The sequence below is a fragment of the Arthrobacter sp. 05L421 genome (assembly GCF_056397785.1).
In genome coordinates this window covers 566,563-621,983 of the sequence record NZ_JBFTOC010000001.1, presented here as the reverse complement: position 1 = coordinate 621,983, position 55,421 = coordinate 566,563, and the positions used below count along the sequence as shown (strand labels likewise).

General features: G+C 66.9%; 54 protein-coding genes (2 of these 54 only partly in view). 26 read left to right on the top strand and 28 right to left on the bottom strand.

Translation table 11 applies throughout. From position 1 onward, the window contains the following. The 3 genes from AC1DKQ_RS02885 to AC1DKQ_RS02875 all read left to right on the top strand — a co-directional run. Positions 1-708 carry the 3' portion of a 3-deoxy-7-phosphoheptulonate synthase gene (locus tag AC1DKQ_RS02885; RefSeq protein ID WP_476918164.1) on the top strand. 441 nt of this gene lie to the left of the window's left edge, so the window shows 708 of its 1,149 coding nt (coding positions 442-1,149); its start codon lies beyond the left edge, outside the window; its stop codon occupies positions 706-708. 197 nt (positions 709-905) lie between these two features. Beyond that, positions 906-1,127, top strand: a complete 222-nt coding sequence (locus tag AC1DKQ_RS02880) for a helix-turn-helix domain-containing protein (RefSeq protein WP_090574680.1) — start codon at positions 906-908, stop codon at positions 1,125-1,127. Positions 1,128-1,332: 205 nt separating this feature from the next. Next, on the top strand, positions 1,333-1,431 hold the full coding sequence (locus tag AC1DKQ_RS02875) for a 30S ribosomal protein bS22 (protein WP_003792170.1): 99 nt from the start codon (positions 1,333-1,335) through the stop codon (positions 1,429-1,431). Positions 1,432-1,612: 181 nt separating this feature from the next. Here AC1DKQ_RS02875 and AC1DKQ_RS02870 read toward each other — a convergent pair whose 3' ends face one another. Beyond that, positions 1,613-2,431: an HAD family hydrolase gene (locus AC1DKQ_RS02870; protein WP_476884475.1), complete on the bottom strand. Its 819-nt coding sequence runs from the start codon at positions 2,429-2,431 to the stop codon at positions 1,613-1,615. 130 nt (positions 2,432-2,561) lie between these two features. Here AC1DKQ_RS02870 and AC1DKQ_RS02865 point away from each other — a divergent pair, with 130 nt between their 5' ends. Together AC1DKQ_RS02865 and AC1DKQ_RS02860 are read left to right on the top strand one after the other, a co-directional pair. Further along, a complete protein-coding gene (locus AC1DKQ_RS02865) occupies positions 2,562-2,834 on the top strand; it encodes a glutaredoxin family protein (protein ID WP_476884476.1) in 273 nt (90 codons plus the stop codon). Between the two features lie 74 nt (positions 2,835-2,908). Further along, positions 2,909-3,604 carry a redox-sensing transcriptional repressor Rex gene (locus AC1DKQ_RS02860; RefSeq protein ID WP_476884477.1) on the top strand — a complete coding sequence of 232 codons (696 nt, stop codon included), beginning with the start codon at positions 2,909-2,911 and terminating at the stop codon, positions 3,602-3,604. 81 nt (positions 3,605-3,685) lie between these two features. Here the strand turns inward: AC1DKQ_RS02860 and AC1DKQ_RS02855 are convergent, their stop codons facing one another. The 3 genes from AC1DKQ_RS02855 to AC1DKQ_RS02845 form a co-directional block, all read right to left on the bottom strand. Continuing rightward, positions 3,686-4,447, bottom strand: coding sequence for a hypothetical protein (locus AC1DKQ_RS02855; protein WP_476884478.1), 762 nt, complete (start codon positions 4,445-4,447; stop codon positions 3,686-3,688). Between the two features lie 215 nt (positions 4,448-4,662). Next, positions 4,663-5,076 carry a hypothetical protein gene (locus AC1DKQ_RS02850; RefSeq protein ID WP_476918163.1) on the bottom strand — a complete coding sequence of 138 codons (414 nt, stop codon included), beginning with the start codon at positions 5,074-5,076 and terminating at the stop codon, positions 4,663-4,665. Between the two features lie 599 nt (positions 5,077-5,675). After that, positions 5,676-6,224, bottom strand: coding sequence for a YceI family protein (locus tag AC1DKQ_RS02845; RefSeq protein ID WP_476918162.1), 549 nt, complete (start codon positions 6,222-6,224; stop codon positions 5,676-5,678). A gap of 213 nt (positions 6,225-6,437) precedes the next feature. Between AC1DKQ_RS02845 and AC1DKQ_RS02840 the strand changes: the two genes are divergently transcribed. The 5 genes from AC1DKQ_RS02840 to ccsB are packed head-to-tail and all read left to right on the top strand — an operon-like array spanning position 6,438 to position 11,403. Then, positions 6,438-7,103, top strand: a complete 666-nt coding sequence (locus AC1DKQ_RS02840) for a histidine phosphatase family protein (protein WP_476918161.1) — start codon at positions 6,438-6,440, stop codon at positions 7,101-7,103. Between the two features lie 2 nt (positions 7,104-7,105). Next, a complete protein-coding gene (locus AC1DKQ_RS02835) occupies positions 7,106-7,726 on the top strand; it encodes a TlpA family protein disulfide reductase (protein WP_476918160.1) in 621 nt (206 codons plus the stop codon). 13 nt (positions 7,727-7,739) lie between these two features. Continuing rightward, positions 7,740-8,495: a cytochrome c biogenesis CcdA family protein gene (locus AC1DKQ_RS02830; RefSeq protein ID WP_476918159.1), complete on the top strand. Its 756-nt coding sequence runs from the start codon at positions 7,740-7,742 to the stop codon at positions 8,493-8,495. Then, the gene (gene resB / locus AC1DKQ_RS02825) at positions 8,495-10,285 is read left to right on the top strand and encodes a cytochrome c biogenesis protein ResB (protein ID WP_476918158.1); all 1,791 of its coding nucleotides are present in this window, start codon (positions 8,495-8,497) and stop codon (positions 10,283-10,285) included. Before AC1DKQ_RS02830 ends, resB begins: the two co-directional genes overlap by 1 nt. Beyond that, positions 10,285-11,403, top strand: coding sequence for a c-type cytochrome biogenesis protein CcsB (ccsB, locus tag AC1DKQ_RS02820; protein WP_476884485.1), 1,119 nt, complete (start codon positions 10,285-10,287; stop codon positions 11,401-11,403). The genes resB and ccsB overlap by 1 nt, the downstream gene beginning before the upstream one ends. 63 nt (positions 11,404-11,466) lie before the next feature. Here ccsB and AC1DKQ_RS02815 read toward each other — a convergent pair whose 3' ends face one another. Continuing rightward, a complete protein-coding gene (locus AC1DKQ_RS02815) occupies positions 11,467-13,053 on the bottom strand; it encodes an alkaline phosphatase D family protein (protein WP_476918157.1) in 1,587 nt (528 codons plus the stop codon). 245 nt (positions 13,054-13,298) lie between these two features. Beyond that, positions 13,299-13,727, bottom strand: coding sequence for a PLD nuclease N-terminal domain-containing protein (locus tag AC1DKQ_RS02810; protein ID WP_476884487.1), 429 nt, complete (start codon positions 13,725-13,727; stop codon positions 13,299-13,301). Between the two features lie 129 nt (positions 13,728-13,856). Between AC1DKQ_RS02810 and AC1DKQ_RS02805 the strand changes: the two genes are divergently transcribed. After that, positions 13,857-14,180, top strand: coding sequence for a DUF4229 domain-containing protein (locus AC1DKQ_RS02805; RefSeq protein WP_476884488.1), 324 nt, complete (start codon positions 13,857-13,859; stop codon positions 14,178-14,180). Positions 14,181-14,264: 84 nt separating this feature from the next. Here the strand turns inward: AC1DKQ_RS02805 and AC1DKQ_RS02800 are convergent, their stop codons facing one another. From AC1DKQ_RS02800 to AC1DKQ_RS02780, 5 genes are all read right to left on the bottom strand, one after another. Then, a complete protein-coding gene (locus AC1DKQ_RS02800; RefSeq protein WP_476884489.1) occupies positions 14,265-15,146 on the bottom strand; it encodes a 1,4-dihydroxy-2-naphthoate polyprenyltransferase in 882 nt (293 codons plus the stop codon). Between the two features lie 85 nt (positions 15,147-15,231). Next, entirely contained in the window at positions 15,232-16,377 is a 1,146-nt protein-coding gene (locus AC1DKQ_RS02795; RefSeq protein ID WP_476918177.1) for an AMP-binding protein, read from the bottom strand. Between the two features lie 23 nt (positions 16,378-16,400). Continuing rightward, positions 16,401-17,354: a 1,4-dihydroxy-2-naphthoyl-CoA synthase gene (locus AC1DKQ_RS02790; RefSeq protein WP_476918156.1), complete on the bottom strand. Its 954-nt coding sequence runs from the start codon at positions 17,352-17,354 to the stop codon at positions 16,401-16,403. Between the two features lie 21 nt (positions 17,355-17,375). Beyond that, a complete protein-coding gene (locus AC1DKQ_RS02785) occupies positions 17,376-17,816 on the bottom strand; it encodes a VOC family protein (RefSeq protein ID WP_476918155.1) in 441 nt (146 codons plus the stop codon). Between the two features lie 130 nt (positions 17,817-17,946). Then, on the bottom strand, positions 17,947-18,708 hold the full coding sequence (locus AC1DKQ_RS02780; RefSeq protein ID WP_476884492.1) for a lysostaphin resistance A-like protein: 762 nt from the start codon (positions 18,706-18,708) through the stop codon (positions 17,947-17,949). A gap of 156 nt (positions 18,709-18,864) precedes the next feature. Here AC1DKQ_RS02780 and AC1DKQ_RS02775 point away from each other — a divergent pair, with 156 nt between their 5' ends. Further along, on the top strand, positions 18,865-20,514 hold the full coding sequence (locus AC1DKQ_RS02775; RefSeq protein WP_476918154.1) for an ABC-F family ATP-binding cassette domain-containing protein: 1,650 nt from the start codon (positions 18,865-18,867) through the stop codon (positions 20,512-20,514). Positions 20,515-20,615: 101 nt separating this feature from the next. Here AC1DKQ_RS02775 and AC1DKQ_RS02770 read toward each other — a convergent pair whose 3' ends face one another. Together AC1DKQ_RS02770 and AC1DKQ_RS02765 are read right to left on the bottom strand one after the other, a co-directional pair. Beyond that, on the bottom strand, positions 20,616-22,517 hold the full coding sequence (locus tag AC1DKQ_RS02770) for a hypothetical protein (protein WP_476884494.1): 1,902 nt from the start codon (positions 22,515-22,517) through the stop codon (positions 20,616-20,618). Beyond that, positions 22,514-22,771, bottom strand: a complete 258-nt coding sequence (locus AC1DKQ_RS02765; protein ID WP_476918153.1) for a hypothetical protein — start codon at positions 22,769-22,771, stop codon at positions 22,514-22,516. The genes AC1DKQ_RS02770 and AC1DKQ_RS02765 overlap by 4 nt, the downstream gene beginning before the upstream one ends. A gap of 539 nt (positions 22,772-23,310) precedes the next feature. On the opposite strand from AC1DKQ_RS02765, the gene AC1DKQ_RS02760 reads away from it, so the two are divergent. Next, positions 23,311-24,768 (top strand): amino acid permease, encoded by a 1,458-nt coding sequence (locus AC1DKQ_RS02760; RefSeq protein ID WP_476918152.1) that lies wholly within the window; start codon positions 23,311-23,313, stop codon positions 24,766-24,768. 117 nt (positions 24,769-24,885) lie between these two features. On the opposite strand, the gene AC1DKQ_RS02755 is transcribed toward AC1DKQ_RS02760, so the two are convergent. The 6 genes from AC1DKQ_RS02755 to AC1DKQ_RS02730 all read right to left on the bottom strand — a co-directional run bounded on the left by AC1DKQ_RS02755 (position 24,886) and on the right by AC1DKQ_RS02730 (position 31,483). Continuing rightward, positions 24,886-25,707 (bottom strand): HpcH/HpaI aldolase family protein, encoded by an 822-nt coding sequence (locus AC1DKQ_RS02755; RefSeq protein ID WP_476918151.1) that lies wholly within the window; start codon positions 25,705-25,707, stop codon positions 24,886-24,888. Further along, on the bottom strand, positions 25,692-26,477 hold the full coding sequence (gene hpaH, locus AC1DKQ_RS02750; RefSeq protein WP_476918150.1) for a 2-oxo-hept-4-ene-1,7-dioate hydratase: 786 nt from the start codon (positions 26,475-26,477) through the stop codon (positions 25,692-25,694). Before hpaH ends, AC1DKQ_RS02755 begins: the two co-directional genes overlap by 16 nt. Positions 26,478-26,575: 98 nt before the next feature. Continuing rightward, positions 26,576-27,661 (bottom strand): 3,4-dihydroxyphenylacetate 2,3-dioxygenase, encoded by a 1,086-nt coding sequence (hpaD, locus tag AC1DKQ_RS02745; RefSeq protein ID WP_476918149.1) that lies wholly within the window; start codon positions 27,659-27,661, stop codon positions 26,576-26,578. 37 nt (positions 27,662-27,698) lie between these two features. Beyond that, on the bottom strand, positions 27,699-29,231 hold the full coding sequence (gene hpaE / locus AC1DKQ_RS02740; RefSeq protein ID WP_476918148.1) for a 5-carboxymethyl-2-hydroxymuconate semialdehyde dehydrogenase: 1,533 nt from the start codon (positions 29,229-29,231) through the stop codon (positions 27,699-27,701). Positions 29,232-29,289: 58 nt separating this feature from the next. Next, positions 29,290-29,994 carry a GntR family transcriptional regulator gene (locus tag AC1DKQ_RS02735; protein WP_476918147.1) on the bottom strand — a complete coding sequence of 235 codons (705 nt, stop codon included), beginning with the start codon at positions 29,992-29,994 and terminating at the stop codon, positions 29,290-29,292. Beyond that, a complete protein-coding gene (locus tag AC1DKQ_RS02730; RefSeq protein ID WP_476918146.1) occupies positions 29,987-31,483 on the bottom strand; it encodes a fumarylacetoacetate hydrolase family protein in 1,497 nt (498 codons plus the stop codon). The genes AC1DKQ_RS02735 and AC1DKQ_RS02730 overlap by 8 nt, the downstream gene beginning before the upstream one ends. 235 nt (positions 31,484-31,718) lie before the next feature. On the opposite strand from AC1DKQ_RS02730, the gene AC1DKQ_RS02725 reads away from it, so the two are divergent. Further along, positions 31,719-33,647 (top strand): FAD-binding monooxygenase, encoded by a 1,929-nt coding sequence (locus tag AC1DKQ_RS02725; RefSeq protein ID WP_476918145.1) that lies wholly within the window; start codon positions 31,719-31,721, stop codon positions 33,645-33,647. Positions 33,648-33,842: 195 nt separating this feature from the next. Here the strand turns inward: AC1DKQ_RS02725 and AC1DKQ_RS02720 are convergent, their stop codons facing one another. Further along, positions 33,843-34,613, bottom strand: a complete 771-nt coding sequence (locus AC1DKQ_RS02720; RefSeq protein WP_476918144.1) for a dienelactone hydrolase family protein — start codon at positions 34,611-34,613, stop codon at positions 33,843-33,845. Between the two features lie 106 nt (positions 34,614-34,719). After that, complete coding sequence (locus tag AC1DKQ_RS02715; RefSeq protein WP_476884505.1) at positions 34,720-34,896, bottom strand: CsbD family protein; 177 nt, start codon at positions 34,894-34,896, stop codon at positions 34,720-34,722. 111 nt (positions 34,897-35,007) lie between these two features. Between AC1DKQ_RS02715 and AC1DKQ_RS02710 the strand changes: the two genes are divergently transcribed. The 6 genes from AC1DKQ_RS02710 (at position 35,008) to AC1DKQ_RS02685 (ending at position 39,861) form a co-directional block, all read left to right on the top strand. Beyond that, a complete protein-coding gene (locus tag AC1DKQ_RS02710) occupies positions 35,008-35,481 on the top strand; it encodes an SRPBCC family protein (protein WP_476918143.1) in 474 nt (157 codons plus the stop codon). Positions 35,482-35,483: 2 nt separating this feature from the next. Continuing rightward, positions 35,484-36,158, top strand: a complete 675-nt coding sequence (locus tag AC1DKQ_RS02705; protein WP_476918142.1) for a pentapeptide repeat-containing protein — start codon at positions 35,484-35,486, stop codon at positions 36,156-36,158. A 109-nt stretch (positions 36,159-36,267) separates the two neighbouring features. After that, positions 36,268-37,479: a thiolase family protein gene (locus AC1DKQ_RS02700; RefSeq protein WP_476918141.1), complete on the top strand. Its 1,212-nt coding sequence runs from the start codon at positions 36,268-36,270 to the stop codon at positions 37,477-37,479. Then, on the top strand, positions 37,479-38,282 hold the full coding sequence (locus tag AC1DKQ_RS02695) for an enoyl-CoA hydratase/isomerase family protein (protein WP_476918140.1): 804 nt from the start codon (positions 37,479-37,481) through the stop codon (positions 38,280-38,282). Before AC1DKQ_RS02700 ends, AC1DKQ_RS02695 begins: the two co-directional genes overlap by 1 nt. A 2-nt stretch (positions 38,283-38,284) precedes the next feature. Continuing rightward, a complete protein-coding gene (locus tag AC1DKQ_RS02690; RefSeq protein ID WP_476918139.1) occupies positions 38,285-39,205 on the top strand; it encodes a 3-hydroxyacyl-CoA dehydrogenase family protein in 921 nt (306 codons plus the stop codon). A gap of 32 nt (positions 39,206-39,237) precedes the next feature. Continuing rightward, positions 39,238-39,861 carry a GNAT family N-acetyltransferase gene (locus tag AC1DKQ_RS02685; RefSeq protein WP_476918138.1) on the top strand — a complete coding sequence of 208 codons (624 nt, stop codon included), beginning with the start codon at positions 39,238-39,240 and terminating at the stop codon, positions 39,859-39,861. On the opposite strand, the gene AC1DKQ_RS02680 is transcribed toward AC1DKQ_RS02685, so the two are convergent. After that, entirely contained in the window at positions 39,858-40,694 is an 837-nt protein-coding gene (locus AC1DKQ_RS02680) for an SGNH/GDSL hydrolase family protein (protein ID WP_476918137.1), read from the bottom strand. The two genes, AC1DKQ_RS02685 and AC1DKQ_RS02680, sit on opposite strands and share 4 nt — an antisense overlap. 226 nt (positions 40,695-40,920) lie before the next feature. Between AC1DKQ_RS02680 and AC1DKQ_RS02675 the strand changes: the two genes are divergently transcribed. Continuing rightward, positions 40,921-41,658 (top strand): tyrosine-protein phosphatase, encoded by a 738-nt coding sequence (locus AC1DKQ_RS02675; RefSeq protein WP_476918136.1) that lies wholly within the window; start codon positions 40,921-40,923, stop codon positions 41,656-41,658. Positions 41,659-41,667: 9 nt separating this feature from the next. Further along, the gene (locus tag AC1DKQ_RS02670) at positions 41,668-44,400 is read left to right on the top strand and encodes a S1 family peptidase (RefSeq protein ID WP_476918135.1); all 2,733 of its coding nucleotides are present in this window, start codon (positions 41,668-41,670) and stop codon (positions 44,398-44,400) included. A 131-nt stretch (positions 44,401-44,531) separates the two neighbouring features. Here the strand turns inward: AC1DKQ_RS02670 and AC1DKQ_RS02665 are convergent, their stop codons facing one another. Together AC1DKQ_RS02665 and AC1DKQ_RS02660 are read right to left on the bottom strand one after the other, a co-directional pair. Next, positions 44,532-45,740 (bottom strand): globin domain-containing protein, encoded by a 1,209-nt coding sequence (locus AC1DKQ_RS02665; RefSeq protein ID WP_476918134.1) that lies wholly within the window; start codon positions 45,738-45,740, stop codon positions 44,532-44,534. A 286-nt stretch (positions 45,741-46,026) separates the two neighbouring features. Next, positions 46,027-46,443 carry a PaaI family thioesterase gene (locus AC1DKQ_RS02660; RefSeq protein WP_476884516.1) on the bottom strand — a complete coding sequence of 139 codons (417 nt, stop codon included), beginning with the start codon at positions 46,441-46,443 and terminating at the stop codon, positions 46,027-46,029. Between the two features lie 166 nt (positions 46,444-46,609). Here AC1DKQ_RS02660 and paaZ point away from each other — a divergent pair, with 166 nt between their 5' ends. The 3 genes from paaZ to AC1DKQ_RS02645 all read left to right on the top strand — a co-directional run bounded on the left by paaZ (position 46,610) and on the right by AC1DKQ_RS02645 (position 49,853). After that, entirely contained in the window at positions 46,610-48,712 is a 2,103-nt protein-coding gene (gene paaZ, locus AC1DKQ_RS02655) for a phenylacetic acid degradation bifunctional protein PaaZ (protein ID WP_476918133.1), read from the top strand. Positions 48,713-48,951: 239 nt separating this feature from the next. Then, positions 48,952-49,344, top strand: a complete 393-nt coding sequence (locus tag AC1DKQ_RS02650; protein ID WP_476918132.1) for a hypothetical protein — start codon at positions 48,952-48,954, stop codon at positions 49,342-49,344. Between the two features lie 101 nt (positions 49,345-49,445). Continuing rightward, the gene (locus AC1DKQ_RS02645) at positions 49,446-49,853 is read left to right on the top strand and encodes a VOC family protein (RefSeq protein ID WP_476884519.1); all 408 of its coding nucleotides are present in this window, start codon (positions 49,446-49,448) and stop codon (positions 49,851-49,853) included. Positions 49,854-49,970: 117 nt separating this feature from the next. On the opposite strand, the gene AC1DKQ_RS02640 is transcribed toward AC1DKQ_RS02645, so the two are convergent. From AC1DKQ_RS02640 to AC1DKQ_RS02625, 4 genes are all read right to left on the bottom strand, one after another. Then, on the bottom strand, positions 49,971-50,834 hold the full coding sequence (locus tag AC1DKQ_RS02640; RefSeq protein ID WP_476918131.1) for a DUF427 domain-containing protein: 864 nt from the start codon (positions 50,832-50,834) through the stop codon (positions 49,971-49,973). A gap of 105 nt (positions 50,835-50,939) precedes the next feature. Continuing rightward, a complete protein-coding gene (locus AC1DKQ_RS02635; protein ID WP_377987453.1) occupies positions 50,940-51,545 on the bottom strand; it encodes a TetR/AcrR family transcriptional regulator in 606 nt (201 codons plus the stop codon). Positions 51,546-51,576: 31 nt separating this feature from the next. Then, complete coding sequence (gene paaK / locus AC1DKQ_RS02630) at positions 51,577-52,905, bottom strand: phenylacetate--CoA ligase PaaK (RefSeq protein WP_476918130.1); 1,329 nt, start codon at positions 52,903-52,905, stop codon at positions 51,577-51,579. Positions 52,906-52,921: 16 nt separating this feature from the next. Continuing rightward, the gene (locus AC1DKQ_RS02625; RefSeq protein ID WP_476884522.1) at positions 52,922-53,461 is read right to left on the bottom strand and encodes a hotdog fold thioesterase; all 540 of its coding nucleotides are present in this window, start codon (positions 53,459-53,461) and stop codon (positions 52,922-52,924) included. Between the two features lie 91 nt (positions 53,462-53,552). Between AC1DKQ_RS02625 and pta the strand changes: the two genes are divergently transcribed. Continuing rightward, a protein-coding gene (pta, locus tag AC1DKQ_RS02620) for a phosphate acetyltransferase (protein WP_476918129.1) crosses the window boundary here: on the top strand, positions 53,553-55,421 show its 5' portion. The gene runs 243 nt beyond the window's last position; the window shows 1,869 of its 2,112 coding nt (coding positions 1-1,869); the start codon lies at positions 53,553-53,555; the stop codon falls past the right edge of the window.

Below are 55,421 nucleotides of genomic sequence, written 5' to 3'. Positions count from 1 at the left end.
ACCGCCACCGAGTTCCTTGAGCCCATCAGCCCCCAGTACGTCGCGGACCTGGTCGCCTGGGGCGCGATCGGTGCCCGCACCACGGAGAGCCAGATCCACCGCCAGTTGGCTTCCGGGCTGTCCATGCCGATCGGCTTCAAGAACGGCACAGACGGCGACCTCCAAGTGGCGCTGGATGCGTGCAGCGCCGCCGCTGCCGCGCAGGCCTTCCTCGGGATCGACGACGACGGCAGGGCCGCCCTTGTGGCCACCGCCGGCAACCCGGACACCCACGTCATCCTCCGCGGCGGACGCAAGGGACCCAACTACTCCGCCGCCGACGTTGCAGCGGCCTCCGCCAAGCTCGCCGCGAAGCAGTTGAACCCCCGCCTCATCGTCGACGCCAGCCACGCCAACAGCGGTAAGAACCACCACCGTCAGGCCGGGGTCGCCCTTGAAATTGGTGCCCAGCTGGAAAGTGCCGGCGCCGCGGCCGGGGCCATCGCCGGCGTCATGCTGGAGAGCTTCCTGGTGGGTGGGGCGCAGGCCCTTGAGGTCAACGCCGCCGTTAACGCCGACGTCACGGCCGGAGGCAAAGATGGAGCTGCCGGCCGGGACCAGCTGGTCTACGGCCAGAGCGTCACGGACGCCTGCATGGACTGGGATGTTACGGCGTCGGTACTTGGCCAACTGGCCGCCTCGGCCCGCACCCGCCGGACGCGTGCCTGAGGGTTGAGCAGGAGGCGCGGGCTGTGCGAGATTTCGGAGATTCCTGCGGAAATCGTGTGGGGATTCCTGAGGAAGCCTTTCACATTGGCACCATGAGCAACTAGTGTTGCTAACACATGGTTGTTAGATGGCTCAGCATCGGCACACCGCCATGTCACCAGGTGGGGCTGCCGTTCGCTTGAGCAAAGGAATAGGAAATGTCTACGGAGGCCAACTTCTCCAAGGCCCGTTTTTTGACTGTGGCTGAAGTCGCGGAACTTATGCGGGTATCAAAGATGACTGTGTACCGTCTTGTGCATTCGGGGGAGATGCCGGCCGTGCGGTTCGGCCGCTCTTACCGCGTACCGGAAAACGCCGTCGAACAGTACCTCAAGGGTGCCGTCGTCGACCGGAGCGACGGGCACGCCGGAACTGGCTGAACAGCCAGCGGCAACAATCACCGCGTGAATTGGCCGCTTTGGGCCCCGCATGGGGCCCGCGGTCGTGGGGTGCCTCGCAGAGGCGGTACCCTGTTAAGGAACGTTTTACGTCATTGTAAGAACCTGTCCGTTGTTTCAGTCTGCTGCTTAGCCCGCGGACCCTTCCCAACAGGCAGGTACTGCATCTAGCCGGTAAGGAACTTTCGTGGGTTCAGTTATTAAGAAGCGTCGCAAGCGTATGGCCAAGAAGAAGCACCGCAAGCTGCTTCGCAAGACGCGCCACCAGCGTCGCAATAAGAAGTAGCAATACTTCGATGTGCATGAAATGCCCGTTGCCTTCCAGGCGGCGGGCATTTTTCTTGCTCCGTCCCGGTGGGAAGATTTCAATCCGGCTGCGGCGTGGGACGCAGGCGGCACGGATCCGCGGCGCCCTCGTCTGAAACCGCGGCGCGCGGTCCGAAACCGCAGCGGAACGCTGCGGGGGCCTAGCGGCTGGGTCCGCGGAAGCGGGAGAACCCCCGCCACAGGCCGTAAATGGCCCCGCCGACCGTCGCGGCCTTGAATCCCAGGGTGGCTGCGCGCCGGCCGGCACGGAAGTCGTACACCGGCCAGTTGTGCTCGCGGGCGTAACGGCGCAGCTTGGAATCGGGATTGATGGCAACGGGATGCCCCACCATGCTCAGCAGCGGGATGTCGTTGTGGGAATCGCTGTAGGCCCAGCAGCGGCTGAGGTCCAGCCCCTGGTCCTCGGCAATTTTCTGGACCGCGACCGCCTTGGCCGGGCCGTGCAGGATTTCGCCCACGAGCCGCCCCGTGTACGAGCCGTCCAGGATCTCGCCCACCGTGCCCAGCGCCCCGGTCAGGCCCAGCCGGGCGGCAATGACCGTGGCCACCTCGATCGGCGTCGCCGTGACGAGCCATACTTTGCGCCCGACCCGGAGGTGCTGCTCCGCCAGGGCCTTGGTGCCCGGCCAGATCCGCGACTCAATCATCTCGTCGTAGACCTCTTCGCCCAGGGCCTCGATGTCCTTCGCCGTGATGCCGGCAGCCAGCGTCAGGGCGGAATCGCGGACGGCGTGGACATCGTCCATGTTTTCGCCGCGCAGCACGAACATGAACTGCTTCCACGCGAACCCGGCAGCCTGCGGCAGGGTGAACGCGCCGCGCTGGTGAAGCTTGCGGGCGACATGGAAGAGGCTTGCGCCCTTCATGAGGGTGTTGTCGACGTCGAAAAATGCGGCCTCGCCGTGCTGCGTCGATGCAGCAGGCTCGTTGGCCACAATGACGTATTTCTCCTCGGGCATGCCACGAGTCTAGTCAATGACCGGCCCCGGACCGCCCGCAGGGCGCGCGACGCGACGGCAGGAGGGCCCGGCCCCAGGCCGACTGCGCCGTGCATCGACGCCGAAGCGGGCGCCGGGCTACGGTGGATGCATGGCCAAACCCGCGTCGATCCCCGATGTAGTACTGATCACCAAAGCTGACTGTCACCTGTGCGCTGAGGCGCGCGCCGCCGTCGCCCGCGTCACCGCTGCGCTCGGAATCGATTGGTCGGAGAAATCGGTGGACGACGACGCCGGGCTGCGGGAGCGCTTCGCCGAGGAGATCCCGGTGGTGCTGGTCAACGGGGTCCAGCGGGATTTCTGGAAGATCGACGAGGGCCGCCTGACCCGGACCCTGCAACGGATCATCGGTGAGCCGTCCTGACGGCGGGGTGCTTTGTTGCGTGAAGCGCGGGGGCTCTAGAGTGGGAAGCACAACGCGACGCAATGGAGCAGATAGTGACTTCGCTGGATTCATCTCCCGGGGCTGTCCCCGGGGGAGCCGGGACTGCCGCCAAACAGATTCCCCCCGCGGCCGTGGCCCGGCTGACCATCTATCTGCGCGCCCTGACCACACTGCTGGCTGAAGGGGTGGACCGGGTCTCGTCCGAGTCGCTGGCGGAGGCTTCCGGGGTCAGCTCTTCGACGCTGCGCAAGGACCTCTCCTATGTCGGCTCCTACGGAACCCGGGGTGTCGGTTACGAGGTCCAGTACCTTAACCGCAACATCGCTGCTGCGCTCGGGCTGACGCATGACTGGAAAGTCGCGATCGTCGGTGCGGGCAACCTGGGCAAGGCCTTGGCCCGGTACGGCGGATTCGAGTCGCGGGGCTTTGACATTGTGGCAATTTTCGACGCCGACCAAATGGTGGTGGGCAGCGAGGTCGGCTGGCTGCGGGTCAGCGACGCCGCTGACCTCGAGCCCGTACTGCAACGGACGGGTGCCAACATGGTGGTCCTCGCCCTGCCCGCCGCGGTGGCCCAGGACATCTGCGACCGGGTGATTGCCGCCGGCGTGCGGAGCATCCTCAGCTTCGCGCCCGTGATGCTTCAGGTTCCCCCGGGGGTCAACCTCCGCAAGGTCGACATGGCAACGGAACTGCAGATTCTGGCCTATCACGCACAGCGGGCGCAGGTCCCGGAGGACGCCGACTAGGATCGGCCTGCCCTCCGGTTCCCGCACCCGCCGAACCGTTCTCTCTGCTGGCGGTTCTTGGCTGGGTGGTTCTTGGACCGGTTACTTCCCGAAGGGGGCTCCGGGCTGTCCGTAGGGATTGGCCAAGGACTGCCGCTTCTGGAAGTACGGCGAGGCTGCGGGCAGGTAGAGCAGCACGATGGCCGCGATGCCCACCAGCGCCGCCAGCGTGGCGAGGCTGAGCGGGATGATGTTGAAGATCGACAAGGCGGCGAACACGGTGCCCAGAATGCGAGCCCAGTTCTTGCCCTTGCGGACATTGAATGCGACGAGGGCGTAGAGCCCGGCGCTGATCAGGGCGAATACCACGATGGTGCCGATCAGGACACCCTTGATGGATTCGAAATCGACCTTCGCGCCGCTCGTTGCCATCTGCTGCTCGAACATGTCCCGGACGGCGGGGGTGTCCAGGGTTCCCAAAGACATCAGCATCGAGATGACCCACAGGGCTCCGGCTGCGACGATCAGCCAGAAGGATGTATTGACCAACTGGGGAGCAGTGCCCGGAGCCTGCGGTTGTTGGGACGGGTACTGGGCATAGGGGGACTGGCCGTACTGCGGGGCGTTCTGGCCGTAGGCCGGCGGCGCCTGCTGGCCGTACTGCGGTGCGTTCTGGCCGTAGGCGGGCGGCGTCTGCGGCGCGATCTGGCCGTACTGCGGCGCCGGCGGTGTCTGCTGGCCGTACTGCGGCGCGTTCTGGCCGTACTGCGGCTCCTGCGGGGAGTTCTGCCCGTAGGCCGGAGTGGATTCCCCGCCCGGCTCGGAGCCGTTGGGCGGTGGGGGCTGGACTGGCGGGTTGCTCATAAGCGGTCCTTTGCGTGTCGATCACTGAATCGGCCAACGGGACCAGAGATCCTGCCCTGCCCCCAGCATGGTTTAGCTCAACCGTACCGCGGCCCGGCCGCCCTGTGGATCATTCCGGAGAGGTATTCTCAAGCCTCATTCCTGGGCCGCTACGGCCGCGCCCGGGACGCTCCGGCGCTGCCACGATCCGGCGGGTTCCGCATGCGGCGGCAGGCCTAGATCCGGCCCCGGTTGGCGACAAACCAGGCCTGGGCGTTCGGTAGCCACATGAGCACGGTCGCCACCAGGCTGATGATGAAGCCCGGCAGGCCTCCGCCTCCCCGGCCGTCGGCGACCCCGGCGCTGATGAATGTCAGCACCAAGGAGATGCCGACAAGAATGGTGAGGGCGAAGCGGGCCCACTCCCGGCCTTCCTTCATCTTCATGGCCAAGACGATCTGAGCGGTTGCCAGGGCAAGCGCCACGATGACAAGCAGCAGCACCAGGAGTCCGATTGGCGGCGCGAAGGCGATCAGGACGAAAGACCCAAACAGCCCGATGACTCCACCGAGGAGTCCCAACAGCCCGCCGATAAGCCAGATCCAGTACGAGACCTTCAGCTCGGTGGGCATCGCAGCGACCTTGAACATGCCGGAGAGACCGCCTATAGGCAGCGCATCGCCGAAATTCCTGGGACGGTCAGTGGGCAGCTCGAAGCGGAATCCGCCGCTAGACGCAGACCGACCCTGATGTCCCACAGGCTGGCCCTGATAGCCGGGCGGTGGTGCCTGATACCCCGGTGGGGGAGCCTGATAGCCGGGCGGTGGTGCCTGGTACCCCGGTGGGGGAGCCTGATAGCCGTGCTCGCCCTGATGCCCCGGCGGCGTTGGCTGGTAGCCGGGAGCGGACGGCGGATTGACTGGGGGCTGCTGTGGACCGCCCGGCGGGACGTTGCCCGACGCCGGAGGCTGGGCGCCCGGCTGCTGTGGGGGTACATCACTCGGGTTGCTCATGGCTCTCACTGTAGACCGCCGTATCCCTGTTATCTAGGGACTTGCGGGCCTGTCGCGGAGGCTATCCCGGCGGCCGCTTCGGTGCCCGCCCCCGGCAACAGAAACGGCCCAACAGCGGCGCAAACAACAGCGCCCTGCTTCATCGCGAAGATGAAGCAGGGCGCTGGAACCGGCGGGCCGGCGTCGGCCGCCCGGACCGGACGAAAAGAACGGTCCTGGGCTGCACCGAATACTAGTTACGCTGCGGGAGCGATGAAAGCCAGTTCCAGGTTGATGGCAACTTTGTCGCTGACCAGCACGCCACCGGCTTCGAGGACCGCGTTCCAGGTCAGGCCGAAGTCCTTGCGGCTGATGGTGGTTTCGGCGCTGAGGCCGGCGCGGGTGTTGCCGAAGGGATCGACGGCCACGCCGTTGAATTCGGTCTCGAGGGTCACGGGGCGGGTGATGCCCTTGATGGTGAGGTCGCCCTGGAGTTCGTAGGCGTCGCCCTTGGGGACGATGGCGTTGGAGACGAAGGAGATCTCGGGGAACGTCTCGACGTCGAAGAAGTCTTCGCCGCGGACGTGGCCGTCGCGGTTGGCGTCGCCGGAGTCGAAGCTTGCGGTCTTGATCGAGGCGTTAACCTTGGAGTCGGTGACGCTCTCGGCGAGGTCCAGGGTTGCCGCGGCGTCGGTGAACTGACCGCGGACCTTGCTGATGCCGGCGTGGCGGACGGTGAAGCCGATCTCGCTGTGCGACGGGTCGAGGGTCCAGGTGCCGGTGGTGACGTTTGTGGGAAGTGCCATGGTGAATCTCCTTGAGTCGGGTTGGTACTGCGGTTGTTCGTCTGATCGTTAGTTGAAGAATCATTGGTTGAAATCTCAACTAACTGCTTCACCCAGTATAAACATGCATTTGCATCTTTTATTCCAACTCCAGGGAACATTTTTCCAAACTCGTCAGTTCTACCTTCCGTAGAAGATTTCAGATCGACCGGCATCTTTGAGAAACTGGTAGACATGCCCCAAGCCACTGTTCATTTGCTCCGCCACGGCGAGGTCCACAATCCCGATGGTGTCCTGTACGGCAGGCTGCCGGAATTCCACCTCTCCGACCTCGGCCGGGAGATGGCCCGCACGCTGGCCGAACACTTCCGGGAGCGATCCGAACAAGGGGCCCGGATCGTCCACCTCGCCGCGTCCCCGCTGAGCCGCGCCCAGGAGACGGCACAGCCGATTGCCGATGCCCTGGGCCTCGAGATTGCCACCGAAGCCCGCATCATCGAAGCCGAGAACTACTTTGAGGGTCTCCACGTCTCCAAGGCGGAGCTGCTCCGGCCCAAGCACTGGGCCCGGCTGTACAACCCGTTCCGGCCCTCTTGGGGTGAGCCGTACAAGGAGCAGGCCGCGCGGGTCATCGCGGCCGTCCAGGACGCGCGCGTCCGGGCCGTCGAACTGGGCGGCAACGGGGCCGAATCAATCCTTGTCAGCCACCAGCTGCCCATTTGGGCCACGCGGCTCAGCGCCGAAGGCAGGCCGCTGTGGCACGATCCGCGCAAGCGCGAATGCACGTTGACGTCCCTCACCTCCCTGGTGTTCGACGACGCCGGCGCTCTGGTGCGCGTCGACTACAGCGAGCCCGCTGCCGCCCTCCTGCCCGGTGCTGCCAGCACCCCGGGAGCCTGACCGTGGCCGCCAACCGCTACGAAGGGACTCCGCTGTCCCGCCGCAGCGTCCTGACCGTCGGCGGCGCCGCGCTGGCTGCCGTCTTCGGGCTCTCCGGCTGCGCCCAGGACGACGCCCTCGCCAAGCAGGCCAAGGCCGGGGATAACAAGAATTACGTGGCCGGTGACGGGTCCGTGACCGAGTTCGCCGTCGCTGACCGTAAGAGTCCCGTGGCGCTGAAGGGGACGCTGTTCGACGGCACGGCCGTCACGTCGGCGGACTTCCCCGGCAAGGTCACGGTGCTGAACTTCTGGTTCGCCGCCTGCGCCCCGTGCCGGGTCGAGGCGCCCTCCCTCGAGGCGCTGCACCAGGAATTCAAGACCAAGGGCGTGCAGTTCTTCGGCGTCAACCTGCGCGACGAGAAGGCCACGGCCGACGCGTTCGACAAGACCTTCAACCTGACGTACCCGAGCTTCAATGACAAGGACGGCGCGGTGCTGCTGGCCGTCTCCGGACTCGTGCCGCCCGGCGCCGTGCCCACCACCCTCGTGCTGGACAAGCAAGGCCGCGTCGCCTCCCGGGTCCTGGGCGAAATCCAGCAGGGCACCCTGAAATCCCTCATCGCCTCCGCCGTGGCCGAGTAGCGCGGACCCCGCCGTGAACAGCCCCTTCGCCGAAGCCATCCTGAATGGATCGCTCCTGCTTGCCATTCCCGTCGCGCTGCTGGCCGGACTCGTCTCGTTCCTCTCGCCGTGCGTCCTTCCGCTAGTGCCCGGATACCTGGGTTACGTGACGGGACTGACCGGCGTCGACCTGCAGAAGCAAAGGCGCGGCCGCATGCTGGCCGGCATCGGGCTGTTTGTCCTCGGCTTCTCCGTGATTTTCGTGTTGCTCGGCGGGGCGTTCGGGCAGCTGGGCAGCCTCATCACCGGCTCGCAGAACAAGTGGATCACCCAGCTGCTGGGCGTCCTGGTGATCATCATGGGTGTCGTGTTCATGGGCGGCTTCGGCTGGCTCCAGCGCGATGCCAAGATCCATGCCAAACCACCGGCCGGGCTGTGGGGCGCGCCCTTGCTGGGCATCACCTTCGGGCTCGGCTGGGCGCCGTGCATCGGCCCCACCTATTCCGCCGTCCAGCTGCTCAGCCTCTCCGGCGGCTCCTCGGCGGCCAAGGGCGCGTTCCTGGCCTTCGTGTACAGCCTGGGGCTGGGCATCCCGTTCCTGCTGATCGCCCTGGCCGTGCGCCGCGGCATCGGCCTGATGTCCTTCTTCCGCACGCACCGGCTCGCCATCCAGCGCACCGGAGGCGGCATCCTGATCCTGCTCGGCATTCTGATGGCCAGCGGGGTGTGGGGCACCTGGGTCTCCGGGTTGCAGTACTGGTTCCAAACCGATGTGAAATTGCCAATCTGATGAGCGAGCGCGTGAACGAAAAGAAGAAGAAGTCCCCGAAGCCCGAGGCCGTCCTGCCCTCGTTGGGTCCCTGGGGCATGCTCCGGTGGGCGTGGACGCAGCTGACCAGCATGCGCACGGCCCTGTTTCTGCTCCTGCTGCTTGCCGTCGCCGCCGTGCCCGGCTCGCTGTTCCCGCAGCGCCCGGCCAACCCGGCGATTGTCACCCAGTACATCAAGGACCACCCGGACTACGGGAAGATCCTGGACTCGCTGCAGCTCTATGACGTGTACTCGTCGGCATGGTTTTCCGCGATCTACATCCTGCTGTTCGTGTCGCTGATCGGTTGCGTGATCCCGCGCGCCATCGCGCACTACAAGGCGATGCGCTCCCAGCCCCCGCGCACGCCAGCCCGGCTGTCCAGGCTCCCCGAATACGGCACCCTCGTGATTCCGGCCGACGATGGGGTCCCGGCGTCGGCCGCCATTTCCGACGCCGCGGAACTGCTGAAGAAACGCGGATACCGCGTGGACGTCCGGGACCGCGACGGCGCCCGCCCCTCCCTGGGAGCCGAACGCGGCTTCCTGCGGGAAGTCGGCAACCTCGTCTTCCACACCGCGTTGATCGGCGTGCTGGTTTCGGTGGCGGCCGGCGGCCTCTTCGGCTACAGCGGGCAGCGGATCCTGGTGGAGGGTGACACGTTCGTCAACACCCTCGTCGGCTACGACCAGTTCACGCCCGGCACCAATTTCCAAAGCAGCCAACTCCAGCCGTATTCGGTGCAGCTGGATAAATTCGACATCAAGTTCGACCGTGAGTCGAAGGGCAAGTTCGGTCAGCCCATCGACTTCACGGCCGCGGTGACCACGAAGGAAAACCCGGACGCACCCGCCAAGAAGGAAGTACTCAAGGTCAACGACCCCCTGAGCCTCGGCGGCACCAGCGTGTACCTCACCGGCAACGGCTACGCTCCTGTGGTCACCGTCCGCGACGGCGCCGGAAACATCGCCATGCAGGGTCCCGTGGTGGCTAAGCTCCAGGGCGAGAACTACTACTCCTCCGTGGTCATCAAGGTCCCGGACGCCAAACCGGAACAGCTCGCCTTCGCCGGGTTCTTCCTGCCGACGGCGTTCGTCTCCGACAAGGGCGTGTCCTTCAGCGGTGACCCGGAGCTGATCAACCCTCAGCTGACGCTGAACTCCTACTTCGGCGACCTCGGCCTGAACGCTGGCTCCCCGCAGAACGTCTTCGAGCTCGACGTCAAGAAGCTGACGCCGCTCAACGCCCGCAACCTGGCCACGAAGGGCATTGTCCTGGCGCCCGGGAGCAGCTACACGCTGCCGAACGGCAAGGGTTCCATCAGCTTCGACGGCGTCAAGCGCTACATCGGCGTGGACATCCACCACAACCCCGGCCAGCTGTACGCCCTGATCTTCGCGCTCCTGGCCGTGGCGGGGCTGGTGACCTCGCTCTACGTGAACCGGCGCCGCGTCTGGGTCCGCGCCGGCACCCACGCGGACGGCCGCACCATGGTGGAGTACGGTCTCCTGGCCCGCGGTGAAGACCACCGCCTCGCCGGGGAGGCGGCGGCCATACGCAAAATCCTCTCCGACGAGTGGCTATTGGGCGTGGACGCCACGACCGGTTCCCAGCCCGCTCCCAGCGCAACGGCGGATAATGACCGGGCGGATAAGGCCAGCACGGCAACAGGCAGCACGGCAGACGGCGGCACACACGCCACCCCAGAACAACCCGCAGAAGACTTCATCCAGTCAACAGCCGGCTCCTCCGAGTCGAAGAAGGATCAGTAATGTTGTTCTCGATCAACGAAACCATGGGCCAGTACAGCGAGCTCTTCATGCTGCTGGCCGCCGGCACGTACACCGTGGCGTTCATCGCGTTCGCCTGGGACCTGGCCAAGAGCAGCAAGATGCTGCGCGCGGTGGACCTCAAGGCCGCCGAACTGGCCGCCCAGGCGACCCCTGCTGAGGCCGCGCGCATACCCGTCGGCGTCGGGGCGGGGAGCGCCGGAGGCGACGTTGACCGCTCCGATGCGGACGTCAGCGGCCCTGCAGGCCGTGCCGAGCGTCCGACGTCGGCCGTCTCCGGCCGCGGCACCGCGGCCGGTGCGGGCCAGACCGCCGACGGCAGCATGCGCTACGCCGGTGAGCGGCGTGCCCCTGCCCGGGTGGCCGTCGCGCTGACGGTCCTCGGCGCTGCAATTCACGCGGCCGGGGTGATCACCCGCGCGCTGGGTGCCGGCCGGGTGCCGTGGGGCAACATGTACGAATTCCTCACCACCGGCGCGTTCGTGGCCGTGGCCGTCTTCTTGCTGGTGCTGATCCGCCGCGACCTGCGCTTCCTGGGCACGTTTGTGATCGGCCTGGCCATCATCATGCTGGTTGCGGCCTCCATCGCCTTCTGGACGCCCGTGGGCCACCTCGTGCCGGCGCTGCAGAGCTACTGGCTGATCATCCACGTTTCCATCGCAGTGATGTCCTCGGCCCTGTTCACCCTGACGTTCGCCATGTCCGCGCTGCAGCTCGTGCAGTCGCACCGGCAGAAGACCATCGCCGCCGGCGGTGCCGACAAGCTCGGGTTCATGCGCCTAGTCCCGAACGCGCTGAGCCTGGAGAACCTGTCCTACCGCATCAACGCCATCGCGTTCGTCGGCTGGACGTTTACGCTGATGTTCGGCGCCATCTGGGCCGAGAAGGCCTGGGGCCGGTTCTGGGGCTGGGACACGAAAGAAGTCTGGACGTTCGTGATCTGGGTGGTCTACGCCGGATACCTGCACGCCCGCGCCACCCGCGGCTGGACCGGTACCCGTGCCGCCTGGCTGTCGATCGTCGGCTACCTGTGCGTGGTCTTCAACTTCACGATCGTGAACCAGTTCTTCAACGGCCTGCACTCCTACTCGGGGCTTTAAAGCTGCAGCTCCGCCGGCCGGGGACAGGGGACCGGCGGGGACCGTGCGTCTGGCCGGGTACAGCTAGGCCTGGGGCTCGAGGCCTGGGACTGTGTCGTTGATCTGGAACGAGGCCTTGGTGCTGACTGGGGAACCCGGCACGCTGACGAAGTCCAGTACGCGGAAATCCGCCTGTAGGGAGTCCTTGGTGATTCGCGTAGTCACGTAGCCGCGCTGATTGTTAAAGAACTTCAAATGCGGGTTCCACGCCATGACTGGATCGAACGTGGCACCTGAACCGTTGCCCCCGGAGGTAATGGACGTGCTGACCAGTTCTGAGCCCACCACCGGCGAGTCTGGGTCCTTGAAATCGATTTTCAGTTCGTTGGCCCAGTGCCGGTGCACGTCCCCTGTGAGTACGACGGCGTTGCGCACGTTGGCATCCACCCACCCCTGGGTAATGCGCCGCCGAGATGCCGCGTAGCCGTCCCAGCTGTCCATGGAGACGTCGTCGATGCTGGCGGCCGCATTGCGGTCCCGTTCCGCGAAAAAGACCTGCTGGCCCAGGATGTCCCAGCGCTGGGTGGAGTTCTTGAAGCCTTCCAGGAGCCATTTCTCCTGCAGGGTGCCGGTGATTGTGCGGTGCTTGTCCAGCCGCCCGGCAACATTCTTGCCCCGGCCGCCGCCGGAGATCTGAGCGTCCCGGTACTGCCGGGTGTCCATCATATGGAAATTGGCCAACTGGCCCCACTGGATCGTGCGATATATTTTCATGTCCGTTCCGGCCGGCACTGAGGACGCGCGCAACGGCATGTTCTCGTAGTAGGCCTTGAAGGCCGCGGCGCGGCGCTCAAGGAAGCGCGCAGCGGTATCGTTCATCTCCCTCGGATCCCTATCCTCCGGAACGTCATCCGCATAGTTGTTGTCGACTTCGTGGTCGTCCCAGACCACCAACCACGGTGCGATCGCATGCGCAGCCTGCAGATCGGCGTCGGACTTGTACTGTGCATGGCGTTGACGGTAGCCCTCAAGCGTTACGGTCTCCAGCACGTCGAGGTGGCGGGCCTCTTCGCGGACATCGGTGCCGCTGCGGCGTTCGTAGATGTAGTCGCCAAGGTGCAGCACCAGGTCAGGGTGGTCTTGGGCAAGGCGGGCATATGCCGTGAAGTAGCCTTGCTCATACTTCGCGCAGCTGGCGAAGGCCATCGCGAGCGCCGCCGGAGTTTCATGGCGTGCGGGGCTCGTAAGCGTCCGGGCAGTGCGACTAACATAACGTCCGCAGCGGAACCGGTAAAAGTACTCGCGGCCCGGCTGAAGCCCCCGTAATTCCACATGTACGGAATGGGCATTCTCTCTATGGGCGTATTCAAGGCCCCGGGCCACCACTTTGCCCATCGCGGCGTCCTCGCCTACCTCCCAGGCGACCGGGATGCTCCGGGACGGCATTCCGCCGAGGCCATCCTCGGCGAGCGGGTCGAGCGCCAAGCGGGTCCAGAGCACGAAGCCGTCCGGCCACGGTTCGCCTGAGGCGACGCCGAGCATGAACGGGTCGCCCCGGAGCCCGGTATCCTCCGCGATTGAGATGCTGGGCGCAGCGGGCCCGGGCAACGAAATGAGAATGCCGGCACCCAAGCCGGCGGATAGTAGGGTCCTGCGCGAAATGTTATCCATGGTTCAAAGGCATTCCATTGTTTAAGCACATTTCATTGTTCAAACACATTTTCATTGTTCAAACGCATTCCACCACTTCCGGGGCCAAGGTGCTTCGGCCGATGATCTACCCATTCTAGGCGCCGGATTCGCGCTTGGCGCGGGGCCTTTCGTCACTGTTCACCACGGTGGCAACAGGAATAGTGCAACGGTCAACCCACCCACTGGACCTCGCCCTGCCTAACTTCGCGCTACTGAACTTCGCGCTACTTAACCTCGTCGGTTCCTGGCGTTCCGGCGTCGCCGGGTTCGTGGGCATCGCCGGCACCTTCGGTGCCGCTGGCTTCCGCGCCGCCGGCGTCGGGCTTGCGTTCCTTGGCCTCGAGTTCTTCCTTGAGCTTCTTGAGCCTGTCGGCCTCGGCCTGGTTGCGGCGGCGGATTTCAAGGTTGCGGAGGAAGTCGGGATCGTCGTCGGGCGCTACCGGGTGGCTGTAGGCGACCGGAGCGGTGTCCGTGGCGCGGGGGCGGCCAAGGAGAAACCACAGGGTGGCGCCGACTACGGGGAGGAGGACCTGCACGAAGATCCAGGCGGTCTTGGAGATGCCCCTGGTCAGCCGCTTATCAGTGCGGATGAGGTCCACCAGTCCATAGACAAAGACGGCCAGTATGACGATCGGAACGACTACACGGAGCATATCTTCAGTCTAGCCGTCGGGCGCCTCCACGGCGCCTGCCACTGTGCCCGGGTGCAGGCCGCCGGCCGCAGCGGCGAGGGGCGGGGCAGCCCGAAGCAGCGCCGCCGTTCTGGCGGCTAAACTTGAGGGGTGGCTTTCCTCAAATACACCCTGATTCGGCTGGCGCTGTTTGCGCCCTTGTTTGCCCTCTTCCTCTACCTGCAGCTGGGCGTGCTCCTGGCTGCCCTGTGCGCCGGGATGATGTCCTTCGCTATCAGCTTCCTGTTCTTCCAGAGGCAGCGCGACGCGGCCACTGCGACGCTCCACCACCGGTTCTCGGGCAAGGCGAAGCCGTTGCGCAGCGCCGGCGAGGTTGCTGACGCCGACGCCGAAGACCGCCTCGTGGACGCGAACCCCGACATTGCAGTCCGCACGGAGCACCGCCGCAAGGATTCCCAGCAGCCAGGGGCCTGAGCCCGGCCGCGGGTTCAACCAGTCCTGGTTCAAGCAGTCCTGTTTCAAGCAGTCCGTGCACAGCTGCGGCCCAGGGCCGCGGCCTTAGAACCCGTGGCTGAGGATGAGCCCGAGTGAAAACAGCCCGGCGAAGCCCAAGTTGATCAGTCCGGTCTGTTTCAGGACAGGGATGAGGCTCTTGCGCCGCCGCCCGGCGATCATCAGCCAGGACGGCATGAGGCTGGCTGGGATCAGCAGCAGCACGATCAGCATCCACGGCCGCGCGGGGGCCAGGACGATGACCAGCAGGATCGCGACGGCAAGCATCAGCACGTAGCTTTCGCGTGCGTGCTTGTCTCCGAGCCGGACGGCCAGGGTTTTCTTTCCCGCCTTTCTGTCGGTCGGGATGTCGCGGACGTTGTTGGCCATCAGCAGCGCGCACGCGATCAGCCCGGTGCCGATCGCCCCGATGATGGCGGCGAGGCTGAGCTGCCCCGCCTGCGTGTACGTGGTGCCCAGCGTTGCGACGAGTCCGAAGAACACGAACACGAAGACGTCGCCCAGGCCGAGGTAGCCGTACGGGTTCTTGCCGCCTGTGTAGCCCCAGGCGGCCAGCACACAGCCGACGCCGACCAGGATGAGCCACCAGGCCTGCGTGATGATCACGAGGATCAGGCCGAACAGCATCGCCAGCCCGAACGCCGCGAACGCGGCCCGTTTGACGTGCTCCGGGCTGGCCGCGCCCGAGCCCACGAGCCGGAGGGGACCCACCCGGTCTTCATCCGTGCCGCGGATGCCGTCCGAGTAGTCGTTGGCGTAGTTCACGCCGATCTGAAGGAGCAGGGCCACCAAGGCGGCCAGCACGGCGTTCAGCAGGATGAACGAATCCATCTCGTAGGCGGCTGCGCTGCCGATCAGCACCGGTGCGATCGCGGCCGGCAGGGTGCGCAGTCGGGCGCCTTGGATCCATTGTGCGGCTGTGGCCACGGTCAGTACCTCGTTGGTTGGTTGAATACTCGCTGTTGGTTGAATACTCGTTGGTTGGTTGGAGAGCTGGCCGGAGGCGGCTTGTCTATTTTCCCTGATGGAGCGCATCCAGCAGGACCGTCATGCCCAGGCGGTCCGGTTTGCCGTTGGGCAGCATGAGCAGTTCCGCGGCGGGAAGGACCGTTTTCGGGGCCAGCGCGCCCAGGGCCGGTCCCCAGGTTTCGTTCCGGCGGGCGGCGAACGCGGCCATGCCTTCCGGGGAACTGTCACCCACGGCAACGTACGCGGCCAGGGCGTGGCCCCACTCGGCGGAGGGCACACCGGCGACAAAAGCCGCGCGCACGCCTTCGAGCTTTTCCAGCTCGGCCTGGACGTGCGCGGCGGAGACCTTGACGCCGCCGGTGATGACGACGTCGTCGGCCCGGCCGAGCACGGTGAGCCGCCCGTCGGCGTCCAGTTCACCGAGGTCGTTGGTGCGGTACCAGCGGACGCCGTCCTCTTCGCTGAACGTCGCGGCCGAGAGTTCGGGGGCCTGAAGGTACCCGGCAGCGATGGTTGCCCCGCCCAGGAGGATACGGCCGTCGTCCTCCACCCGGACCAGGACGTCCTCGAGCGGGAAGCCGTCGTACACGCACCCGCCGCAGGTCTCGGACGAGCCGTAGGTGGTCACCACGCGGACTCCGGCGTCCCGGGCCGCGGCGAGCAGCTCCGCCGGCGCGGGACCGCCGCCGAGCAGGATGGCGTTGAAGCGCCGCAGCACCGCCAATGTCTCGGCCGTGGGCGTATCCAGCAGCCTCCGAAGCTGGGTGGGCACTAGGGAGGTGAAACGGATCTTGTCCGTGAGCTCCAGCGCCGCGGCGGTGAAGGCCTCCGGCGTAAAGCCGCCGGACAGGTCCATGACCCACGGGCGGGTCCCCGCAAAGAGCGAGCGGACCAGCACCTGCACCCCGGCCACGTACTGGACGGGCAGGGCCAGCAGCCATTGGCCCTCGCCCTTGAGCGCAAAGGCGGTCGCCACGGACGAGGCCGCCAGGGCCTCGACGGTCAGGACGGTTGCCTTCGGCGTGCCAGTGGACCCGGAGGTCCGCACCACGACGGCCGCGTCCTCGATGCCGGCCGTGTCAGGGAAGCCCAGCACCGGTGAGCCGTCCGGCCCGGCGGAGAGCTCGACGGCGGGACCCTCGCCGTGGAGGGCGGCAGCCAGCGCCTTGAGCGCGGGCTCGATGTTCATGCTTCCGGAAGTCACAGTGCGCCTTAGAAGTAGTACGGGAACGAGGACCAGTCGGGATCGCGCTTCTCGAGGAAGGCCTCCTTGCCCTCCACGGCCTCGTCGGTCATGTACGCGAGGCGGGTCGCCTCCCCGGCGAAGACCTGCTGGCCGGCCAGGCCGTCGTCGGCCAGGTTGAACGCGAACTTGAGCATGCGGATGGCCTGGGGGGACTGCCGGGCGATGTCCGCGGCGTACTCCAGGGCGACTTCCTCAAGGCGGTCGTGGTCCACGGCCTCGTTCACGGCGCCCATCCTGACCATGTCCTCGGCGGAATATTCACGGGCCAGGAAGAAAATTTCCCGGGCGGCCTTCTGGCCGATCTGGCGGGCCAGCAGGGCCGAGCCGTAGCCGGCGTCGAAACTACCCACGGTGGCGTCGGTCTGCTTGAACTTTCCGTGCTCGCGGGAGGCGATGGTGAGGTCCGCGACGACGTGGAGAGAGTGCCCGCCGCCGGCCGCCCAGCCGTTGACGACGGCGATGACCACCTTGGGCATGGTGCGCATGAGCCGCTGGACCTCCAGAATGTGCAGCCGGCCGGCGCGGGCGGGGTCGATGGTTTCCGTCGTTTCCCCGTTGGCGTACCGGTAGCCGTCGCGGCCGCGGATCCGCTGGTCCCCGCCGGAGCAGAACGAGTGGCCGCCGTCCTTGGGGGAGGGGCCGTTCCCGGTGAGCAGGACCGTGGCCACGTCCGGGCTCATCCGGGCGTGGTCCATGGCGCGGTAGAGCTCGTCCACGGTGCCGGGCCTGAAGGCATTGCGGACCTCGGGGCGGTTGAAGGCGATGCGGACCGTGGGCAGGTCCCGGACCACCGAGCCGTCCGCGCCGCGCTCCACCTGCCGGTGGTAGGTCATGTCCTGGAAGTCGTCGAAACCGGACACGGTGCGCCACCGGGTGGGGTCAAAGACGTCGGATACCTTAGCGGGGATTTCGTTGCTCACAGTCCGAGTCTAGTAATCGCGTCAGCTGATGCAGAACTCGTTGCCTTCCGGGTCCGCCATGGTGTGCCAGGAATGCGGTCCCTGGTTGGCGGTCCAGAGGAACGTGGCGCCACGCGCTTCAAGGGCTGCCCGCACTGAGTCCTTATCCGCGCCCGCGAGCCTCACGTCCCAATGGACCCGGTTCTTGACGGTCTTTTCCTCCGGGGCGATCTGGAACAGAATGCGCCGGGCCGGCGATTTGGCGTCGATTTCGTCGGGCGGGCGGATCGCGGCGCCCTCGCGCCACACGAGCCTGCCGCGGTGTGTGGTGGTGTCTGCATCCGTGGCGAAGCCCTGCTCGATCATGGAGTGGATAAAGATCTCATCCTGGGGCTCCACGGCCCATTCCAGTGTTTCAGCCCACCAGTCGGCGAGCTCGTGCGGGTTCTTGCAGTCCACGGCGATCTGGATGTTCAGTGTCATGGAAAGAACCTACGACGTCGGCGCCCGCGCCGGAAGGGCCCGGCCCCCGACAATCCCAAAGCATCGCGGGGTCACTTGGCGTCCATGCGGGGCACCGGAATGGGCGCCAAGTGACCCCGCGATGGTTCGGCTAGCCCTGGACCTGCTGCAGCTGTTCGAGGACCTCTGGCGGGATCGCGTAGATGAAGATGACCGCGAGGAGGTTCTTGGAGGCGTGGACGAAGTAGGAGAACATCACGTTCTTCCCGGTCCAGACGTAGACGAACACCAGGACGGCACCCATGGCCAGGTAGGGCATCAGCACCTGCAGGGTCATTTGCTCCTGGCCCACGATATGCAGGGCCCCGAAGAGGACCACGGACAGGGCGCAGCAGACCCAGAGGTTGACCCGGCGGCTCAGTTTGCCGATCAGCAGGTGGCGGAAAATGTATTCCTCGACGAACGGGCCCACGATCACCAGCAGCGGCACCATGAGCCACACCGGGACCTGCTGCATGAGCGCCTGGAGACCGGCCTGATTGGCGGAGGTCTGTACCGGCCCGCTGACGGCCACGAGAACCGCGGTAACGATGAGCATCACCACGACGGCCAGCGGCACCATGAGCGCCGTGAACCAGGGCCTGGTGGCCAGGACGCGGAGGTCGCGGGCGGCGACGCGCCGAGCGGCGGCCAGGGCAAGGGCGCCGATGGTGGCGTAAAAGACCAGGTTCACCGCGTAGGACGCCACCGCAGGATTGGGCGAGATCTGCAGCAGCAGTGGCGCCAGCAGCGCGCCCGCCACGGCGAAGAATGCGGCCACGGCAACATAGAGTCCAACAGTGATGAAATCGAGCCGGGAGAACCGGTAAAGCTCCGGCTGCGGCGCGGGTGGTGTGCGGAGAGCTGTGCCCATGTCCCCAGCCTAGCGCCGCGGCAGACTATCGCGGTCCAGTACCCTGAGCCCGGCCGACGGCGGGAGGCGCCCCCGTGCCTCCCTAACAGTCGACGGTGCGATACTGAGGACGCAAGCCGCCGCCGGGCAGGCTGGGCATCTACCTGCGAGGACTCCTTGAGCGAACATCTCCGCCTTTCGGGCGTATCCCATGGCTATGGGGACCGCCAGCTCTTCGTCGGCGTCGACATTGCCATCACAGCAGGCGAGCATGTGGCGATCGTCGGCGAAAACGGCGCAGGCAAATCCACGCTGCTCCGGATCCTGGCGGGGCTGGAGGCTCCGGACGAGGGCACCGCCGTCAGCCATGGCCGCGTGGGCTACCTGGCCCAGACCCACGGCCTGCCGGAACAGTTCACCGTCAGCAACGCGATTGACGCCGCGCTGGAATCGCTCCGGGCACTGGAGGCCGAGCTGGACCGTCTGGAGCGCGGGCTTGCCGACGCGGAAGCGGACGAACTGGAGCGTTACGGAAACCTGCAGACGCAGTACCAGCTCAGGGAAGGCTACGCCGCGGAGTCCCGGGTGGAGGCGGCGCTGGACCGGCTGGGCCTGGGCGGGCTGGACCGGATGCGGACACTGGGCTCGCTCTCCGGCGGGGAACAGGAACGCGTGGCACTGGCCTGCGTGCTCGCGGATCCCGCGGACATCCTGCTCCTGGACGAACCCACCAACCACCTTGACGCCAGCGGCACGGCCTGGCTGGAGGCGCGGCTGGCCGCGCACCGCGGAACCGTGGTGGTGGTCTCCCATGACCGCGTGCTGCTACGCAAAGTGGCCTCTACCGTGATTGAGGTGGATGCCGAACGCCGGGCGGTCAACCGGTATGGCAACGGGTACGAAGGCTACTTGCGGGAGAAGTCTGCAGAACGCCAGCGCTGGGCGCAGCAGTACCGCGGGTGGCTGGACGCGATGGCTGCCGAGCAGCTCCAGGCGGACACGGTGGCGGGGAATATGGGCTACGCCCGCCAACGCGACGGCGACAAAATGGGGTTCGACTTCAAGGCCGGCACGTGGCAAAAGGCGGCCACCAGCAAGGTCCGCAACGCCCAGGAGCGTCTGCGCCGCCTGGAGGAAAATCCCATCGACCGCCCCCCGGTTCCCCTGAAGCTGGCGACGGATCTGCGGGCGGACGTTGCGGCCGGCCCCGCTCTTGAAGCGAAAGGGGTGGCCGTGCCCGGCCGCCTGGAAGCCACGGACTTCCGCGTGGAGGCGGGGCAGAAAATCCTCATCACGGGACCCAACGGTGCCGGCAAGTCCACGTTGCTCTCCGTCTTGGCCGGCACGCTGGTGCCGGCCAAGGGCACCGTGGCGAGGCACGGCCGGATCGGCTACCTCCAGCAGGAACTGGAACTCCCACAGCGCCCGGCATTGCGGCTCTTGCCCGCTTTTGCCTCGGGCTTGGGCGGCAACATCGATGAGCACGCCGAGGCGCTGCTGCGTCTGGGGCTGTTCCGGACCAGCGAATTCCACGTGCCGGTGGGCGGACTGTCCGCTGGGCAACAACGCAGGCTGGCGCTGGCCCGGCTCCTGCTGGGCGGCTACGGGACGATGCTGGTGGATGAACCCACCAACCATCTGGCGCCCGTGTTGGTGGAACAGCTTGAAGCGGCCCTTTCCGGCTTCGAAGGGACATTGGTCATGGTCAGCCACGACCGCGCGCTGGGGGAGTGGTTCAGCACGTGCGCCAAGCGAAGCGAAACCGGGCACGGGGCCGGCTCTGGAAACTGGCTCCGCTACGCCATGCGTGACGGCGCTCTGGTGTAGCAGAACGACCCACCGGGGTTTGCGCCCGGAAATGGCTAACGCCCGGGCCGAGGGCGCCGGGCGTTAGCTTTCTGTGGTGCTGGATCTAACGGAACAGTGATCTACCGGAACAGGGCCCCGTAGGTCCCCATGATGATCCGGTCGCCCGGGGTGGACTTGCGGATGTAGTCCACCACTGCCCAGTCATCGAGCGAGATGCAACCGGCTGTCGGAATCTTGTTCATGTGCAGGAAAATGGCGAAGCCCGCGTCCTGGACGATGTTAGGCCGGTTGTAGTTGATGACCACGCCCTGGCGGTAGTAGCCCCCGCTGGCGAACCACCACATGTTCTCGTCCCAGCCCACCCACGAGGAAGACTCGTGGTACTTGTTGTACGTGGGCGTCCAGGGGTTGCCGCCCCACCGCGAACGGGGATTCAGGGTGCGGTAGGAAAGCTTCGTTCCCGGGTTGCCCAGGCCGAAGGCCTCCGTCACGGAAAACGAGCCGGTGGGCGAGTACAGGTTCCGGGTGGGACCGGACGGCACTCCCGGCGGCTTGAACCCTGATTTACCGACGTAGCCGTCAGTCCGCCAGTCCTGCACGTAAGCTCCGGCGACCTTCACGCAGTACATGTTGGTCGCGTGGGACTGTCCGTAGCCTGAGGTCCAGGTAAGCAGGACGCGGTTCGCTCCGTACGTGGAGTACTTGGCCTGGCCGTTGTTGAGCTTATGGCATTCAGACATCGCATACACTCGGGACCCGGCGGACGTGGTCCACGTGATATCCCCGCGCTGGTAGGACTGCGAACAGGCACCGGCAACACAGCGCTCGCTCGCGATGGGATACCCCAGCGAGCCGCCAAGGCCACCCGCCGAGACGAACCTGCTGTCGATTCCCCTGCCGGAAATCCATGCACCCGTGGTGGGTGACCAGTAAATACTTCCGCCTTGGAAGCGTTGCACGCAGCCACCGGCGGGTTGTCCGCAGGTCTCACTCGTGATCGGGTATCCCAGCGTGCTTCGCGTCGTTCCGGCAGCGGAATATCGGCTGCCGATAGCGCCGCGGGCCACGTGCGCGCCCGTGGTGGGCGAGTAGAAGATGCTGCCGCCTTGGAAGTGCTGCACGCAGCCCCCTGAAGTCCCGCAGGTTTCCTCAGTGAGCGGGTAGCCCAGCGAACTGTTCTGCGCCCCGCCGGCCGTCCAGCGGCCCAGGATGCCACCCCAGACGACATGGCCGCCGGTTCCCGGCGCCCAGTAGATGTTGCCTTTATCGAACCGCTGAGAGCACCCGGATCCCTTCAGACCGCAGGCCTCGGCGGCTACCGGGAGGCCCAGGACGGTCTCGCCGCCGGCCGCGGCCCAGCGGCTCCCGATGCCGCTTAGGGCCGAGAACTCCAGCATCCGCGTGCCTGTCCATGCCAGGATGCGGCCACTGGAGAACTTCTGGATAGTTCCCCCAGACACCGCATTCTCATCCGTGACGGGATAGCCGAAAATCGCCAGGCCGCCCTTTGCGTGCCAGCGGGGGCCGGTGTGTCCCTCGGTCAGCAGGATCGGGTGCGCCCCTGTTGCCTTGGTCCAGAAAATGGATCCGCCGTCGAACGCCTGGCTGCAAACGCCCAGTGAACAGACCTCGACGGCGGTCGGCGCGCCGAGAGCCCCGGCGGCACCCTTCAGTGCCGTCCACTTGGTCTCGATGCCTCCTCGGACAACGACGGACGGAGGCGTCGGCTCTGTCGTCGGGGTCTGCGTCGGTTCGACAAGGGGTAGTGTCTGCTCCGCGGTGGCTTTCGCCGTCGCCGTCGGAGTGGGAGTTGCGGTTGTTTTTGGAACCGGGCTGGTGGGCGCGGATCCGGTCGGCGCCGGCGTTGCGGTCTGCGTGGCCGGCGTTGCGGTCTGCGTGGCCGCCGGGCTGGTTGCCGGCGGTGCCGCCGGCGCATCCTCAGCGAAGGCCGGCCCGACGGCCAAGGGCCCGGCAGTTAGTCCGAGGACCACGGCCGTGATGAGAAGTAACTTCTTTGTCATGGGGCGTCCTCTACGGAGACGACTGGCGTGCAGGTCGCGCCGCCGTCCTGGGTCTTGGCGAAGTTCGGCGCGGCAATGTCGGCCGACCGGCCGGCTGGGACAACTTGGGTGATGAGGGCGTGCCCTGCCACCGTGGGGCCGGCTGTGACCGCGATGGCCACGGTGAACACCCTGTTCTTATCCGAGTTGTTGACGAGGGTGCCCTTGAAGGACCAGGACCCGTCGGCTGTTGCGGTGCAGACGTGCTGCCGCAATGCGTCGGGCGCGTTCAGCGAAGTGGAAACATCGCCCGGCTCGGAGGCATCCGGCGCCGGCGATCCTGATGTCTGTGATGTTGATATTGCTGGTGCTGGCGTTGCTGCGGTGCTGGTTCCCGCCGGACCGGAACCGCCGCTCGAACAACCCGCCAGTACGAGAAGCAAAACTGCAGGCAGTAGCGCTCTCTGTTTCATGGTCCCCCCCTGACTCACGGCGTTCCTGCCGTGGCCTGCACTGAGTTGCAGGCACACCGGACGGAAAGTTCCCGCCGGTGTGCTTAGGGTAATGGAAACAGTCCTCTGACCTGCGCTTTTTCGTGAAATTTCCGGTGTTGTGGCGCTTTCGGGGAGCATCCGGGTGTTGCCCGGGTCACGCCGGGGCTCTGAGTGCTAGTACGATAGATGAGCCGCGCGAGCTTCGACACTTGTGAGGTTCGGTACATGTCTTGGCCCCTGCAAGAGGCTTAGGCCCGAATATTGTGTACTTGAATCCACGGTCCTGTTCCGGCCATACCCCGACCTACAAGGAATCAGCTGTGCCATCAATTACCCCCACAGAACTCAAGAGCGCGCCGGCGCAACCCGCCCTCGACTCGACCCTCAGCGCCGAGGGCTACAAGAAGACCCTGAGCGGCCGCCACGTCACGATGATCTCGATGGGCGGCGCAATCGGCGTCGGCCTGTTCATGGGGGCCGGCGGACGCCTGGCCTCCACGGGCCCGGCGCTGATCTTCTCCTACGCCATTGCCGGCGTGATCGCCTACCTGCTCATGCGGGCTCTGGGCGAGCTCATCATGTACCGCCAGACCTCGGGCTCCTTCGTCAGCTACGCCGGCGAAATGTTCGGCAAGAAGGGTGCCTTCCTCTCCGGCTGGATGTACTTCATCAACTGGGGCATGACCGGGATCGCGGAACTGATCGCGATCGGCCTGTACTTCCAGTTCTTCTTCCCCAACGTGCCGGTGGAAGCCTCCGCGATTGCGGCCCTGGCGCTGCTGGTGGCGGTCAACCTGCTCAGCGTCAAGGCGTTCGGCGAGTTTGAATTCTGGGCCTCGTGCCTCAAGGTTGGCGCCATCCTGATCTTCCTGGCCGTCGGCACCTTCATGGTGGTCACCAACGCCAAGGTCGGCACGGGCCACGCCTCGGTGGCCAACCTCTTTGCCGACGACGGCGGGATGTTCCCCAAGGGCGCCCTCGTGATGGTCCTCGTTCTCAACGCCGTGATCTTCGCCTACAACGGCATCGAACTCGTCGGCATCACCGCCGGCGAGATGCAGAACGCCAAGCGCGAAGTGCCCAAGGCGATCCGCGCCGTCGTACTGCGCATTGTGGTGTTCTACGTCGGTTCCGTCCTGCTCCTGGCCATGCTGCTGCCCTCGGACCAGTACAAGGCCGGCGTGTCCCCCTTCGTCACCGTGTTCGGCCAGATGGGCCTCGGCTGGGTGGGCGACGTCATGAACATGATCGTCATCACCGCCGCGCTGTCCTCCTGCAACTCGGGCCTGTACTCGATCGGCCGTGTCTTCCGCACCATGGCCAACAATGGGCATGCCCCGCAGTGGCTCACCAAAATGTCCAAGCGCCACGTGCCGTACGCCGCCATCCTCGCGATCGCCGCGTTCTACCTCGTGGGCATCATGCTGAACATCTGGCTGGGCGGCTCGCACGCCTTCGACCTCGCGCTGAACACCGCCTCGATCGGCGTGATCTTCACGTGGGGCGCCATCTTCGCCAGCCAGATCGCGCTGCGACACCAGAAGGGCCGCGTCTCCAGCCTCCCCATGCCGGGCTCGCCCTGGACCAGCTGGGCCGGACTGGTCGCGCTGCTGGCCATCACCGTGCTGATCGGCTTCGACACCATGACCAGCAAGACCGGCGAGGTCTTCCACCTGGGTCTGTGGACCCTGGCGACCGTTCCGTTCTTCGCCCTGGTGCTGTGGCTGGGCTGGCAGAAGGTCAAGAACAACTCGCCCAAGAGCGAGCTCTTCAGCTAGGACCTACCGGTCCCGGTGCGGGCCGCACCAAGCTGACCGCAACAGGCTGTAGCGCGGCGACGGCGGCAATCACCTCGAACAGGTGGTTGCCGCCGTCGCTTTTAACGCTGCGGATCCTCAGTAGCTGACGGGGGTGCTGGCCGGCTCAACCCCCGGGCCCGGTGGGATATATTCGGCGGCCAGTGCCTCGGAGCCGCGGGCGAGGATGGACACATCGGCCCCGACCAGCACGAAGGCTGCGCCGCCTGCCAGGTACCGGTGTGCGGTGGCGGGCGTGAAGGCGTTCACGCCGGCGGGCTTCCGGGCCGCTTTGGCGGCGGCGAGGCAGTGTTCGACGGCGGCGCGCACCCGGGGGTGTTCCTGCTGGCCCAGCAGCCCCATCGAGGCGGCGAGGTCGGAGGGGCCCAGGAAAATCGCGTCCACGCCGTCCACCGCCACGATGTCGTCCACGGCGGCAACGGCTGCTTCGGATTCGATCTGGACGGTGACACTGACGGTTTCGGAAGCGCGGGCGAGGTAGTCCGGAATCCGGTTCCAGCGCGACGCCCGAGCCAGGGCGGAGCCCACGCCGCGGACGCCGTGCGGCGGGTAGCGGGTGGCGGCCACGGCGGCCTCCGCGTCGGCGGCGGAGTTGACCATGGGGATCAGCAGGTTTTGGACGCCCAGGTCAAGGTACTGCTTGATCAGCACGGTGTCGTTCACGGGCGGCCGGACCAGGGTGTGGACCGGGTAGCCGTGGATGGCCTGGAGCTGGGCGAGGATGGATTCGAGGCCGTTGGGGCTGTGCTCGGCGTCGATCAGCAGCCAGTCAAGGCCGGCCCCGGCGCAGATTTCGGCCACGAGCGGGCTGCCGGAGCAGACCCACATCCCGGCCAGCGGCCGGTCTGCCGCGGCGAGGGCGTCACGGAAGGTGGCGTCGGGTTCTACTCGAAGCGGCATGTGATGCTCCCCAGCGGTCCGTAGTCGGCGTGCACGGTGTCGCCCTTGTAGACCCACAGCGGGCGGGTGAAGGATCCGGCGAGGATGATGTCGCCGGCTTTCATGGAGTCGCCGTGGGCGGCGATTTTATTTGCGAGCCAGTGCACGCCGTTGGCCGGGTGGTCCAGGACGCCGGCGGCCACGCCGGTTTCCTCCACGGTCTGGTTTTTGTAGAGGATGGCGGAGACCCAGCGGAGGTCCACGGCGTCGGGCTTCACCGGGTTCCCGCCGATCACCATGGCGCCCATCGCGGCGTTGTCGGCGATGGTGTCCACGATGGTCCGGCCCTCCATTTCGATCCGGGAATCCAGGATCTCGAGGGCCGGGACCACGTAGTCGGTGGCGTTCAGGACGTCGAAGATGGTGCAGCCGGGGCCGGACAGGTCCTTCTTCAGCACGAAGGCGAGTTCCACCTCCACCCGGGGGTGGGTGTACCGGTCCCATGGCACAGAACAGCCGGTTTCGAGGACCATGTCATCGAAAATGGCGCCGTAGTCCGGTTCAGTGATACCCGTGGCGGCCTGCATGGCCTTGGACGTAAGGCCGATCTTGCGGCCCACCAGCGTGCGGCCGGCGCCCTCCTTGCGGCGCCGCCACAACTGCTGCACGGCGTAGGAGTCCTCCACCGTCATCTCCGGGTAGCGGGCAGTCAGGCGGGGGACCGAGGTGCGGGAGCGCCCGGCTTCCAGCAGTTCGTCGGCGATGGCCTCGATCGTCGCGGGGTCAAGCATTCGGGTGCTCCTCAGGTGGTTGGGCAGGTCAATTTGGGCGGCGTCTGAGGCGCGGTCCCGCATCCGCGGGATGCGGGACCGGCCGGGCAGATCGAGGCTTAGAGCTGGGCCCCGAGCTTGAAGCCCGTTCGGTCGCCCTCGGGGGCTGCGTCCTTGCGGGTGTAGGAGAACCCGTCGGCGCCCACGGTCACGGCCATCTCGGACTTTTCCTCACGGACGATGACAGGCTGCGGGTTGCCGTCGAGGTCCAGGACCAGCGAGGCCTCGGTGTACCAGGACGGGACCACGGGGTTGCCCCACCAGTCGCGGCGCTGGTTGTCGTGCACGTCCCAGGTCACCACGGGGTTGTCGGGGTCGCCGGTGTAGTAGTCCTGGGTGTAGATCTCGATGCGGTGCCCGTCGGGGTCCAGGATGTAGAGGTAGAACGCGTTGGAGACCCCGTGCCGGCCGGGGCCGCGTTCGATCCGGTCGGAGATGCGCAGGGCGCCCATCTTGTCGCAGATCTGGATGATGTTGTGCTTCTCATGGGTGGCGAACGCGACGTGGTGCATGCGCGGGCCGTTCCCGCCGGTCAGGGCGGTGTCGTGCACGGTCTGCTTGCGGTGCATCCAGACGGCGTAGGTGACGCCGTCGGAATCCTGGATGTCCTCGGAGACGCGGAAGCCGAGGTCCTCGAGGTACTTGCGGCCCTTGGGAACGTCCGGGGTGACCTGGTTGAAGTGGTCCAGCCGGACGAGCTCCCCGGCGGAGTAGAGGTCGTAGCGCTGGGTGAGGCGTTCGACGTGCTCGGTCTCGTAGAAGAACTCATAGGGGAAGCCCAGCGGATCCTCGACGCGGACGGAGTCGCCGATGCCCTTGGTGAAGCCGTCCTTGCGGCGCTCGGTGCGGCAGCCCAGTTCCTTGTAGTAGGCCTCGGCGGCGTCCACCTCGGCGGGGGACTTCACCCGGTACGCGAACGCGGCAACGGCGGCCACGGGTCCCTTGCGCAGCACCAGGTTGTGGTGGATGAACTCCTCAAGGGAGCGCAGGTAGATGGCGTTCTCGTCCTCCTCGGTGACGTGCAGGCCGAGGACGTCCACATAGAACTCGCGCGACTTCGCGAGATCGGTGACGACGATTTCCATGTAAGCGCAGCGGACGATATCCGGGGCCGGGACAGTGGGGGTGGGGACGAAGTTAGTCATGGCGTTCTCTCTTCTTTGAGGTGGGGTCGCAGGGCGCTTAGGCGCCGAATTGGGGGGTGTGGCCGAATTTGGGCGTATGAACGGTGCCGAGGGTGATGTGGACGGCCTGCTGGTCGGTGTAGAAGTCGATGGAGCGGTAGCCGCCCTCATGCCCCAGTCCTGAAGCCTTGACCCCGCCGAACGGGGTGCGCAGGTCGCGGACGTTGTGGCTGTTGAGCCAGACCATGCCGGCCTCGACGTTCTGCGAGAAGTTGTGCGCCCGGGTCAGGTTCTGGGTCCAGATGTAGGCCGCCAGGCCGTACCTGGTGTTGTTGGCCAGGGCGAGGGCTTCGTCGTCCGTATCGAACGGGGTGATGGCAACCACGGGGCCGAAGATCTCCTCCTGGAAGATCCGGGCGTCCGGGGCGACGTCGGCGAACACTGTCGGGGCGATGTAATTGCCCTCCGGGAGGTGGTCCGGGCGGCCGCCGCCTGCCAAAAGCCGGCCTTCGGTCTTGCCGATCTCCACGTAGGAGGCCACCTTGGCGTAGTGCTCCGGGTGGACCAGCGCGCCGACCTCGGTCTTGGGGTCGTGCGGGTCGCCCACCACGATGTTCTTGGCCCGGGCGGCGTACTTGTCGCAGAATTCCTCGTACACGGCGCGTTCCACCAGGATCCGGGAGCCGGCGGTGCAGCGCTCGCCGTTGAGGGAGAAGACGCCGAACAGGGCGGAGTCGATCGCGGCGTCGAGGTCGGCGTCGGCGAACACCACGCACGGGGACTTGCCGCCGAGCTCCATGGAGAGGCCCTTGAGGTTGGCCGCGGCGTTGCGGAAGATCGTCTGGCCCGTGGTGGTTTCACCGGTGAAGGAGATCAGCGGCACGTCCGGGTGCTTCACGAGCGCGTCGCCGGCCTCCTCGCCGAGGCCGTTGACCAGGTTGAACACGCCGTCCGGGAGGCCGGCGTCCTTGAAGATCTGCGCCCAGAGCGAGGCGGACAGCGGGGTGAACTCGGCCGGTTTGAGCACCACGGTGTTGCCGGTGGCCAGGGCCGGGGCGAGCTTCCAGGATTCGAGCATGAACGGCGTGTTCCACGGCGTGATGAGGCCCGCGACGCCGATCGGCTTGCGGTTGACGTAGTTGATCTGGGCGCCGGGGACCTTCATGGCGTCGTCGAACTGGGCCACAATCAGGTCCGCGAAGAAGCGGAAGTTCTCGGCCGCGCGCAGCGCCTGGCCCTTGGCCTGAGTGATGGGCAGGCCGGTGTCAAAGGTTTCCAGCTCGGCCAGCCTCGCCTCCTGGGCTTCGACGGCGTCGGCGATCTTGTTCAGGACGCGGGCCCGCTCGCGGGGCTTCATCCTCGGCCACGGGCCGCTGACGAACGCGTCCCGGGCGGCGGCGACGGCGAGGTCGATGTCTTCCTTCTGGCCGGCGGCGGCGGTGGCGTAGTTGGTGTTGGAGACCGGGTCCAGCACGTCGAAGGTCTTCCCGCCCACGGAGTCAACGAATTCGCCGTTGATGTAGTGCTGGATGTGGCTGGGAAGGTCCTGCGGAACGTGGTGGGTGGTGGTTTCTGCGGCAGTGAACGTCATTGTTTTTCCTTACTTACAGAGTGCAGGGCGGGGTCACTTACGGCCCATGTAGGGGGCCTTAATGGGCGCTAAGTGACCCCGCGTTGCTTTGGGCGAGGTACGCGTCGAGGGTGGCGCTGCGGTGGCGGCGGGCGGCCTTTTCGATGTCGTCCGGGCTGGCGCCGGACTCGATCAGCTGCAGCAGGGCCTCGTGCTCGTCCACGGATTCGTGGGCGCGGCCGGGGACGAAGCGGAACGTGGACGATCGCAGGGACGCCAGCCGGTTCCAGCCGCGGTGGACGAGGTCCAGGATGTGCGGGTTGGGGCAGTGCTCAAACAGGACGCTGTGAAAGTCCTGGTTCAGCCGGGTGAACCGGACGGGGTCGAAGTGCTGCAGGCATTCGCGCATCTCGGCGTTGACGGCCCGGGCGCGGGCCACGTCAGCCGCCCCGATCAGCGGAGCCGAGAGGGCTGTGGCGGCCCCCTCGACGATGCTGAGGGTCTGCATCGTGTAGAGGTATTCGGTGGGGTCGATCCCGGCCACGGTGGCGCCGATGTTGCGCTCGAACGTGACCAGGCCCTCGGCTTCGAGCCGGCGGATGGCTTCGCGGACCGGGACCACGCTGACGCCCAGGTCCTCGGCGATCTTTGCCAGCACCAGCCGGTAGCCGGGGGAGTAGGTGCCGTCCACGATCCGGGACTTGACGGCCGCGTAGGCCTGCTCGGACTTGCTGGCCGTGGTGGCTGCGTTGACTGTGGTGGCGGGGGCGGCGGCGTCAGTCATTGGCGTTGCCGGCTTCCCATTCCTGGTAGCGGGTCCGCCATGCGGCGTTGAGCGGGTAGAGGCCGTCCACGCTGTGGCCCTGCTGCACCATTTCGGCGATGAAGGTTTCCTCGCGTTCCTGGGCGATGGAATCGTCCGCGAGCTCTTCGGCGAGGGCAGGCGGGATCACCAGGATGCCGTCCGCGTCGGCCACGATGATGTCCCCGGGCTGCACGGTGGTGCCCCCGCAGGCGATGGTGATGTCCGTGTCCCACGGGATGTGCCGGCGACCCAGGACCGCGGGGTGCGGGTTGGCATAGTACGTGGGCATGTCCATCGCTGCCACGGCCGAAAAGTCACGGACCCCACCGTCGGTGATGATGGCCGCCGCGCCGCGGACCTGGGCGCGGAGGGCCAGGATGTCGCCGATGGTGCCGGTGCCCTTTTCGCCGCGGGCTTCCATCACGAGGATCTCGCCCTCGTTGACGGAATCGATGGCCTTCTTCTGGGCATTGAAACCGCCGCCGTGGGTCTTGAAGAGGTCCTCGCGGTTGGGGACGTAGCGCAGGGTCCGGGCCAGGCCCACGATCCGCTTCTGGGGCCGCGTCGAAGTCAGGCCGTCGATGCTGACGTTGTTCAGGCCGCGCTTGCGCAGCTGGGAGGACAGGGTGGCGGTGCAGACGCTTTCCAGCTTCGCCTTCAGCTCCGGGGACAGGACGGGTCCGACCGCCGCGCCCTCCGGCGCTGCGAGGCCGGCGGCATCCCGCGAGCCGTACGCCTCCTCCCGCTGCACGTCATCGGTCTTGGGCCGGGCGCCAAAGTCAGCGAACGGCGTCGTGCCTTCCTCCACCCGGGTGACCAGCCGTCCGGTAGAGAGAGCGGTGGGTTCGCCGGCGCTGACTTCCACCTCGACGACGTCGCCCGGCGCAGCCACCGAGGCCCCGGCGGGGGTGCCGGTGAGGATGATGTCACCCTCTTCGAGGGTGAGCAGCTGGGACAGATCGGCCACGAGCCTTGCGAACGGGAAGAGCAGGTCCCCGGTGGTGTCGTCCTGGACCAGTTCACCGTTGTGCCAGGTGCGGATCCGCAGTTCGGCGGGGTCGACGGCGTCTGCCGCGATCAGGCCTGGCCCCACCGGCGTGAAGCCGTCGCCTCCCTTGGAGCGGAGATTGGAGCCCTTGTCAGCGTAACGGAGGTCGTAGACGCCGAGGTCGTTGCTCGCGGTGACCCACTCGACATGGCTCCAGGCGTCCTCGATGCCCACGCGGCGGGCGGGCTTGCCGATGATCAGGGCGATCTCGCCCTCGTAGCCGAGGAGTTCGCAGCCGGCCGGACGCTCCACGGTTGAAGGGGCCGCTGTCGACCCGAGAGCCAGGGACGACGACGGTTTCAGGAAGTAGGAAGGCTGCTCGGGTGTGCGGCCGCGCTGGGCTGCCCGGCTGGGGTAGTTGATATGCACCGCGATGACCTTCCGGGCCGCGGCCAGGATGTGGTCGGTGACCTGTTCCAAGTGTTACTCCTCATCGAGTACGAAATCGTATACGAAAACTATGGTCCGGGAACCGGGGAACGTCAACCCCTTATTAGGCAATTTCCATGGCGCTTGTAACCCGCGTCATATCTGCCGTACAGTTTTGGATTGGGAATCAAAATTCTATTATCGAACGTCATGTTCTAATATCGAACGCCGCGACGGCGTAAGCCCCGACACAACGACCCGCCACACAACGAAGTGAGGAAAGCCCGTGCAGTTCCACCACCACGGTTACGTATCCGGTGACCCGCGAGTCCAGCCGGCCGCCGGCGTCGGCATCGATCGGCCCACGCAGCTTCCTGACGAAGTGGACGTGCTCATTGTGGGCACCGGCCCTGCGGGCATGCTCACCGCAGCGCAACTCTCCCAGTTCCCGGGCGTCACCACGCGGATTGTGGAGCGCCGCGGCGGGAGGCTCGCCATCGGCCAGGCCGACGGCATCCAGGCCCGCAGTGTCGAGACTTTTCAGGCCTTCGGTTTCGCCGAGCGGATCATCGCGGAGGCGTACCGCATCACGGAGATGGCGTTCTGGAAGCCGGGCCCCCAGGACCCCTCGAACATCGCCCGCAGCGCCCGCACCCTCGACGACCCGGGTGGGATCAGCGAGTTTCCGCACCTGATCGTCAACCAGGCCCGCGTGCTGGATTACTTCGGCGAGTTCATGGCGAACTCACCCACCCGCATGGCGCCCGACTACGGCCTGGAGTTCCGCAGCCTTGAGGTCGCTGGTGAAGGGGAGTACCCGGTCACAGTGACGCTCGTCCACAGGGCGGGCCCCGACGAGGGCCAGGAGCGCAGAGTCCGGGCGAAGTACGTCGTGGGTGCTGACGGCGCGCGGAGCAAAGTGCGGGCTTCGATCGGCTGCACCATGGCCGGCGACCAGGCCAACCACGCGTGGGGCGTCATGGACGTGCTCGCAAACACAGACTTCCCCGACATCCGCCTCAAGTGCGCCATCCAGTCCCATGACGGCGGCAGCATCCTTCTGATCCCGCGCGAGGGCGGGCATCTCTTCCGCATGTACGTCGACCTCGGCGAGGTGGCCGCAGGCGACAACGGGGCCGTCCGCAAGACCACCATCGAGCAGATCATCGCCAAGGCCAACGCGATCATCCACCCCTACACGCTGGACGTGCGCAATGTGGCGTGGCACAGCGTGTACGAGGTGGGCCACCGCCTCACCGACCGGTTCGACGACGTCCTCCCGGAGCAACTCGGCACGCGCACGCCACGCGTGTTTATCACCGGCGACGCCTGCCACACGCACAGCGCCAAGGCCGGCCAAGGTATGAACGTATCCATGCAGGACGGCTTCAACATCGGCTGGAAGCTCGGGCACGTGCTCGAGGGCCGCAGCCCGGAAAGCCTGCTCGCCACCTACTCGGCCGAGCGGCAGGTCGTTGCCAAGAACCTCATCGACTTCGACAAGGTGTGGTCGACACTCATGGCGAAGAAGCCCGAGGAGTTCGAGAACCCCTCCGAACTCGAGGACTTCTACGTGCGCACCGCCGAGTTCCCCGCGGGCTTCATGACGGAGTACGCGCCGTCAATGATCGTCGCCGAGGCGACACATCAGAACCTGGCCACCGGCTTCCCCGTCGGCAAGCGCTTCAAATCTGCGCCGGTGCAGCGCGTGTGCGACACCAATCCGGTCCAGCTCGGCCACCAGGCGAAGGCGGACGGGCGCTGGCGCATCTACGTCTTCGCGGACGCGGCGGCACCGCAGGCGGGACCGGGCCCAGGGCAGCAAGGTGCGGCGTCGGCCGCCGCCGAGTTCGCCGACTGGATCGCGAACGCGCCGGACTCGCCGCTCGCCGCCACCCCCGAAGGGGCAGACCGCGACGCCTGGTTCGACGTGAAGGTGATCTACCAGCAGGACCACACGGGCATCGACATCGGCGCCGTGCCGGCGGCGTTCAAGCCGCAGGTGGGTCCGCTCCGGCTCACCTACCTCGAGAACGTCTACGCCACCGATCCGACGGCGGACATCTTCGAACTGCGCGGCATCGACCGCGGCGGCGTCGTGGTGGTGGTGCGGCCAGACCAGTACGTGGCCAACGTCCTGCCGCTGACGGCGACGGCGGAACTCGCCGCGTTCTTCGCGCCCCTCCTGCGGGCCGGGCAGCGCGAGGCGGTATGACCGGCGTGCGCTCTCTCTAGTCCACGTGAGCGCGCGGGCTCGGGCACCTTCCGATGGCGCCGTGACGTTCCCGCCCAGTTGTTGCTGGCCGCTCCTCTACGTACCCGCACAATCCCGGGGGTGCGGAGAGGTGAAAGCGGGGTCCGGCACCGAGTAACTGGGATCGAGCGTCGTCACACCGTCCGGCGCGCGGGCTCAGGCCTTCAGGTGCTCGGCGAAGTGGTCCTCGATCCGCTGCCAGGCTTCCGGGGCCGATTCCGGGTCCGGACCGACCCCCATGACCCGGAAGAGCGGCCGCAGGGCCCTCGGCCCTGTCTCCACGTCGTTGAGGAAGGCGTGCCCTGCGTGCGGGAATTCCTTGATGTCGTGGGCCACGCCCAGGCTGTCGAGCACGGCCTCGAGGTTCGCGGCCCCGCCACGCAAGGTGCGGTCCTTGCCGCCGAAGTTGGCCACGACCGGGCAGGCGCCGGCGAGGGCCTCGTCGGGGTTTTTGGGGAGCCGGCCGTAATTGACGGCGGCGGCGTCGAAGCCGTCATTGGCCAGGAGGAGGGCGAAGCCGCCGCCCATGCAGAAACCGATCACGCCGATCCTGCCTGTGGTCCGGCCGGATTCCCGCAGCCAGTCCCGGGCGGTGGCCAGATCGGTGAAGGCCCGGCCCTCGCCCGCCGCCAGCGCCCGCATCGTGGCCACGAGGCAGCGGCGGGCGCCGCCGTCGCTGTATAAGTCAACGGCCAGCGTCAGGTAGCCGGCCGCCGCCATGCGGTTGGCGTGGCGGACCGTGATGTCGTCCAGGCCGAAGGCCTCATGGACCATCAGGACAGCCGGAAAAGGCCCCTCGCCCTCCGGCGACGCCAGGTAGCCGCGCAACGCCGGGGAGCCGCCGGCGGCTGCACTGGCCCGGCTCAGGTCAACGTTGCTGAGATCCCGGCCGACGGGCTGGCCGTGGTCTGCTTTGGTCCGTGCCATGGTGTCCCCTTTGTCGACGGCGTGGGGCCATTCTCGCAAACGGGCATAAAAAAGCGACGCCGGACATCCCCCAAAGGAAGATCCGGCGCCGCAAAGTTTGGAAGGACTAGTCCTTTTTGAAGGTGTCCTTGACGTTTTCGCCGACCTTCTTCGCGTCGGCTACAACCTGGTCCTTCTGGCCCTCGGCGCGCAACCGGTCGTTGTCTGTGGCGTTTCCGGCAGCTTCCTTGGCCTTGCCGCCCAGGTTCTCCGCTTCGTTCTGAATCTTGTCTCCGACACCCATGGTGTTGGCCACCTTTCGTTTCCGGTTGAAATTCACTGTTCGATCACCATAACACAAAGCATGCTTACTAATTCAAGGGGTGACGCACGGTGATCCGATAGGCTCGAGGTCATGGACCACAAGACCACTCTCACGCAGCACATTAATGCTCCCGCGGACTCGGTCTGGAAGGTGGTGTCGGACATTCCCGGATCTGCCGCGACCCTGTCCGGCGTTGAGTCCATCCAGATGCTCACCGACGGACCTTACGCCGTGGGCACGCGATGGAAGGAAACCCGCACCATGCTGGGGCGCTCGGAAACGGTGGAGATGTGGGTTTCCCAGGCCGAGGCACCGTCGGGCGGCCGGGGCGGCACTACCACGGTGAAGGCTCTGCAGGGCGGCGCCGACTACACGTCCAGGTTTTCGCTGGCGGAGCGCGACGGCGGAACGGATCTCACGCTGACCTTCGGCGCCGAAGTCATCGAGCCGACCCGGTTCAGCAGGATCATGCTCGCCGTGTTCGGTCCCCTGGGAATGCGCATCACCCGCAAGGCGCTTGCAAAAGACCTGACGGACATTGCCGCCAAAGCCGAATCCCTGTGACGGTGCGGCGCGCTGCGGCGGACAAAGCTCCCAAGGTCACAGCTCCCCGCCTCGCGCCGGTCCGGCCGGGGGAGCTGCGGGACGATCCCGCCCCGGAGTTCCGGCGCGGTGTTCGGTACGACGGCGTCCGGTACAGCCGCGCGTCCGCAGACGGCCTGGACCTCGGCGCCACGGACTTTGCCGAATGCGAATTCAATGGAGTGTCCTTCAATGAGACGCAACTGCGCGGCGCCACGTTCCGTGACTGCGTCCTGACCGAGGTTTACGCCCCGGTGCTGATGGCGGCCCGGGCCAGCCTCCGGGATGTGGAGATCGGCAACCCCCGCTGGGGATCGGCGGAGCTCTATGAAAGCGGCTGGCAGTCGGTGCGGATCGACGGCGGCAAACTCGACTATGTGAACCTGCGAGGGTCCAAGCTCACGGACGTGCAGATCAGCGACTGCATCATCAACGAACTCGATCTGGGCTCCTGCACCGCTACTAGGGTCGCCCTGAAGAACTGCACGATCGGGACCCTAGATTTCACCGGCGCCCGGCTCAAGGACTTCGACCTCCGCGGCACCGACTTCCGCACCATCAGCGGCCTGGGCAGCCTGGCCGGTCTCGTGGTGGATGACTACCAGCTCACCCTGCTCGCCCCGTTGCTCGCGGCGCATCTAGGCGTCGTCGTCGCGTAATCCGGCGGCATCCGGTTGACCCCTTTGCCTCGCCGTGTAATCTTTATAGAACGAACGGTCGGTAATTTACTCTGCTGCCGGCCCCGCTTTCTTGGTGAAGGATGTTCTCATGGTCGAGGCTTTTCTTGTTGGCGGCGCCCGCACCCCCGTGGGCCGCTACGGCGGCGCCCTCTCCGCAGTCCGCCCCGATGACCTGGCCGCACTTGTGGTTCGCGAGGCAGTGTCACGAGCCGGCGTCGATCCGGACACCATCGACGAGGTAATCCTTGGCAACGCGAACGGCGCCGGCGAAGAGAACCGCAACGTGGCCCGGATGGCCACCCTCCTGGCCGGGCTGCCCCTCCACATCTCCGGCATCACCGTGAACCGGCTCTGCGCTTCCGGGCTCAGCGCCATCATCATGGCCAGCCACATGATCAAATCCGGCGCCGCGGACATCGTGATCGCCGGCGGCGTCGAATCCATGAGCCGGGCCCCATGGGTCCAGGAAAAACCCCGGACCGCCTTCGCCAAACCGGGCGAAATCTTCGATACCTCCATCGGCTGGCGTTTCGTCAACCCGCAGTTCACCAAGGGTGAGCTCTCCCGGGACGGCAAGATGACCTACTCCATGCCCGAGACGGCGGAAGAAGTGGGGCGGATTGACGGCATCTCGCGGGAGGACGCCGACGCCTTCGCTGTCCGCTCCCACGAACGCGCCCTGGCCGCCATCGCCGCCGGCCGCTTCGCCGAGGAAATCGTCCCCGTGACCGTCAAATCCCGCAAGGGCGAGACCGTGGTGGACACCGATGAGGGCCCCCGTGCCGGCACCACCATGGACGTCCTCGCCGGGCTCCGGCCGGTTGTCAAGGGCGGCTCGATCGTCACGGCAGGCAACTCCTCCACCCTCAACGACGGCGCCTCCGCCATCATCGTGGCCTCCGAAGCAGCCATCCAGAAGCTTGGCCTCACACCGCGGGCCCGCATCATCGACGGCGCCTCTGCCGGCTGCGAGCCCGAAATCATGGGCATCGGCCCGGTCCCGGCCACCCAGAAGGTGCTCGCCCGTTCCGGGCTCAGCGTCGGTGACCTCGGCGCCGTCGAACTGAACGAGGCGTTCGCGACCCAGTCCCTGGCCAGCATGCGCCGGCTCGGTCTCGACCCGGAGATTGTGAACCGCGACGGCGGCGCGATCTCCCTGGGGCACCCGCTGGGGTCGTCCGGTTCCCGGATCGCCATCACGCTGCTGGGGCGGATGGAACGCGAAAACGCGAAGATCGGCCTCGCCACCATGTGCATCGGCGTCGGCCAGGGCACGGCCATGCTGCTGGAGCGCGTGTAGTGGCGGCCGCGGCACTGTCCCTCGAAGCGGCAGGCTTCAGCACGCTCCTGGTCGAAGAGCGTGAGGACCGCGTGGTGGTGGTGCTCAACCGCCCCGAGGTCCGCAATGCGATCGACCAGCAGATGGTCGACGAACTCCACGCGGTCTGCGCCCATCTCGAGCAGCACCCGAAAGTCCTCATCATCGCCGGCGCCGGCGGGGTCTTTGCCTCCGGTGCCGACATCGGGCAGCTGCGCGAACGGCGCCGCGACGATGCCCTGCAGGGCATCAATTCCACCATTTTCGTCCGGATCGCCAAGTTGCCGATGCCGGTCATCGCAGCCCTGGACGGCTTCTGCCTCGGTGGCGGCGCCGAATTGGCCTACGCCGCCGACTTCCGGATCGGCACCCCGTCAGTCCGGATCGGCAATCCCGAAACCGGCCTCGGCATCCTGGCCGCCGCCGGGGCCAGCTGGCGCCTGAAGGAACTCGTGGGGGAGCCCGTCGCCAAGGAAATGCTGCTGGCCGGTGCCGTGCTGCGCGCAGAACGTGCCCTCGCCGTCAATCTCATCACCGAAATCCATGAACCGTCCGGGCTGATGGACGCCGCACACGGGCTCGCCGACAGGATCGCCAGGCAGGACCCGCTGGCCGTCCGGATCACCAAGTCCGTGTTCCAGGCCCCGGCCGAGGCGCATCCGCTCATCGACCAGCTGGCGCAGGGGATCCTCTTCGAGTCCCAGGCCAAGTTCGACCGTATGCAGGCTTTTCTTGACAAGAAATCAGAGAAGAAGTCAGCCAAAGAATCCGGGAAGCAGAAATAGACATGGGCAACTCCGCACTCCCCGACAACAACCTTCCCGGCAGTAACCTCCCCGACAGTAGCCTCCCCAGCAGCAACCTTCCCGACTACGTCGGTGTGCTCGGCGGCGGCCGCATGGGCGCCGGCATCGCGCACGCCTTCCTGATCAAGGGAGCCAATGTCGTGGTGGTCGAGCGGGACGACGCTTCGGCCGAGGCCGCCCGGGAGCGGGTCGAGTCCGCCGCTGCCAAGAGCATTGAGCGCGGCGCCGTGGACGGCAACCTGGACGAGATGGCTTCCCGGCTCGAGGTCACGGTGGACTACGACGACTTCGCTGGCCGGCAGCTGGTGGTCGAAGCCGTTCCGGAGGACTGGGATCTGAAGGTCACCGCACTGCGCGGCATCGAGGAACGGCTCGCCGACGGCGCCTACCTCGCCTCAAACACGTCGTCGCTGTCCGTCAACGGGTTGGCCCGTGAGCTGAAGCGGCCGCAGAATTTCCTGGGCCTGCACTTCTTCAACCCGGTGCCGGCGTCGACACTGATCGAGGTGGTCCTCGGCGAGCAGACTTCCGACGCCCTCGCCCAGGCCGCCCGCGGCTGGGTCGAGGCCCTCGGCAAAACCGCCGTCGTGGTCAACGACGCGCCCGGCTTCGCCTCTTCCCGGCTTGGCGTCGCGATCGCCCTCGAGGCGATGCGGATGGTGGAAGAGGGCGTGGCCAGCGCTGAAGACATAGACAACGCCATGGTCCTGGGCTACAAGCACCCCACGGGCCCGCTGCGGACCACCGACATCGTGGGCCTCGATGTGCGCCTCGGCATCGCGGAGTACCTGCAGTCCACGCTGGGGGATCGTTTCGCTCCGCCGCAAATCCTGCGGGACAAGGTTGCCCGCGGGGAACTGGGCCGCAAGTCCGGCAAAGGCTTCTTCGACTGGACCAAGTGACCGGCGCCTGTCCGTGCCCCTAGGATGGTGCGGTGACTTCCCTGGACCGTCCCGCGATCGCCCCCATCACCCTGACCGGCAAATACGTCGTCCTTGAGCCGCTGAGCCCGGCCCACCACGACGGCCTCGTCGAGGCGGCCCGCGACGGCGAGCTGTGGCAGCTCTGGTACACCAGTGTGCCCGCGCCGGAACACATGGCCGCCGAGATTGAGCGGCGCCTGGCCCTGCAGGACAGCGGCGACATGCTGCCCTTCACTACCCGGCTGCTGGATCCCGCTACGGGCGGAGCCGGACGGGTGATAGGCATGACCACCTACATGAACATCGACGCCGCCACGCCCCGGGTGGAGATCGGCTCCACCTGGAACGCGGCGTCGGCACATGGCAGCGGGACCAACCCGGACTCCAAGTTGCTGCTGCTGGGGCATGCCTTCGAAACGCTCGGCTGCCCCGCCGTCGAGTTCCGGACGCACTGGCTCAACCACCAGTCCCGCGAGGCAATCGCGCGGCTGGGCGCAAAGCAAGACGGCGTGCTCCGCAGCCACACCCGCAGCGCTGACGGGGCGCTGCGGGACACTGTTGTGTTTTCCATCCTGGAACACGAGTGGCCGATGGTCCGGAACGCCCTGGAGTCCAGGCTGGCCAAGCGGCGCTAGGGTGCCGAGTAGGCCTTGGCCCGGTTAAGCGATGCGAAGTACGCCTGGTACCCCTTGGCATTCGGGTGGAAGTTGTCGGGACTGGTCGGGGCCGAACGGTCGAGGTTGATCCACGGGGCTGCCGAGTTTATGCCGTGACCGGCGAAGGCTGCCCTGACGTCGACGTACTCTGCTCCGGTAGCGCAGGCGGCTGCGGCGATGGACCCGTTCAGGCCGTCAGCCAGTTGGGCCGCCTTGTTGATGAACAGCGACATCGGATCCGTTTGACCGGGGGCGACCGGATCGTAGAGGTAGGGGTAGCCCGTCACCACAACCTTGGCGTTTGGCGCGGCAGCTTTCACGCTCTGAATCATCGCGGTCACATCACCGGCCAGTTTCTTGCTCGCGATCTCGCCCGCCGCGTAGGCCGTGGCAGCCTCGCACTGCGGGACCGCGGCGGGGTTGACCATCGCTGCGGCGCAGGACGTAAAGATGGCCCCAACCCGGAGGTTGTTGCCGCCGGCAGTGATACTGACGAGCTCCGTACTCTTGTTCAGTTTCCTTAACTGGGTGTTCACGACGTCCTGGGTCGTCTTGCCGCTGCACGCCGCGTTAGTGACCAGCTTGATGGCTTTCGATTCGGCCGCGAGCTCGGAATAGGTGTTCTCGCTGCGGTAACAATCATCTAAGTACGGCCCCGCCCCCTGCCCAGCGGCGTAGGAGTCTCCCAGTGCGATGTACTTGGTCTTGTCCACGGCCTGCGCCGGCACCGCCGCCAGACCGACTGCCAGCGCCAGTGTGGCGAGACCGGCCGCCAGAGCCGTCCGCCGGCGTCGAAGATTCAGAGATCCCATGGTGTTCCCCTCAGTAGCACGCTGGATTCAGCGCCCGTGCCGTGAAACGTGCCGCGAAGGGGTGTCAGTCCCGGCCGCAGGCGAGCTGATAAGAGCCCGGAGGCTGCCGGGTTCACCGCCACCCTATGCCGAAGCCCGGACCCACACCATACCGATAGTCCCGTTGTGCAGAACTTTCCTGAATTCCACCGTGGATCAGCGCCGGTGCGTTTGCTTAGCTTTCAGGATGACAATTCCCGCCGGGTCATCTGAGCACGCCAGGGCGACGGCGCTGCCCGGTGCGGTGGAGTGGGACGGGGCCGTCAACGCGTGGCATGTGGCCGGCGACGTGTACCGGATGGGGCGCCGGGAATGGCTGACCGAGGCCGGCTGGCGGCAGGCACACCGCCATGGCATCCGGACCGTGATCGACCTCCGCAACGAAACCGAAATCCGGCGCCGGGAGGCCGATCCGTCGGTGGCGGCGGCGGCCCTGGCCGGCTTCGACGTCGTGCTGGCCGCCACCGAAGACCCGGACAACGCCGAATTCCGCGCGCTCTGCGTGCCCTACCTGAACGACCCTGCCTGCTATGCCGACAATGCCAGGTTGTTCCCGCACCTGCTGACCCGTGTCTTCAGGGCGGTGGCCGCGGCGGAGGGCGGGGTGGTTATCCACTGCTCCGCCGGGCGGGACCGGAGCGGCATGATCGCGGCCATGCTCCAGGACCTCGCCGGGCACAGCGACGAGGCCATTGTGCGCGGCTACCAGCGCTCCATGAGGGGCATCAACGAGCACCACCGGCGCACCGTCGTCCCGCATCCGCACGAACGGTTTCTGCCCGACGACGTCCTGCTGCCCCTGCTGGAATCCCGGGGCAAAAGCCTGCTGGAATTTGTCCGGTCCCTGAACACCGCGGACTACCTGTGCCGCCACGGTGTGACCTCCGGCGAGCTCGCGGCCATCTTGGCAAAGCTCGGCAGGTAGGGTAGCCCGGTGAAGACTCCGAAGTTCCAGCCGATGGTGCGCGCCGCCGCGGCCCTCGCGATTGCGCTTGCCGGCATCTTGCCTGCTGGTGCGTTGTCCGCGGTGCCGGCGCTGGCTGAAACCGGCACAGGCACAGGCACCGGCACCGTCTCACCGGCTCCTGCGGCATCGACACCAACGACGACGCCGGTCCCGGCGGCGGTCCCGGCGGCGGCGGCGCCGTCGGACTCTGCTCCCTCAGAGACGGGGTCTTCGACTCCGGACCCTTCATCCACGTCCGCTACGACGCCCATTAACGACGCCGGCCTCGCCGAGGCCGTGCAGCGGGACCTCGGCATGACCCTTACGGAATTTAACGCCGCCGGTGCACTGGCCCGGCGCGCCGCCGACGCCGCGCCCTCCCTTCGCGCCCTTCCCGGCTATGTGGGGATCAGCCTCGCCGGCGGCAAGATCGCGGTTGAAGGCAGCGGCCCCGAGCTCCTGGCCCGCGTGGCCGAACTGGACGGGACCGGAGCGGCCACCTTTGTGCTTGTGGCACCCAAAGCTGCCGCCGTTGCACCCTCGGCCGCGGAGCTTCTGGCCTCCAGCACCCGGCAACTGTTCGAGGCCTACGTCCGCGAGGTCGGGGCCGCCGGGCTGCAGGCTGTCACCTACACCGACGGCCACTTCATCATCCGCACCGGCGGCACCAACACGGCGCAGTCCGTTCCGACCTCCGGCCCGGATCCGCAGCCGGCTGCAGCGTCGGGCGCGAAGCCGAAGATGTCCGCGGCGGAATTCGTGGCCCGTTACGCCAATGTGGCGCTGGAACGAGGATCGCGGATTTCGACGGAGGAGGACTTCTTTGGCGGCCAGGGGTACGTCGTTGACCGCCACTCCGTCTGTTCGGCCGGCTTCGGAGCCTTCAGCCAAGCGGGCAAACCCCTGGTCCTGACGGCCGGACACTGTGCCGCGGACGGCACCGCGAAGCAGGCCTTGATCGAGATTCCGGCAGGAGCGCCGGCGGCCGGCGGGCCCGGTTTGGGCGCGGCCGCCGGGACCCTGGGGACATTCGGGTTCAGCCAGTTCGGCGGCCCGGGCAATTCAGTAGTGGCTGCTGACGGCACCAACGTCGGCACGGACATTGCCGTCCTCCAAGGCATCAGGAGCGGCCTGAACCTCCAGCCCGCCGTCACGCGGTGGGACAACCCCGCCGATCCGGGGCCGACGTCGGTGAAGATCGTCGGCACGGTGGCCCCGTTCCAGGGCCAGCCCGTGTGCCGCTCCGGCCGGAGCCTCGGCTGGTCGTGCGGGACCGTGGACTCGGTGGGCACCTGGGTCATCGCCGGACCGAACTCCCTGCCACCAAACTATGACAACGATCTCCGGGCCCTGAACGGCTTCGACTCCAGTACGGTAAAGTCCCGCCCCGGAGATTCCGGCGGCCCGTGGATCAGCGGGAACTTCGCCGTCGGCATGCACACCGGAGCCGAAAGCGAGGGCGGCGTCCAGACACGCGCCATCGCCACCACGCTGGAGGACGCTGCTGGCCGGGTCCCCGGCGGTGTCCAGCTGCAGCTGTTCCTGACCAAGCCAACGCTCACCGCGGCCGCCAACGGAACCGTCACAGCCGGGGCGCCGATTAGCGGGCACGTGGGGGCCGGTCCGGCCTCCGTGGTGGCTGCGAAATCCAAGGTCCGCATCACCGTTGGGGGGCAAAATCTCGACGTGCCGGTGGATGCTGCCGGGAACTGGACGTTCCGGGCCCCGCTACCGAGTGGGCAGCTGGCCTTCTCAGCGGAGACCGTGAACGGCTTCAGCCATTCTGGACCGGCGTCCTTTACGGCCACCGTCGCAGCTGCCCCGCTTCCGGCGCCCGGAATGACGACGCCGACGGGTACCGCTCTGCCTGCGCTGAACAGCATCGCCGGCACGGGCATGCCCGGTGCGACCGTTGTGCTGTCGGGCGACGTCGACGGCTCGGGGACGGTCGGTCTGGACGGCCGCTGGAGCATCAACGTGGCCGATCAGCCGGTCGTCGGGAAGGTCTCGGTCACGGCGGTGCTCACAGCTCCCGGAGAGGCGGACGGCCCCTCCGCGACCAGCACATATACCGTCACGCCGCCGGCGCCGGCGGTGTCGAGCATCCGGGACGGCAGACACCTCCGCCCGGGCGCTTTGCCCACGGACATCTCCGGCACCGCCGTTGACGGTGCGGATGTGCGCGTTGCCCTGGACGGGGTGATCGTTGGATCGGTGCAGGCTGAAGCCGGTGGGGCAGGAGCCGGGGCGGCGCTTCAGCCCCGGACGGCGCGGAACCCGGCCGGCGACGCCCGGTGGAGCGTCCCGTTCCCTGCGGGACTGGCGGCCGGAGCGCACACGCTGACGGTCACGCAGGCGGTTGATAGGGTCACCTCGCGCCCGGCCAAAGTAGCCTTCATTATCGACCCCCCTGCCGTTTCGGGTGGGTCCCCGGCCCAGCCGCCTGCTGCCGAGCCGCCAGGAGTGGCCGCGCAGCCGCCTGCTGCCCAACCGCCAGGAGTGCCCGCGCAGCCGGCCAAACCCGCCGGAGTTCCCGTCCCGCCGTCGGACACCTCCCTAATTGTGGGCGGCACAGCACCGGACGGCACGACGGCAGGCAATGCTGGCCTGCTGGCCAGCACGGGTGCCGGCGGGCTCCTGACTGCCGCCGGCCTGGGCGCCGGAGCCCTGCTGCTCGGCGCCGCTTTCGTGGCGTTCGGCCGGCTCCGGCCGGTGCGGTAGCCGGACCTCCGGGCCCGCATCCACGCCGGGGCCCCAGTTCGCCGGAAAGGTGCGGGGTCGCCGGAACGTTCCGGCGACCCGGGCAGGTTTTCGGCGAACCCGCGGGGTCGGGGCAGGAAAGCGCGCCGCGGCTACTGGAAGTCAGCCAGCCAGAGATCCGGGCCGAAAACCTCGTATTGAATGTCCTTGGCCGGTACACCACCGGCAATCAAGGCGTTGCGAACCGACTTCAGGAACGGCAGGGGACCGCAGAGGTAGTACTCCGCGTCGTCGGGGAGTTCCACGTCGCTGACATCCATGAAGCCGGTGAATGCGGACCCGGACGTGCCGCCGGCCTCGGTGGGAGTCAGGAACCACGTCTTCAAGGTCCCGTCCGCCAGCTTCGCGAGATCCTCCGTGACCTGCGCGCGGAGCGGGAAGGATGCTTCGCTGTCGTCGGCATGCAGGAGCATCACTTGGCGTTGGGAACCGGACTGAACGAGGTGGGAGAGCATCCCGGCCATGGGGGTGATGCCGATTCCGGCGCTGGCCATGACGAGGGGCCGGTCCGTGTACTCCAGCACCACGTCGCCGAACGGTGCTGAGAGCACCACCTCGTCGCCCACCTGGACATCGTGGTGGAGCAGTGTGGACATCTCGCCGTCGGGCGTCGGAAGTCCGTGGACCCTCTTGACGGCAAACTGCCGGTGCTGCCCGTCGTCGGCCTTGGTCAGGCTGTATTGCCGCGGCTGTTGCACGCCGTCGGGCATGGTCATCTTGATGGTCACGTACTGCCCGGGCAGGGACGGCTTGACGTCGCGCTCGTCGGTCCGTTCGACGACGAACGAGACGACGTCGGCGCTCTCCTGGATCCGCTGTACCACCCGCCACGTCCGCCAGATGGTTTCGGGGGAGAGGTGCACGGCGTTGTACAGCCCGCGCTCCTTGTTGATGAGCAGGTTCGCCATCAACCAATAGACCTCGTCCCACGCGGCGGCGACCTCGGGAGTGACGGCATCCCCGAGTACATCCACGATCGCCCAGATGAGGTGGTCGTGGACAATCTGGTACTGGTCCGGGCTCAGTCCCAGCGAGACGTGTTTGTGGGCCACCCGGGAGAGCAGATGATCCGGCAACTGGTCCGGTTTCTCCACGAGCATGGTGGCGAATGCCGCGATGGATCCGGCGAGTGCCTGCTGCTGGCGGCCGTCCGCCTGGTTTCCCCGGTTGAAGAGGCCATCCAGGAGATCCGGCCGCGCCTCGAACATGTGTTTGTAGAAGCTTTTGGCGATTTCCTCGATGTGCTCGCCGACTACGGGAAGCGTTGCCTTGATGACAGGAAGCGAGGTGTCAGAGAGCATGGCGGATCCTTCGGGTGCGACCGGTGATACCCGGCGGTGCCGGGCGACTCAGCCCTTCCACGCTAACAGCCGGGGCAGCGGGCCCTCCGGGTCCATCGGCCCTACGCCGACGGGGAGACCGGGTGTAAGCGACGTCCACGTCCTAGGTCCACCTCCAGCCCGCATCCACGCCCGGTCTCGCCGGAAAGCTGCGGGGTCGCCGGAACGTTCCGCCGACCCCGCACGGTTCCGGCGACGCCGAGGGGTTGGGGGCGAAGGCGCGTGCCGCGAGCCGCGATTTCCGGACTCAGGCCTTGCGGTCCAGCAGCAGGTTGGTGATCCGCAGGGTGCAGAGCCGCTGGCCGGCCTCGTTGGTGATCAGCACTTCGTGCGTGGCCAGGGTGCCGCCCAGATGGATGGGGGTTGCCGTGATCGTGATCAGCCCCTCGCGGGCCGATTTGTGGTGCGTGGCCGAGACGTCGACGCCCACCGCCGTCTTGCCCAGGGTGCTGGCGTGGATGACGGCGGCCCAGGACCCCACGGCCTCGCCCACGGCAAGCGACGCGCCGCCGTGCAGGAGCCCGAACGACTGCCGGTTGCCCTCCACCGGCATGGTCGCCACCACGCGGTCCACGGACTCCTCGACGATCTTCACGCCCATCTTCTCGTCGAGTTCCCCGAGTGTAATCTTCCACAACTCGGTGCTGCCGGTCTCGGGCGTCATATCGTCTCCTTTGTTGCCGGCCAGCCGTGGGCCCGGACGGTCGGTGCCGCCGCGGCTAGTGTGCGGCAGGCCTCATTCATGTACTCTAGATCATATTACCGAACGGACGGTCAGTAATGTTCCGGCCGTGTTGATCTTGCTCCCCCGTTGGAAGGACCCGTCAACGATGACCACCACAGCCGCACCCACAGTAGACACTGTCGAGATCGTTCCCAGTTTCATCCGGGGTTCCTGGTGGACTCCCGACGCCGCCTCCGCCGCCGGCGCAGCGCCGGTCCTGGACGCCAGCACCGGCGAACTCCTGGCTAAGGTGAGCACCGAGGGGCTGGATCTCGCCGCGGTCGTGGACTACGGCCGCACCACCGGCCAGGCGGAACTTGGCACGCTGACCTTCCACCAGCGCGCGCTCAAGCTCAAGGAACTGGCGCAGTACCTCAACGGCCGCCGCGAGGAGTTCTACGCGCTCTCGGCGCAGACCGGCGCCACCAAGATCGACTCGATGATCGATATCGACGGCGGGATCGGCGTCCTGTTCACTTTCGGGTCCAAGGGCCGGCGCGAACTGCCCAACTCCCAGGTAGTGGTGGATGGCCCCATGGAGGTGCTGTCCCGCGACGGATCGTTCGCCGGCGAGCACATCTACACCCGCATCCCCGGTGTCGCCGTGCAGATCAACGCCTTCAACTTCCCTGTGTGGGGCATGCTGGAGAAGCTCGCCCCGGCCTTCCTCGCCGGCGTGCCCACCATCGTCAAACCGGCCACCCCCACCGGGTACGTGGCCGCGGCCGTGGTCAAGGCGATCGACGAATCCGGCATCCTGCCCGCGGGCTCGCTGCAGCTGATTTCCGGCTCCGTCCGCACCCTGCTGGACCACCTGGACTACCGCGACCTTGTGGCCTTCACGGGTTCGGCCTCGACAGCTAACACTCTTAAGTCCCACACCAACGTGGTTAAGGGCGGCGTCCGCTTCACGTCCGAGACCGACTCGCTCAACGCCGCGATCCTGGGCCCGGATGCTGTCAAGGGGACGCCGGAATTCGACGCCTTCATCAAGTCCCTCGTCACCGAGATGACCGCCAAGGCCGGCCAGAAATGCACCTCGATCCGCCGCGCGATCGTGCCGCAGGAACTCGTCGCCGACGTCACCGCCGCCGTGGGGGACCGCATCCGCGAACGCGTCGTGCTCGGTGACCCCCGCGCCGAAGGCGTCACCATGGGCGCCCTCGCCTCCCTCGAGCAGCTCGCCGACGTGCGCGCCGCCGTCCAGTCCATGCTCGACGCCGGCGGGGAGCTTGCCTACGGCACGCTCGATGCGCCGAAGGTCACCAGCGCGGACGGCAGCGTCGGCGTCGTCGACGGCGGTGCCTTCATGTCCCCGGTCCTGCTGAGCTGGGCCAACCCGGAGACCGAGGAGGTCCACTCGCTCGAGGCCTTCGGCCCGGTGTCCTCGGTGATCGGCTACACGGACCTGGCCGACGCCGTCCGCCTCGCCGCCCGCGGCGGCGGCTCACTCGTCGCCTCGGTCTGCACGAACGATCCCGAGGTTGCCCGCGAACTCGTCACCGGTATCGCGGCCCACCACGGCCGCGTGCTCATGCTCAACCGCGAGGACGCCCGCAGCTCCACCGGGCACGGATCCCCGGTCCCGCACCTGGTCCACGGCGGCCCCGGCCGCGCCGGCGGCGGCGAAGAGCTCGGCGGCATCCGCTCGGTGATGCACCACATGCAGCGCACGGCCATTCAGGGCTCGCCCAACATGCTTACCGCCGTCACCGGCGTCTGGCACACCGGCGCGGACCGCAACTTCACGCTCGAGACCGAGGGCCAGCACCCGTTCCGGAAATCCCTGGCCACGCTGCACATCGGCGACGCCATCCGCTCGGAGCTGCGTGAGGTCTCTCTGGAGGAAATCACCAAGTTCGCGAACTCCACCGGGGACACCTTCTACGCCCACACCAACCAGGAAGCCGCGGCGGCCAACCCCTTCTTCCCGGGCATCGTGGCGCACGGCTACCTCCTGCTCAGCTGGGCCGCCGGCCTGTTCGTGGAGCCCGCCCCGGGCCCCGTCCTGGCCAACTACGGCCTGGAGAACCTGCGCTTCATCACCCCGGTGGCCGCGGGCGACTCCATCCGTGTGACCCTGACTGCCAAGAAGATCACCCCGCGGGAGACCGACGAGTACGGCGAGGTGGCCTGGGACGCCGTCCTGACCAACCAGAACGACGAAATCGTGGCGACCTACGACGTCCTGACCCTCGTCGAGAAGTAGCCCCTCCCGACGCTCCACCTCACTGAGGCTCCAACGGTCGTTGCAACCCCCAGAATTTATGGGAGTTGCAACGACCGTGTCGGGTTAACAGAGGAGCGGGGTGGACTTTTGCCCGGAAAATGTGGGTTGTCCCGCAATCTAAGTCGTGACACTATCTGCGAGATGCAGAGCTCGGCGGCAGCCTGGCAGCGCATGAACGAAACCCTCACCGAGATCCGAGCCACCCGACAGGAACAACCATGAGCTACGCACGGGACCTGACGTTCAACCTGCGCATCCGCGGGTTCTCGGAAGAGGAGATCGCGGAGACCCTGGACGAAGTCCGCGCTCACGAGAGCGACGCCGGGACTCCGGCTGACGACGACTTCGTTAATGCGCAGGATTACGCGAAGCAGTTTCCCAAGAAGAAGATGCGATCACTGGGTGCAACCATGATCAAGATCGGATTGGTGCTGGCAATCATCTACGGAGCCGTCGCGCTGCTGCTTCTGCCGTTCCTGAGGGTCGATATCCGTGACGTCGTTGGCCCCATAAGACTTTGGCCGGGGCTGATGCTGCTTCTGGGCGGTCTCCTCGCCGGATTCCTGACTGACTACTATCGCCCGGTGCCGCGCTCCGACGCCGCCCGCTGAGGAACGGGGGCATCCGGTGGAGCGTCGCCTGTTCAGGGGGCAATTTGCAGGCTCTTTCCACCACGCTCCGGCGTAAAATCGTGCTCGTAGGAGGTGGCGAAATGTCCCTAGTACTCAACAAAGCCACAACAGTCCTGCCAGTCGATGATGCAGAACGCGCCCGGCGTTTCTACGCCGAGATGCTCGGTCTCCCGCACCGGGGAGTGGCAGACGACGGAAGTGAATTATTTGGCAGCGGCGACGGCCCGATGCTGCAGTTGATGCCAGTCAAGGATGGAAAGCATTCAGAGCACACCACCCTGAGTTTCGAAGTCAGCGAGATCGAACGCACAGTCCAGGAAATGGAAGCCAAGGGCGTCATGTTCCAGGACTACGATCTCCCGGATCTCAAGACTGAAAACCACATTTGTACAACTGATTCAGAGAAGTGTGCCTGGTTCATGGACTCCGAGCACAATATTCTCTGCGTGCACGAGAACATCACCACGGCAGCTGATTACCAGCTCTGAGGTCCGGTCCAGCCCTGGAAAGTCGGGGGGACAAGATCAGGGTGGAGAGAAGCGCGGCGCTCCGGCTCAGCGGGGCGCCCCTTCTGTTGGCGTCCCTTTTGTCGTGGGGGCCGGCCCTCATCCGGGAGGTGCCGCCGGTCCGTTGGGGCGGGACCACGGCGACACGGGGCGGACCTGGAGTACGCCATTGACCCTCAGGTCCACTCTTTCGTTGTAGAAGCTGATGAGGCCGTGGATCTGGGCGGCGTCGCGGTAGCGCCGGTCATAGCTCCACGCGATATTCCTGCCCTGCGCGGACTCCGGGTAGCTCCAGTAGCTCGCTTGGCCCTTGTACGGGCAGACGGTCCGCTTGGGGCTCTCCTCCATCAGTTCCAGCCGCACATCCGACGGCGGGACGTAGTACCGCACCGGGAGCAGCGTCTCGTAGAGCAACTGCGCGCCGTTCGTCTTGGCGAGCGTCACGCCGTCGAGCGCCACATCCACCTCCGCGGACGACGCGCGGATGTCAACGCGGTGGAACGGGTCACGTGGATGGCCGATGATCTCCTCATCGTCCTCGAGCCAGTCGAAGGCGGTGAAATCCAGCACCACGTAGCCGGCTAGGTCCGGGTCCTCGGGGCGGAAGGCTGCCCGGGGAGCCGTTGCCGCCGCAGTCACGACGTCGAGTTCCTCGCCGGGGCAGGTGTGCCTGCCAAACTTTGTGCCGGGGTCGAGTGAGGTCGGAGCCTCGCCCTTCCGAAGCGCGAAGGCGTGTTCCTCGACGGCAGGCGCCGGCAGGGCCGGTGGGGCCAGTTCCGCCTGCAGTTCCTGCTCCGGTACTGCAAAAATGGGGGTGACCCGCCGGGGTTCCCAAACCAGCCAGGCCTGCACCGTGTCCACCACGACGTTGCCGCCGAGGCTTGCACGGACCCTTTTGGCGGTGGGTTCGTAGCGCAGCTGGGGGAAAGCGCCCATGAGCACCTTCGATAATCTGGTGGCCATCTTCACAGCGTGGACCCGGCGCCCGGCTCCGTCAATAAGTTTCGGGGCCGTCGATGAGAGAGTGCCGTCAACGACGGTTCCGCAGGAGAAACGGAAGGCCCCGGCCTAGCGGGGGACGTGGAGGCCGTGGAACGCCATGGTGATGACGTCGTCGGCCAGCTTCTCCGGAGACAGCGAGCCTCCCGGCTTGTACCACTCGACAATCGAGTTGATGGTGCCGAACAGCAGGCGGGTCACGGTGCGGGGGTCAATGTCCTGGCGGAGCGAGCCTTCATCCCGGGCCTCGGAAATCAGGGCGGCGACCTTGTGGTCGAAGGTGCGGCGCCGTTCCAGCGCGTCCCGCTCGATTTCCGTGTTCCCGCGCAGGCGCAGCAGCAGCGTCACGAAGGGCAGCCGCTCCACCAGCACCGAGATGGTCTGGCGGACCACGAACTCCAGCCGGGCATCGGCTGAGCCGGTGGTGGCCCCGGGCTGGTCCAGGATCGCCTCGAGACCGCCCAGGGCATGGTCCAGGGCGAGCTTGAGCAGGTCGCCCTTGGACGGCACGTGGTGGTAGATCGCGGACTTGGAGATGCCCAGGTTCTCGGCAAGGATGCCCATCGAGGTGGCGTCGTAGCCGTGGCGGTTGAAGACGTCGACGGCGATCACCAGCACCGACTGCTGGTCATAGCCGGGGCGGCCGCGCTTGGTGGTGGTTGCTGTGCTGGGCATAGTGGCTAGTTTCTCACGATCGGGTGCTCACTCAGCCCTTGGGGCGCATGTCGTAGATCCGCCGCAGCTTGCCGTTGGACCGCTCCAGCGAACCGGGGTCGACGACGTCGACCGTGCAGGAGGAGCCGACATGGATCTTGATCTGCTGCTGCAGGACCCTGGCAGCGGCCGAAGCACCCTCGCTCGTGACGGCGTCGCGGCGCTCGATCTTGACGGTCAGCTGGTCCATGCGGGTGCCCTCGGGCCGGGTCAGTTCCAGCTGGAAGTGCGGGCTGAGCTCGGGGATGCGCAGGGCGATCTCCTCGATCTGCGACGGGAACAGGTTCACCCCGCGCAGGATGATCATGTCGTCGCTGCGGCCGGTGATGCGGCCCATGCGGCGGTGCGCCGGGCGGGCGGTCCCCGGCAGCAGCCGCGTGAGGTCCTTGGTGCGGTACCGGATGATCGGCAGCGCTTCCTTGGTGAGCGAGGTGAAGACGAGCTCGCCCGGTTCGCCGTCGCCCAGCACCACGGTGGGGTCGAAGGCGTCGATGATCTCGGGCCGGAAGTGGTCCTCCCAGATGTGGCTGCCGTCCTGCGTTTCCACGGCCTCGCCGGCGACGCCCGGGCCCATGACCTCGGAGAGGCCGTAGATGTCGCAGGCCTTGAGGTTCATGGTGGTCTCGAGCTCGTGCCGCATTTCCTCGGTCCACGGCTCGGCGCCCAGGACCGCGTACTTCAGTGACGTGGAGGCCGGGTCGATGCCCTGCTTGATCATCGCGTCGGCAATGGTCAGCAGGTACGTGGGGGTGGCCAGGATGGCGTCGGGCTTGAAGTCCTGGATGAGCGTGATCTGGCGTTCGGTCTGGCCGCCGGAGATCGGGATGACGGTGCAGCCGAGGGCCTCGGCGCCGGCGTGGGCGCCCATGCCGCCGGTGAACAGGCCGTAGCCGTAGGCATTGTGCACCTTCATGCCCGGCCGGACGCCGGAGGCGCGCAGCGAGCGGGCCACGAGTTTGGCCCAGTCGGCGAGGTCCTTCTTGGTGTAGCCCACCACGGTGGCGCGGCCCGTGGTGCCGGAGCTGGCGTGGATCCGGGCGACCTCGTTCTGCGGCACGGCGAACATGCCGAAGGGGTACTCGAGCCGGAGGTCTTCCTTGGTGGTGAAGGGGAACTTGGCGAGGTCGGAGAGCTCACGCAGGTCCGCCGGGTGGACGCCGGCCTCGTCGAACTTGCGCTTGTACAGGGGGACGCGGTCATAGGCGTAGGCCACCGTGTGCTGCAGGCGGCTGAGCTGGAGCGCCTCGAGCTCGTCGCGGGAAATGGTTTCCTCGCGGTCCAGGACAGCGTCAGTGGTGGCGGCGGCAGTTTCTTGGCTCATCTGTGGTTCCCTGTTTCTATTTCTTGGAGATGGTGCGGCTGCGGCCGCGGAACTCGGCGATGAGTTCGCCCGCGGCGGCGCCGGTGGCGAGGTCAGCGGGGAGTTCGCCCGGGACCGTGGCGGAGGGAACCGGGCCGGCGGGTGCCGACGGCGGCGTCCCAGGCGCGCCCGCGCCGGGATCGGCGGCATAGATCTGGATGTCGTAGAGCCCGCTGCGCCCGGTGCTGGCGCGGCGGTTGGCGACGGCGGTCAGGACCTGCCCGCGGAACGCCGGTTTGAGGAAGTTGATGTCGACGCCGGAGGCCACGGTGATGCTGCCCTCCTCGGCCGGGCCCGGGCTGGCCGGGTTGCAGGCCAGTGCGAAGGCGGTGTCGCCGAAGGCGAAGATCATTCCGCCGTGGGCCATGCCGAATCCGTTGAGCATTTCCTGCCGGAGCGTCATCCGGATCGTGGCATGGCCGTCGTCCAGCGCGAGAACTTCGATGCCCATCCATTCGGAGGCATAGTCATCTTTCAGGATGGCGTGGGTGCCACCGGAAATCGTCAGTTCAGCCATGCCTCGTTGCCTCCAGCTTTATTTACCGAATGTTCATTAGGTAATCCCATCCGGGTGCCCGCTGTCAAGAGGTGTAAGTATGCTGGGACACATGGCCAAAGGAATCTACGTCAGCGCGACCACCCCGGGCTCCGGCAAGTCCCTCATAGCGCTGGGGTTGGCGGACACGCTGCACCGGCACGCGGACCGCATCGGCTTCTTCAAGCCTGTGGTCCACGGCAACGACGCCGCTGCGGACCCGATGGTGGCGCTGATGAAGGCCCGGTTCGATCTTGACGACCAGCGCTGCCGCGGCGGCCTGACGTTTGCCGAGGTCCGCGGGCTGCTGGCCGAGGGAAACCGGGCCGAGATCGACGCCCGCTGCGTGGAGATCTTCGCCGAAATGTCCCGCCACTGCGACGTGGTCATTGTGGAGGGCACGGACCTCACCGGCCAGGATGCCGCCGTCGAATTCGATCTCAACGCACGCCTCGCGAACAACCTGGCCGCCTCCGTGGTGGCCGTGGTAGGCGCGAAGGGACGGACAGTCGCGGAAGCCGCAGACGCCGTCGAGGTTGCCCGCAAGGAATTGGCGGCGGAACGCTGCAGCCTCCTGGCCATCATGGTGAACCGTGCCGACCCGGAGGACGTGGACGGGATCGCCGCCGCCGTGAAGCCCGGTGCGTCCGGCCGCCCCGTGTACGTCTTCCCTGAGCTGGAAGACATCGCCCGGCCCACCACCGGCGAGGTGGCCTCGGCCCTCGGGATCGGCCAGGTGGCCGGCCGACCGGACATGGAACGCGACGTCCATTCCATCAAGGTGGCGGCGATGAATGTTGCCAACTTCCTGCACGTGCTCGACGACGGCGCCCTGGTGATCGTTCCGGGGGACCGTGCGGACGTGATGGTGGGGTGCCTCGCGTCCTCGTTCTCTCCGGAGTTCCCGGTGCCGTCGGCGCTCATCCTCACGGGCGGCCTGGCCCCGGACCCCAACATCTACTCGCTGCTGGCGCAGGCGCCATTCCCCGTGTTCGCGGCCCCGGACGACACATACACCACCGCCAAGCGGGTCTCCGAGGTGCGCAGCGAGATCTGGTCCGGGCACCGCCGCAAAGTGGCCTCCGCCCTGGGCCTGTGGGCCAAACGGGTGGACGAAGCGGAGCTGCTGGAGCGGTTGCACCTGCCGCGACCGGAACGGATGACGCCGCTGCGGTTCCTGCACGACCTCATTGAGCGGGCCCGGTTGCAGCGCCGCCACATCGTCCTCCCGGAGGGGAACGACGTGCGGGTCCTGCGCGCCGCCGAGATTCTGCACCGGCGGGACGTCTGCGACCTCACCATCCTGGGCAACGAGTCCGCGGTCCGGGAGCTGGCGTCCACCCGGGGCATCGAGCTCGCCGGAATCAAAATCGTGGATCCCGCGACGTCGGAGCTGCGCCAGCAGTTTGCGGAAAAATATGCGGAGCTGCGCGCGCACAAGGGCGTGGACCTCGCCCGGGCCCTGGAAGTCATGCTGGACGGCAGCTACTTCGGCACCATGATGGTGCAGCTGGGAGCGGTGGACGGCATGGTGTCCGGCGCCGCGCACACCACCGCCCACACCATCCGTCCGGCGCTGGAATTCGTGAAGACGCGTGACGGCGTAAAGATCGTCTCCTCGGTCTTCCTGATGCTGATGCCGGACCGGGTGCTGGTCTACGGCGACTGCGCGGTCAATCCTGACCCGAACGCGGAGCAACTGGCAGACATCGCGCTGGCCTCAGCCGAGACCGCGGTCCAGTTCGGCGTGGAGCCGCGGGTAGCGATGCTCTCCTATTCCACCGGCGGGTCCGGGACCGGGGAGGCAGTGGACAAAGTCCGGCAGGCCACCGAAGCCGTGAAGGGCCGCCGCCCGGATCTCGCCGTCGAAGGCCCCATCCAGTACGACGCCGCCGTGGACGCCGCGATCGCGCAGTCCAAGATGCCCGGCTCGTCCGTCGCC

What these genes read in the sequence shown, in the direction of transcription:
- AC1DKQ_RS02735 (WP_476918147.1), bottom strand. Translation starts at nt 29,994, where the DNA reads ATGACTGACGCCGCCGCCCCCGCCACCACAGTCAACGCAGCCACCACG.
- AC1DKQ_RS02700 (WP_476918141.1), top strand. Translation starts at nt 36,268, where the DNA reads ATGGTCGAGGCTTTTCTTGTTGGCGGCGCCCGCACCCCCGTGGGCCGC.
- AC1DKQ_RS02635 (WP_377987453.1), bottom strand. Translation starts at nt 51,545, where the DNA reads ATGCCCAGCACAGCAACCACCACCAAGCGCGGCCGCCCCGGCTATGAC.
- hpaE (WP_476918148.1), bottom strand. Translation starts at nt 29,231, where the DNA reads ATGACGTTCACTGCCGCAGAAACCACCACCCACCACGTTCCGCAGGAC.
- paaZ (WP_476918133.1), top strand. Translation starts at nt 46,610, where the DNA reads ATGACCACCACAGCCGCACCCACAGTAGACACTGTCGAGATCGTTCCC.
- AC1DKQ_RS02810 (WP_476884487.1), bottom strand. Translation starts at nt 13,727, where the DNA reads ATGCTCCGTGTAGTCGTTCCGATCGTCATACTGGCCGTCTTTGTCTAT.
- ccsB (WP_476884485.1), top strand. Translation starts at nt 10,285, where the DNA reads ATGTTGTTCTCGATCAACGAAACCATGGGCCAGTACAGCGAGCTCTTC.
- hpaD (WP_476918149.1), bottom strand. Translation starts at nt 27,661, where the DNA reads ATGACTAACTTCGTCCCCACCCCCACTGTCCCGGCCCCGGATATCGTC.
- AC1DKQ_RS02660 (WP_476884516.1), bottom strand. Translation starts at nt 46,443, where the DNA reads ATGACGCCCGAGACCGGCAGCACCGAGTTGTGGAAGATTACACTCGGG.
- AC1DKQ_RS02675 (WP_476918136.1), top strand. Translation starts at nt 40,921, where the DNA reads ATGACAATTCCCGCCGGGTCATCTGAGCACGCCAGGGCGACGGCGCTG.
- AC1DKQ_RS02755 (WP_476918151.1), bottom strand. Translation starts at nt 25,707, where the DNA reads ATGCCGCTTCGAGTAGAACCCGACGCCACCTTCCGTGACGCCCTCGCC.
- resB (WP_476918158.1), top strand. Translation starts at nt 8,495, where the DNA reads ATGAGCGAGCGCGTGAACGAAAAGAAGAAGAAGTCCCCGAAGCCCGAG.
- AC1DKQ_RS02690 (WP_476918139.1), top strand. Translation starts at nt 38,285, where the DNA reads ATGGGCAACTCCGCACTCCCCGACAACAACCTTCCCGGCAGTAACCTC.
- AC1DKQ_RS02650 (WP_476918132.1), top strand. Translation starts at nt 48,952, where the DNA reads ATGAGCTACGCACGGGACCTGACGTTCAACCTGCGCATCCGCGGGTTC.
- AC1DKQ_RS02780 (WP_476884492.1), bottom strand. Translation starts at nt 18,708, where the DNA reads ATGGGCACAGCTCTCCGCACACCACCCGCGCCGCAGCCGGAGCTTTAC.
- AC1DKQ_RS02815 (WP_476918157.1), bottom strand. Translation starts at nt 13,053, where the DNA reads ATGGATAACATTTCGCGCAGGACCCTACTATCCGCCGGCTTGGGTGCC.
- AC1DKQ_RS02665 (WP_476918134.1), bottom strand. Translation starts at nt 45,740, where the DNA reads ATGCTCTCTGACACCTCGCTTCCTGTCATCAAGGCAACGCTTCCCGTA.
- AC1DKQ_RS02770 (WP_476884494.1), bottom strand. Translation starts at nt 22,517, where the DNA reads ATGACAAAGAAGTTACTTCTCATCACGGCCGTGGTCCTCGGACTAACT.
- AC1DKQ_RS02715 (WP_476884505.1), bottom strand. Translation starts at nt 34,896, where the DNA reads ATGGGTGTCGGAGACAAGATTCAGAACGAAGCGGAGAACCTGGGCGGC.
- AC1DKQ_RS02850 (WP_476918163.1), bottom strand. Translation starts at nt 5,076, where the DNA reads ATGTTCAAGGTCGCTGCGATGCCCACCGAGCTGAAGGTCTCGTACTGG.
- AC1DKQ_RS02645 (WP_476884519.1), top strand. Translation starts at nt 49,446, where the DNA reads ATGTCCCTAGTACTCAACAAAGCCACAACAGTCCTGCCAGTCGATGAT.
- AC1DKQ_RS02785 (WP_476918155.1), bottom strand. Translation starts at nt 17,816, where the DNA reads ATGACACTGAACATCCAGATCGCCGTGGACTGCAAGAACCCGCACGAG.
- AC1DKQ_RS02640 (WP_476918131.1), bottom strand. Translation starts at nt 50,834, where the DNA reads ATGGCCACCAGATTATCGAAGGTGCTCATGGGCGCTTTCCCCCAGCTG.
- AC1DKQ_RS02625 (WP_476884522.1), bottom strand. Translation starts at nt 53,461, where the DNA reads ATGGCTGAACTGACGATTTCCGGTGGCACCCACGCCATCCTGAAAGAT.
- hpaH (WP_476918150.1), bottom strand. Translation starts at nt 26,477, where the DNA reads ATGCTTGACCCCGCGACGATCGAGGCCATCGCCGACGAACTGCTGGAA.
- AC1DKQ_RS02840 (WP_476918161.1), top strand. Translation starts at nt 6,438, where the DNA reads ATGCCCCAAGCCACTGTTCATTTGCTCCGCCACGGCGAGGTCCACAAT.
- AC1DKQ_RS02855 (WP_476884478.1), bottom strand. Translation starts at nt 4,447, where the DNA reads ATGAGCAACCCGCCAGTCCAGCCCCCACCGCCCAACGGCTCCGAGCCG.
- AC1DKQ_RS02845 (WP_476918162.1), bottom strand. Translation starts at nt 6,224, where the DNA reads ATGGCACTTCCCACAAACGTCACCACCGGCACCTGGACCCTCGACCCG.
- AC1DKQ_RS02880 (WP_090574680.1), top strand. Translation starts at nt 906, where the DNA reads ATGTCTACGGAGGCCAACTTCTCCAAGGCCCGTTTTTTGACTGTGGCT.
- AC1DKQ_RS02720 (WP_476918144.1), bottom strand. Translation starts at nt 34,613, where the DNA reads ATGGCACGGACCAAAGCAGACCACGGCCAGCCCGTCGGCCGGGATCTC.
- AC1DKQ_RS02710 (WP_476918143.1), top strand. Translation starts at nt 35,008, where the DNA reads ATGGACCACAAGACCACTCTCACGCAGCACATTAATGCTCCCGCGGAC.
- AC1DKQ_RS02795 (WP_476918177.1), bottom strand. Translation starts at nt 16,377, where the DNA reads ATGAACATCGAGCCCGCGCTCAAGGCGCTGGCTGCCGCCCTCCACGGC.
- AC1DKQ_RS02870 (WP_476884475.1), bottom strand. Translation starts at nt 2,431, where the DNA reads ATGCCCGAGGAGAAATACGTCATTGTGGCCAACGAGCCTGCTGCATCG.
- paaK (WP_476918130.1), bottom strand. Translation starts at nt 52,905, where the DNA reads ATGAGCCAAGAAACTGCCGCCGCCACCACTGACGCTGTCCTGGACCGC.
- AC1DKQ_RS02680 (WP_476918137.1), bottom strand. Translation starts at nt 40,694, where the DNA reads ATGGGATCTCTGAATCTTCGACGCCGGCGGACGGCTCTGGCGGCCGGT.
- AC1DKQ_RS02865 (WP_476884476.1), top strand. Translation starts at nt 2,562, where the DNA reads ATGGCCAAACCCGCGTCGATCCCCGATGTAGTACTGATCACCAAAGCT.